Genomic DNA, 57671 nt, shown 5'->3' with positions numbered 1-57671 from the left:
GGGATCTCTTCATAGGCCAAAATCCAAGACATGGCCATCGAAGTGGCAATCAAAAACAGGACGATGGCTGTAGTTGTCGAGGCCTCTAGCAAAACGCTTGGAAGCTCACGCCACCGCAGCTCACGATAAAGCAGTGCCAGAAGTAAAGCATACACGACAGCCACAGCAGCAGCCTCAGTTGCCGTAAAAATGCCGGCAATGATCCCACCAATGACGATCACCAGCAGCATCATGCTAGGCACGGCCTCCCAGAACGTTGTCCAAAGCCGGCGCAAGCTGGGTCGGCCAGCTATGGGGTAGCGTCGTTTCCAAGCAATCCAGCCTGCTACCCCCATCAAGAACAGACCTAACAGGATTCCTGGGATATATCCGGCCAGAAACAACGCAGCGATCGAAGTCCCACCAGAAGCCAGGGAATACACAATGAGAATATTGCTCGGCGGAATAAGTAATCCCGTAGTAGCTGAGGTCACATTGACCGCCACGCCATAGCCTTTGTCGTAGCCCTCACGGACCATATGCGGTCCTATAATACTACCGAGAGCCGAAGCAGCTGCAGCCGCCGAGCCCGAAATGGCCCCAAAGAGCATGGCCGCTAAGATGTTCACATGCGCCAGGGCCCCCGGAAGCATTCCTAGGGCCGCTTCGGCAAAATTCACCAGCCGCTTTGCAATTCCTCCCCGGTTCATCAAATGTCCAGCCAGCACAAAAAAAGGAATCGCGAGCAAAGTAAAGGAGTCCAGTCCCGTGGCAATACGCTGCGCCTCGGTTGTTAAAGCCGGCATGAGCGGCATGCTGGGCAGCATCGTCAAGATTGTTGCCAGCCCGATGCACACCGCAATCGGTACTCCCAAGATCAGCAGCAGCGCAAACGAGACAATCAAGATCAGAACCGCAACCCACTCCATAAGCGTTTGGGTAGTTTAGTCCGATGAGGCCGCTGCATCCGACACACCCGCGCGAAGTTCACGCATACCTCGCCACAGGTGGTAGACCGCGTAAAATCCGATAAGTACGCCACTGAGCGGCAAAGCCAAATAAACATAACCCAATGGTACCCGAAGGGCTGCTGAAGTCTGTCCAAGGTACAACATCAGCCACACCAAACGGGCCCCACCCACAATAAGCAGCAAGGCAAAAGCTAACATGCAGGCTTCAATGACCAACGCTAGCTGCTTGCGACGCCGCCCTTGCAAGCGCATGGGCAGCAAATCTACCGCCAGATGCAGGCGCTGACCGGCGGCATAGCTCCCGCCCAGTAATCCCAACCAGATAAGCAGAAAACGCGCAAGCTCTTCTGTATACGAACTAGGATTACGCAGCACAAAACGCGTAAAAACCTGCCAGATGACGTCCAGCACCAGTACGGCCATAATGACAATGACCAAGATGGCCAGCAACTGGTCGATCAGGCGTTTGAGGCGATCCATGTCACTCCACTGCGCGAATGCGTTCGATCAGTTGATACAGGTCGGGCTGCGTGCGGTATTGCGCGTAAATGGGCGCAACTTTCTCGGCAAAAGCTTGCTTATCTGGACGAATGATCTGCACCCCCGCCTCTTCTACAGCTCGGAGCGCTTCCTCTGTCGACTGCTTCCAAAGCTGCTTTTGATACTCGGCAGACTCCAAAGCCGCCTCTTGTACCCACTGCCGCTGCTGCGGCGTAAGCCGATGCCACACGTGCAGGCTAATGAGCAGCACATCGGGGATAGAGGTATGCTCGTCGAGCGTATAAAAACGCGCGACCTCGTAGTGGTGCGACAGGTAAAACGAAGGCGGATTGTTTTCAGCGCCGTCAACAATCCCCTGTTGCAACGCTGTAAACACCTCTCCCCAGGGAATGGGTGTGGCCGAGCCCCCCATGAGATTAACCATCTGAATCTGCGAAGGGCTTTCAAGCGTGCGAATCTTTAACCCCCGCAAATCGTCAGGCGTGTAAATCGGCCGCGTTACCGTGTAAAAGCTCCGGCTGCCGGCATCATAGTAGCACAGGCCACGCAAAAGTACGCGCTCACCCGCCCGAAGCAATTCCTGACCGATGGGTCCTTCTAGCACCTTAAAGCGATGCGCGTCGTCCCGAAACAAATAGGGCAGATTGAAAACTTGATACTCGGGCACAAAACCCTCTAAAACCGCCGCCGACACCTTGGCCATAGCCAGGCTGCCAATCTGCATCAGTTCCAACAATTCCCGCTCCGAACCCAACTGTTGACTAGGGTATACCACTACACGTATTCGACCACCAGATTTTTCTTCCAACCGCTCACCTAGGTACACCATAGCCTGATGCACAGAGTGCGTAGGCCCTAAAGCATGCGCCAAACGCAACACCAGCTCGTCGTCGTGCGAGGAAGCACAACCAGAAAGCATCCCCCCCAGCAGGGTGCTAACCAAAAGCAAGGCAAAACGCATCGACGCGTACACAGCTCAAGTGGTGACTTAACCGTTTAAGCTATAGGTTATATCCTTTTCTGTCAAGGCCAAGGGCCCGCCAGGGCCCAATTTTTTAAGGGGGCAGGTCAATGTTGGGTTTTGAAAGAGGAGTGTGAACGGCCTTTGCACCCTGACAGGTTGGCCGAAGCGAACATCAAATTTGCCAAAAATCAGAATAACCGATAGCAGACCAGGCCGGAAGCGACTATCGTGGCGATTAGGTAAGACACTACACCCCCGGGAGCACAGGAAAGATACGGCAAGTTACGTGCTGCTTTCGGGATGCAGTGAGGCGGGTAATTCGCCCAGCAGGGTAGTGAGCGTGTTACGGGCTACATACCAGGCTGCACGAACGGCCTCGCGTTCGGCAACCGAAGGCACGCGACCGTCGGTCAGTGCAGCCACCAAAGCTTCCAGCATTTCCGTGCGGTTTGCAAACAGTTCTAGACTACTGGCCAAGGGTACAGCCCTTCGCCAGTAATCCCGCAGCGAAGCATCTTCGGGCAAAGACGCGTTGTGGAACAGCAGAAACGCTTGCAGCGCCTGCTTGAGTGCCTGGAGCGTCTGCGCAGCTGCTTCGGCCCATTGACCTTGCTGCTGCATTTGCCAGGCCAATTCCAAAGCTTGCCGCGACGACCCTAGCAAAGCTTGAGCCCGCTGCTGTCGCTCGGGTAGGGATAAGAAATAGGTTTCCATGGGATTTGCTAAGTAGGTTTCAAACGCAACGTCCACTACGGTGCCTCAGAGCTGGTGCCTTCCGGCTGTGCTGCATGGTGGCGGTTAGCGGCCAGGATTCTAGGCCAGAGCAATCGCGCCCAACCCATAAGGCCCATCAATTCAAGAATACGGCCAGCCCATTGAAGTTTCGGAATGCTACCGACAGCCCCAAGGCCAACGAACCACACGCCCAGCGTAAACAGCACACCGGCTATCCAAGCGCCTTGATCTGCGGGACGTTCACCACGCACGCGCGGCAGGATCCACCAAGCTACCGACACGGCCAGTTGCACCATAAAGCCTAACAGCACCAGCTCCACATGCAACGCCCGCAAGCCCGGAATGCCTGCTAGCCACTGTGCCTTGTAGAGCAGCAGCCAGGCTCCTACCGTAAAGCCCAAAAACAGATGCACGAGGGCTAGCCGAACCATCCAATAGCTTACGCGCGGCATAGCTTAGCGCTGCTTGACCCGAGTCCATAGATACACAGCCATTAACGTTCCCGCTACCCACTGAAATGCAGCCGAAAGTCCCGCAAGGCCCCGCCATAGGGGCGATGCCGTCCAGGCAATAGCTGGCTCGGCAAAAAGCCGCAGCAGGATGCCTGCATTCAGCAGCGGATAGGCGGTCCAGGCTAACTGCTGCGGACCGTAAGGCCGCATGCGCGAGTGCCGAGGGAAAAGCCAAAATGCCACCCCAAAAATCAGTTGCGTCAGCCAGCCTACCGTTAGCAGGTGAATCCAGACGGGCCAAAAAAGGCCTTGCCAGACGCGCCATCCAGCCGTTTCGGTGGGCCAAACCAGCGCTACGCCCAAAAGCAGCGCCAGCGCCAGGTACCCTAAGGCTGTTTTTACATACCAACGCGACAATTTAGGCATACGTATCCGACGTCGCTTGTGCACGCAGCTGCCGCTGCGCTACCCACGTTGTGATCAGGGTAACGGCGAGAAAAAGTACAATCGCCATTGCATTCAGCAACCCACCCCATCGCCGCCACGCCCACAATCCGGCCACGTCGCCTATAATCCGGACGAGGAGCGCCCCATGCAGCAAGGTCAAATGAACGTAGAAAAATGGTCGGTAAGCCACCGGCACGCCTAACACCGAAGGAAAAATGATCGGCGCATGGCCAAACACCATGCTAAAAACGAATCCTACAAATATAGCATGCAGTGCGGCATCGTACCAGGGACCGGCTACAAGCTGCCCCCTATAGAGCATGACCATCCCCCCTACCATTAGCCAGCCGTAGCCCAGCAGCAGACACCAAGCGATAAAGCGCGTCAATCCGGATTGACGTACCGTATGCCGAGCCACATCGTAGCGCAATAGCCAAAAGGCCAGCAGCAGTAGCCCACCTCCCGTAAGGCGCCAGGCAAGCGGCGCATTGACAAAGCTTAGCACCAATCCCAATCCCAATAGGCCAACAATACCTAAAAACCAGCGCTCCACGTGCGCGCCGTGCAAGAGCATGCGGCTAAGTTCAAGCCGCTCACCCGCAATCGTCAGCACCAAAAACGCCATCCACCACAGCACAACCAAGGGTACAGGTTGCCCCCAAAACCAGGCGACATTGCCCACGCTCAACGCAACCGCTCCAGCTGCCATAACCAGCAAAAACGACGCGCGCTGAATATGCAGTGCTGCGCCAAAGATTCCTATCAGCCCCAGGCTGCCTAGCGTAAGTAACAACGCTCCCACAAGCTGACTTTTCGCTAAAGTCAGCACAGCACCCAGACCACACAGCAGGGGGACTGCGTAGGCCCAACGACGGTCCAGGGCAACAGCCCGTTCTAGGCTAATCAACGTGCCAAAAAACCCTGCCACCATAAGCGGCCCGTGAAGCAAGGCCCACGTGACATCTACCCCAAACCGCCACCCCAGCCGCTCCAACCCCGCAGCTAGGCCGGTCAGTAGGGCAACCATACCCAAAGCTATAAACGGGAAGCGCTGTATCCGCATTGCGGCTTCTCCAACGCTTTGCGCAGCAGATAATCCCGCAGCACTACGGCCTGGTTGTGCTCCGCGTCTTTTGCGCTGTAGCACAGCGTCAGCCGTCCTCGCTGAGCTTGCTCAAGCAGCCAGCGAACACCTTCTGGGTTCGCCTCCAGCTCGGCCTCATACCGACGCCGAAAGGCTTCCCAACGCGACGGATCATGACCAAACCAGCGCCGCAGGGCATCACTGGGGGCCATATCCTTGCGCCAGGCATCCAGCGCGGCAGCGCTTTTCTTTAATCCGCGTGGCCAAAGCCGATCCACCAGAACCCGAAACCCATCCTCGACTGCCGGCGGCTCATAAACACGTTTAATACGAATGTTCATCGTATTTTTACGATGAACAATCAAAAGAAGTCATTTCAGCCCGCTCCAGAGCAGCTTCTACTTCTACGTGATCGGATGCCGTAGGGGGTGGCGAAACTACCGCTAGCGCTACCAGGCGCGTATGCGCCCGAACGCTTCGAGCAACGCCTGCCGGCACAAAAATCACTGATCCTGGTCCCACAACCCCCTCTTTCTCTCCGGCAATGACCAGCCCATGCCCTTGCAAGACGGTTAGCACCAAGTCTACGCCCGGCGTGTGCAAAGGAATTTGCTGCCCGGGCTCAAAACCAATAAGTTGCACCTTAAGCCGATTGTTTTGGACCAACGGGACTGGCTGAAACCGGTCGCGTGCAAATTGTACCCTTTCGGTTGCCTTTAGGATAAAGGGATCCATGGCTTTCATCGTTTTGGATTAAACACCTCCGCGCACCAACAACACCGCCAGTGCCAGGATGGCTAAGGACAACAGCGTCATCAGTCGTCCTAAGTAGCTGGCCGTGCGCCGCAGGTTTTCAGCTGAGGCTTCGCCGCGCGCTAGGAGCTGCATTGTGCGCGGTCCCAAGTAAAAGTCGTGCACGGCACTCATGACCATCACAAGCAACACCAGCACAAGCTTCCAGGCCAGCATACGTCCCCAGGGCCCTTGCCACAGCGTCCCTTGCCAGAAATCCGCCCACGTGTAGCCGCGAAAGCCAACGTTGAGGATACCCGTCACCAGCAGCACGCCTAGTACAATCCAACCTAACCAACGAAAACGCAGGCCAAGCTGGTAGAGCATCGCCGTACGCACAGGCAGAAATTCCGGTTTGCGCAACAGGGGTATCACGGCGGCCCCCAGAAAAACCATCGATCCGATCCAGATCGCAGCCGCCAGAAGATGAAGCCAAACCGAAAACAAGTACCAGCTACGCATTTGACGAGGCCTCTCGCAGGTCCCAGGTCAAAATATCTTTCTCCGACTTGGGCCGGTGTTGCCAGGCTTCAGCATCCGGCAGCGGATCTTTCTTTTCCGTAATGTTAAACCCCTGAGCTTTCCACTGCGCAGCAAGATAGCGATTCCATTCAATGTAGTGTGCCCATGCTTCTGGCACCTCGTCTTCCGGATAAATCGCTTCTGTAGGGCAGACCGGCACGCAAGCATTGCAATCGATGCACTCATCCGGGTGAATCGCCAAAAAATTCGGTCCTTCGTAGAAGGCATCCACCGGGCATACTTCGACGCAGTCGGTGTATTTGCAGTTAATGCAGGGTTCGGTGACGACGTAGGGCATAGCACGTCCTATGTTGCGTTTTTGAAGTCGTCTAAGCGATAAAACCAGACCTCCCAGTCATCTCCTTCACCGTGCGCGATCCAGTGGGCCCAGCCTTTGACACGCATGACGCCCAAAAGAGGCACCGGCTTAAACGTAGCCCGAAGGCGCAGTACGTGACCGGGAGGAACACGGCTTGCTGTCTCCATGATCAGTGTAAACGGCTCACCGCCGCTGCGCAGGATCGGCCGCACGTCCAGTTCTACAAAGTGCGATGCCGGCAACGTTGCCAAAAACGTTGGAATTTGATTGGCCATAGTGGGTTGCCTTTCAGCGTGCATACATAGGAAAACGGTAACGCCGCACTTCCGGGTCGATCATGTAGGGCGACCAAGGGGGATCCCAGACCAGTTCAATAATACCTCGTCGGATGCCTGGGGTGCGCTGCAGCACCTTACCTACTTCGTGTTTGATATAACTCGACATTGGGCAAGCCGGCGTGGTCATTGTCAACTTGATCTCCACGGTACCTTCAGGCGATACCTGTAGATCGTAAATCAATCCAAGATCTACAATGTTGAGCCCGACTTCTGGATCGATCACCAAGCGCAGGCGGTCGACCAGCTCGAGTCGGGATGGTACAGGCGTGCTCATCTCGCAGCGTTTTTCAACCCGAACGCACCAGACCGCATCAGGTGGTAGGCCTTGCCATCAAACGGCGTGCTCTAGGAAACAGCACATTGTTTTCCCGATGCACATGGCGATGCATATCGGTTTCGAGCTGGGCCAGGCCTTCCAAAAGCGCCTGAAAGCTGCTGCAGGCCCATTCGGGCACACGGTAGTTGTCGGAAAGCGTGCGCAGCCGGTCGAGCGCCTCCCCTGCTGCATTGTGCTCAGATTCGGCCTGCGCGAGCACTGCCTCCAGCCCAGCAGCTGCCAAAACCTCGCCTTGCTCTAGCGCTTGAATCAAAGGAAAGATTACTTCTTCTTCGCTACGCAGGTGCGCCTCGAGTTCTAGCTTGAGCTGCCCGAAAACCTTCTGGGCTTCATGCAGCCAAGTGCTCTGGTGGCCATGTACTTGCGCAACCCGCTCCATCAATGCACTTAGGCGCGGCAGCTCCCGCCGCAGGTAGGCATGATGCGTGCGCACAATGTAGTCGATCAATTCAGCCAGCGGCCGCGTCTGCCAGTCGGCAGCGGGCTCTTTCAAAGTTTCCGTAGTCTCCAAAGCCTCCAGCACAGCCGCAACCGAGGCTGGATCTAGGCCGCGCTGGCGACAGGCCACCTCTAACGTGCGCCTCCCGCCACAGCAGTAATCCAGCCCCAAGCGGTCAAAGAGTGCTGCCCGCCGCTCGTCGGCAGCAACCAGCTCTCCAAGGGTCTTGCTGAGTAAAGGATGCATAAGCGTAAGACGATGTAGGTCCAACAAATGCAAGCAGCTTAGCAAACCGTTGCGGTACCACAACCCCAACCGCGACGGCGGAGTAGCCAAGCTTTCCAAGCCGGCAGCTGCTCAAGGCGTGAAGGAATCAGGGCTACGGTGCCCTTATAGGCCTTTAGGGCTAGATGGGCCATCAAGGCGCCTACGCCCGTGGGCGCATCAGCGGTTTGGCCCTCAGGACCGCTGCCCGGTAGGCGCACATGGGCCAGTGTAGGCAGGGTTTGCCGCAAAACCGCCTCCCAACCGCCCTGGCGCAGCACCTCCGGCTCTGGCTGATAGCAAGTATGCACACCCTGGCTTTGGGCCCAGTGAACCGCCAAAGCCAATGCAGCCGGATCACTTCCATGCACTAGTGCTACCCGAACCGGCCGGGGCAATTCTTCGACTGGTTCCCAAAGCAACAAGCCAGCACCCAGCCGATGCGCTTCGCCAGCCCAAGTCATGAGTTCACTAAGGCGTGGGCGGCCCGGTAGCGCTAGCCAATAAATAGGCACCCGTGGCACGACCACTTCATCGCCAGCTTCAACAGGGCAACGCAAGGCCTCATAGTGGTGACCCTGGCCACACCCGAGCACTAACTCCAGTCCGGCCAGTGCCTTGCGCCGACAGGCTTCGCCTAGCACCTCGAGCGAGGCCGTTGGCAACGCATCGCTACTCAGCAGCAGCTTCATGAGGCCGTGCGTCCGATCCTTACGCGCCAAACTTCTGGCCCTTGCTCCAGATACTCCCAGGTAAACTGCCCGCTTCGCTCAAACTCAAACTGGTAGCGCAAAGGCCGCGGATCATGATCGTTCACCAGTACAAAAGCTTCACCCGGTGCCAGCGCATCAAACGTAGCAAAGATCGTTGCATGCTTTTCGCGCGGCGGGATCGGCCGCACGTCTAGCGTTCTTTCGGTCTGCATTGCCATAATTAACGTAGCAGATCTATTTAAGACAAAACACGATTAAATGTAGAAATACCAGGGAGCCATGTCAAGTTTTAGAAGGAAAAAATCTTTTTTATTGACACAACCTTCGAGAACGTTTAGTTTTAAGTAGCATCCTGCAGGGGGCTTCAAATGGGATTAGTTTTGCATTCGGATACCAAGCAACAGCTTCTAGACTTGCTCAAGCGTCGCGGGCAGCTTACGCTGAGCGAAGCAGAAGCAGCTACTGGACTGAGGCGGCCGACGCTTCGGGAGCATCTAACCCAACTTGAGCGAGACGGGCTTGTGCAGCATGTTATGGAGCGCCATGGACGTGGCCGGCCGCGCTTGCTTTACCGACTCACAAGGACTGGCGTCCAGCTTTTTCCCAATCGCGATGCTATACTTCTAGGTCGGCTATTGCAATTCCTAAAGCAGGAGGCTGGCGAAGCGCTCTTAGAACGTTTCTTTCGGAAGTTTTGGGAAGAGCGTCTGCAGGAGATCGAGCGGCGTCTAGCGCAGCACGAGGCACATACGCTTCAAGCGCGACTGAGCGTGGTGCGGGATTTTTTGGAAGAGGAAGGTTTTATGCCCGAGCTTGTGGTCAACGATCAAGGTTTAGAGATTCGCGAATGCAACTGTCCGTTCACGGAAACGGTCCGGCATACCCGACTTCCTTGCTATTTGGAAGCGCGTTTCTTTGAGGCCGTGTTGGGGCTGCCTACCAGCCGTGTAGCCTACATTCCCGAAGGCAGTCCGGCCTGTACGTATACGTTTAACCCACCTATGACATTGAAAGCTCAATAAGGCTTGCGATCGGGGTGGTCAAGCCAGGCTTGAAAGGGCATCCAGGCGGTTTCGTCGGGGACATGGATGAGTGGAATGCGGCGCTCAGGACCCGGTCGCGTCAGCTCTTCATAGATAAATGCATCGTCGAAGCCGGCACGAGCTGCTTCGTAGCGCGTGGCAGCGTAGAAAACCCGTGCTGGTCGTGCCCAATAGATGGCCCCTAGGCACATTGGACAGGGTTCACAGGACGTGTATAAGTCGCATCCGGTAAGCTGAAAGTGGCCCAGCTGACGACAGGCCTCGCGGATAGCCACGATTTCTGCATGTGCCGTTGGGTCGTTGTCGGTGGTTACCCGGTTGGTGCCTAGGGCTAGAATCTCCCCATGGTGTACGACCAGGGCAGCAAAGGGACCACCCCCGCGCCGGACGTTCTCCTGAGCGGATACGATCACCTTCCGAATAAAGTATTCTGGGGTCATGGTCTGCCTTGATGAGCGTTTCGACGCTATACGTGTCCGGACTCCAAGATGCGGTGCCGTCCTCTAGGTCCCTCACTGCCTGCAGCATACGGCTTGGGGGTGCCTTGTTGACGAGCGTGCAGGACATGCGCCAGGTGCTCTGCGGTAGCCTGGCAAGCTGTTTTAGGATCCACATAGAGGCACAACTTGAAGCTTGGTGTGTTCATGCTCCGGCACGTTGCACGGCGTGACCGCCAAAGGCATGGCGCAAAGCAGCCAGTAAGCGATCTCCATAGTGCTCTGGGTCCTGACTTGCAAAGCGGCGAAACAGTGCAGCTGCGATGGTATCGACGGGCACGCCCAAATCGACAGCTTCTTGGACGGTCCAGCGCCCTTCGCCTGAGTCAGCCACCACTGGCGCTACGTCGGCCAGTGTAGCGTTTTCTCGGAGAACATCAGCGATGAGGTCAAGCAGAAAACTTCGGATGATGGTGCCGTAACGCCATGCTTCAGCAATAGCAGCCAGGTCGAGTTGAAAAGGAGCTTTCGCTTTTAAGAGTCCAAATCCTTCAGCATAGGCTTGCATCAGGGCATATTCGATGCCGTTGTGCACCATCTTGACAAAGTGGCCAGCGCCTACAGGTCCGGCATGCACCCATCCGCGATCAGGTGCTGGGGCCAGGCGTTCCAGGATCGGCCGCAGCCGGGTCATTGCTTCCGGAGAGCTGCCAACCATAAGGCCATAGCCGTGGGTCTCGCCCCAAAGGCCACCAGAAACGCCCACATCGGCAAACAATAGTCCCTGTGCTTGTAGCTTTTCGGCACGACGCAGCGTATCTCGGTAGTAAGAATTACCGCCTTCCACAATCAGATCCCCTACTGCAAGCAGCGGCGCCAGCGTTTCCAGTACCTGATCGACCGTATTTCCGGCTGGCACCATCAACCATAGGATACGTGAAGGAGCTAAGGTAGCGACCAAAGCTTCTGGTCGATCTACGGTTTCGATCCCTTCCTGGGCTAAACGGGTTCGCGCTTCTATGTCGGGGTCATAGCCTACTACGCGCACACCTGCCCGATGCAGCCGCCGACTCATGCCTGCGCCCATGCGTCCCAGTCCAATCATTCCCAGTTCCATAGCGCTACAGGGCTACACACTCGAGTGACAATTCAACAATACAACAAGCAGTGATTTTTTGCCAGTTTGCGGGAGCTTTCAGCAAAGCACAAGGTAATTCTTAACATAACTTCAAAAATGCTTACCACCATGCAACGGGCCTTTTCTGGGAATTGGTGCTGGCGTGGAATGCTTCTACTAGGGGCATTGATCCTAAGCTGCAAAGTACACGCCCAATCGGCAGCGCAGCTGGTCGACGAAGGGGATGCTTGGCTGGCGCGAGGAAGCTATCGGGAAGCCGAAAAGACCTATCGTGAGGCGTTGGCTCTCGACCAACGCTACCTGCCGGCTTATTTGGGCCTAACACGCCTAGCCATGGTGCGCGAAAACTGGCGTGAAGCCAGCGACTGGGCTGGTAAAGCACTGCAAATCGACTCCAATAGCCTGGCTGCACGCTATTTTTTGGCCATCAGCGAGCGCGAACGTGCTCAGTACCAGACGCCTTTTCAGGCCACGCACCGCCGTGAGGCACGGCGTCATTTTGAGTGGATTCTGGAGCGTGACAGCCTCTACCGCGATGTGCTCTACCAATACGCCCTGCTTTACCGGCAGGACAGCAACTACGCTCGGGCCATTGCCCTAGCCGAAGCCCAACTACGGCTGCGTCCAGACCTTGACGAGCCCGCCATCGGCCTTTTTCGGATTTACCATTCCTTTTTGAACCATACCAACCTGGACGAAGCAAGCCGCTGGCTAGCCACACATCCCACAGACTATGCCCGTTTTTTTGCAGCTGAAGTTCTGCGTCGCAAAGGGCAGCTTCGAGAAGCGGATGCCGCCTTTGCCGCTTTAGTCCATCCTGGGTTTGCTTGGCCTCCTCAAGCCATTTACTTGGCCCGCGCCCGCATCTGGACTGCCCTAAACCGGCCCGACTCGGTGCAGGCCCTGATCGACCGCGCCATCGGCTCCATCGATCGCCCCCTAGGCGCGCATTTTGTCTTTGAGGATTGCAAGTATATTTTCACCGCCCAGGAACTCGAAACCTATCGCCGCCTGCAAACACCAGCTGAATACCAGGCCTTCTTTCGGGCCTTCTGGGAACGTCGCGACCCTATGCCCGGCCGCTCGATCAATCTGCGCCTTATTGAGCACTACCATAGGTTGCTGGTGGCTGAACGGGACTATGCCTACGATGGCCCTCGCCTATGGCATAACGACCCCGATAAGTTTGGTGAGCTGGAGCTACCCGTCACCTACGCGCTCAATCGCGAATTCAATGACAAAGGCCTCATCTATCTGCGCTATGGCGCGCCCGACGAGCGCATTGTGACCGTACGGGGCGAAATCAACACCTTCCGCGCTGGATCAGTGTCGCGCGAGCGGGAATTTGCCATGGGCTGGGTCCCTAACGAATCGTGGCGCTACTATAACCCACGCATGGATTTTCACTTTGTTATCGACGAAGGCGCCACAGGCAACAACTGGCGGCTAACGCCCGTGCTGGCCAATGCCCAGATGATCGAAGATCGGGAAATCTGGGGACCGCCCTACTCGCGCATCATGAGCACGCTGCGCACCAAATGGGAGGTCGAAGCTGGACTGCGGCCGCCTCAGCCGACCGCCCTAGAGCTTGCCGAGTTGCGTGAAGAGATGGTCGCCCAAAGCCAAACCACCTATCGACAGGGCCTCAGCTCAGACCGGTATCAATGGCCACGCAACCTAGTGGTGTTGCCGCTTGAAGCCCTCCCGCTGGCATTCCGGGGCGACAGTGGCTACACGCGCATCGAAATTTACTACGCGCTGCCAGCGGCTCCTTTCCGCGAAGTGACGGGTAAAAGTGGAGGGTACACCCCAGCTGAGCTGGGGTTTGCGGTACACGATTCGGCCTGGCAGCCGCTTGTTGCTCAAACCCAGCGGCGCAATATTCCCATCCTTCCCGATCCTACAGCCGCAATCAATGACTTTGTCACCGTAACGCTGCGCCCAGGTACCTACCAGGCCACGCTGCACGGCCGCTCGCTCGAGGCAGAACGCCTGCAAGGAAGCGTGCGCTTTGCCTTAAAGGTGCCTGATTTAAGTGGACCCGGATTGCAGATGAGCGATCTTTTGCCCGCCTGGCGCATGGAGCCCTCCAGCGGTCAAAGCCGTTTCGATCGCAATGGCTGGCACCTGTGGCCTAATCCGTTGCGCCGGTTTTCCGTACGCCAAGCGGTGTTTCTCTATTTCGAAATTTACGGCCTTACGCCTAATGGCCAGCAGCGCACGCGCTATACCGTCGAGTACACCCTGCGCCCGACCAAACCACGCAAGAAGTTCCTGGGCCTGTTTGGCAGCGACGACCGCCCTGTGCTACGCCTCAAGAGTACGCACGAAGACACCCGCACCATCCTAGCCGAGCATGCCGAGCTCGACGTGCGCCAGGTGGATCCCGGTGCTTACCTGCTTGAAGTGCGTGTCACGGACGAACACAGTGGAGCCTCGGTGCTGCGAACGCTTGCCTTGGAGCTTACTTCCTAACGTGGTTCTTCACCACTCGTTTTCATAGCCTGGCCGGTTGTAAATCTCTGACCAGTCCCGGTGGCCTTCGGTGTAGGCCCCTAGGCACCAGGTAAACATAAAGTGCACTGGCGGTGGTGCTATCGTATCATGGTAGCCAGGCGTGACGTTGATGGCCTGCTCGTCAAAAATGTGCACGTATGCCCCAACCGGTTCACCAGGACGAGCGCAGTTTTGCAGCACAAAGGGCGTGTCGCCAGGAATCTCGCTTTCACAACGAAAGTGGTAGATTTCCTCCTTAGCGCGATCGCCCAATCCGTAAGGTCCATCGGGTCCGTGGAAATGTGGAGGATAGCTGCCCACACCCCCGGGCTGTGCGAGATAGGTGTCGCCAAAAAGCAACCGGCAAGCCTGCACGTTTTGGTCGACAAGCTTGTAGACGGTCCGCTGCGTCATGGGCCGCTTGCGCCCCAAATCGGCAGCTAGCGGCGTCCCTTCGATCTCGGCATGGCGCACCAGCTGCACAGGATAAGCCGTGTGGCAATCGATGGCCCGAAACTCGCTAATGTCGGCTAAAGGGCCATCGGCCTCCACAGTTACGTGCTGCCCCAGGCCCACATACAGCACGTCACCTTTACCCAAGACGTAGGCTTGACGGGCTACCATTAGCCGCGCCCGGCCGCGGTTGACGTAAAAAACCGCCTCTTCTGTATCGCCTAGCTGCACCGTAATGGGCCTGTAGCCAGGTGCCTCAGGCACCAGTGCAATCCGCGCAAACCGCAAATACCGAAACGAAGAATTTTCTCCAGTAATGATGGCTTCTCGGCGATTGACTACTGGTCGAGCATCAAAGAGTTCTACCGTACGTAAAGCCTCTTGGCCAGGCACAACCGCCCGTCCTGTTAACCGTCGCCGCTCAGGCGAGGTGGGCTCCGTCGTTACAAAAGGACCAATGTCACGTGGAGGTACCATGGCTTTGCTGAGCTTTTACGAAGAACCCTCTAGGCAGCAGCTGGAATGCGCTCGTCGAGCCGGTAGGTTTTTCGGACCAGATCATAGGCCAACGCCCGCGCCATACGCCGGGCATCCGACATATCGATGATATGGCGGGCAACCAGGGTGGCTAAAAAGTTGGCATCTACCCGCCGCGCCAGGTCATGCCGCGCTGGAATCGAGCAGAATGCCCGCGTATCGTCGTTAAAGCCAGCCGTATTGTAGATACTGGCCGTTTCCGTAATCCATTGCCGATAGCGCGTCATGCCTTCGATGCTGTCGTGAAACCACCAGGCCGGACCAATCTTAAGCGCTGGGTAGTGCCCAGCCAGCGGTGCCAATTCCCGCGCGTAGGTAGATTCATCCAGGGTAAAAACAACCACCGTCAGCCGCGGGTCATTCCCGTAGGTGACCAGCAACTCCCGCAGATTGTAGGTAAACTCTGTCTGCACGGGAATATCTCCACCCTTGTCGGGTCCAAAGCGTTCGTAGAGGTAGGTGTTATGGTTATAGAAGGCACCGGCATGGATCTGCATCACTAAGCCATCTTCTAGGCTCATACGGGCCATTTCCATAAGCAAGTGTGCTTCAAAATCGGCCTGATCCGCTTCGGTTGCCCTACCTTGCAGCGCTTTCTGAAAGAGGGCCTCGGCCTGTTCGGGCTCAAGCCGATGTGTACGGGGCACCAGCACGGCATGGTCGGTCGCAAAAGCCCCCATTGCTTTGAAAAAGGCACGCCGGTCCTCTAGCGCTCGAATAAAATCTTCATAGCTTGTGATGGCAAAGCCGCAACGTTGCGCCAGCAGCTGCAGCTGCTCCCGCCAGTCGGGACGGGCAATTTTGAAAACCGCATCCGGCCGGAAGCACGGAGCCACGCGTCCTGGCCAGCCCGATGCCTGAATGGCCTGATGGTAAGCCAGCGTATCGGTAGCTGCATCTGTAGTGGTTAGGATTTCAATATTGAAGCGTTCAAACAACGCGCGAGGCCGATATTCAGGAGACTGCAAACGCTCCAGAATGTGATCATAGACATACTGTGCTGAGGTGCCATCAAGCTTATAGGGCACACCAAACACTTCGGCAAACTCGTAGTCGAGCCAGGCGCCTGTAGGCGTACCCGCGAAGAGATAATAGTGCTCCGCAAAAATTTGCCAGATTTTGCGAGGATCCTGTTCTACAGGCTGCCCATCTTGCCGTGGAATGCCCAGTGCTTCTAGTGGAATGCCTTGAGAGTAGAGCAGCCGAAAGATGTAATGATCCGGCTTGATAATCAGCGATGTAGGTTCAGGAAACGGTTCGTTGGTGGCAAGTAGGGCAGGATCTACATGTCCGTGCGGGCACACCAACGGGAAAGTGCGCATTTCCTCGTAAAGCTCCCGTGCAATACGCCGAACCGTTGGGTCTGGGTCAAAATAACGATCAGGATGTAACTGCAAGGGTTCCATCGTTGAGCAATATGTAGATTTTACCGTTTACTTAATAGGTTAAGTTATCTGGTTTCCTCAACGAATGCCAGTCCTAGCAGCACTTTTTCTACAGTCCAAGTTGTCGAAGGAAGATTGTTAGAGCCTGCGGCTCTAGCAATAACGTCAACAGCAATCCCCCAAGAGCACCGCCCAAATGGGCCTCGTGAGCAATACCTCCGTCTTGAACACCGCGCTGCACAGCATAAATCGAAAGCACCACGTACCCTATCGCAAACACGACAGCCGGAATGCCAACGGGAAAAAAGAACAGGTAAATCCGGTCAAACGGGAAAAACAGGCAGTAGCCAAACAGGAGACCGCTAATAGCACCCGAAGCACCTACAGCGGCATACATAGGCCGGTTGCGGTGCAACCAAAGTGAAAAGCCATGGGCTGCAAGCTCAGCGCCAAAGTAAATCAACAGAAAGCGTACTGGACCTAAGAGCACCTCCATAGGACGCCCGAAAAAGAAAAGGGTAATCATATTAAACAACAGATGCGCCCAGCCGACGTGTACAAATCCTGCGGTAATCATCCGGTAGTATTCGCGTCCCCGCAAAATGTGTGCTGGGCGAAACGCTAGCCGGTCAATCAGCGCTGGATCTACCAGCAGCGCATAGCCGCTAATCAAAAGGTTCAACACCAGCAGCAGCGTAGTCCAAGGGGTTTCGATAAACATAAAACGGCACTTTGTTTGGGATATTCATGCATAACACAGCGTCTACGTTACAATAGATCGATGGATTCTGCCTAACTGGACGCCCCTATGGAACCTTCCCCGTCGTTTGCTGCGCTGGCCTTACGGCTGAGCGCTGCGCTGGCCATTGGATTGATGATCGGTCTGCAGCGAGAATTTGCTCACCGACAGGAGCAAAATGCTCGCGCAGGTCTGTTTGCCGGTGCCCGCACTTTTACGCTCATCTGTCTACTAGGAGCAATTTCGGGGCTAGCGGCTGAGCTGCTCCAGACCCCTTGGATTGTACTGTTGACGTTAGCTGCTGTCGGCGCGCTGCTAAGTATAGCGCACTTCATTGGCGCGCAGCGCGGCGACATTGGCCTTACAACAGAAATAGCCGCGCTACTCACATTTTTGATCGGACTGCTTTGCTACCACAACCAACTGGTTCTGGCAGCTGCAATAGGGGTAGCTCTGACCTGGCTGCTTGCCCTTAAGCCCCAAACACGCCTCTTGGCCGAGCGCATTTCACGTGAAGACGTCTTTGCCACGCTCAAGTTTGGCCTGATTACCGCCGTCTTGCTCCCATTGCTGCCCGACCGTAGCTACGGCCCCCCACCCTTAGATGTACTGGTGCCCCGCGAAATCTGGCTTATGGTAGTGTTTGTATCTGCCTTAAGCTTTTTAGGTTATGTGCTGGATAAGCTCCTGGGCGCGCCGCGGAGCTTAGGCGTCACTGGCTTTGTCGGTGGGTTAGCCTCGAGCACCGCGCTGACGTTGAGCCTGAGTCGTAAAAGTCGGGAAGAGGCGGCCCCGCCTACGGGCATAGCCGCAGCCCTGCTCCTGGGTTGGGCAGCGCTACTGGTGCGGCTGGTTTTGATTGTGGCCGTGCTTTCACCAGCGCTTTTAGGCCACCTGGCTCTACCCTTGGGAGCAGCCTTAGGGATTGGCGGACTCTATAGCCTCTGGTTGTACCGCCAAAGCACCACGCAGGCCGCAGAAGCCCCTACCGCCCTGCAAAATCCTTTTGCGCTTAAACCCGCGTTACTTTTTGGCCTGCTCTACGCCCTAGTACTGCTTTTGACCCACGCCGCTCGACTCCATCTTGGCGCCTCTGGGCTGTATCTCTCAGCGCTACTGGGCAGCCTGGCTGGCCTCAATGCTATCGCCGTCTCCCTAGCCCAACTAAGCCACAATCCTGCACTCCCTATCTCCGTAGTTGCCCAGGCCTTAAGTATTGCCCTGGTAACCAATTTGATCGTACAAACCGCCTTGATCTGGATCTTAGGCGCCCACGCATTGCGCCGCCCACTTATGGCAGGACTCTTTGCTTATGCGCTTCCTGCCTTACTTTTTGCTTGGCTGCTATAAAGCTTCACGCAGGTACGCCAGCTACGTGCCGGATAAGCGACTGAAAGATACCTAAACCATCCGCACTCCCCAAAAGCGCCTCGACGCACCGCTCTGGATGGGGCATGAGGCCAAGCACATTCCGCTGCTCATTGACGATACCCGCAATATGGTGCATCGAGCCATTGGGATTGGCTGCTTCAGTAACGCGACCATCGGGCTCGCAGTACCGAAAAACAACCTGACCGTTTGCCTCTAGACGCTCGAGCACTTCGGGCAGCGCAAAATAGTTGCCTTCACCATGCGCAATCGGAATGCGCAGCACTTGCCCAGGCGTAAAGGCATTGGTGAAAGGCGTGTCGGTTTGCTCTACACGCACGTGCACGTACTTGCAGACAAAGCGAAGCGAAGCATTGCGCAGTAAAACACCTGGCAACAGGCCGCTTTCACACAGGATCTGAAATCCATTGCAAATGCCAATCACCAGGCCTCCATCGCGGGCAAAACGGATCACATCCTGCATGATCGGTGAAAAACGCGCAATCGCTCCTGGGCGCAAATAGTCCCCATGGGCAAAACCGCCTGGCACAATCACTACATCCACATCTCCTAAACGGGTCTCTTTATGCCAGATAAAGCGCGCTTCCTGTGCAGCTACATGCTTTACCGCATGATAAGCGTCATGGTCACAATTAGAACCAGGGAAAACCAGCACCCCAAAGCGGACAGCCATAAGGCGATACAGTTGATCAAAGCGACAGACCCTAGACGCTCCCTGCAACGCTTGAGCTAGAACAGGGTTCGACGGCAAAACAAAAACGCCCGACCCGCTTAGGGCCGGGCGTTTCCTGCTGGTCATAACGCAATTTCAAACGTTTTCCTGCACCACTTCGAGGTCAATAAGCAGCGTAACTTCACGTCCAACCACAACGCCCCCAGCCTCGGTCAGTCGGTTCCACTGCAGCCCGAAATCAAAACGGTCAATTGTGCCCCGCGCGGTAAAGGCTGCGCGCTGCTCACCCTGCATGCCTTGCGCCGTACCTAAAAACTCGACATCCAGCACCACCTCTTTCGTAACCCCCTTGATCGTCAAATCCCCTACCAGCTGAAACCGATTGCCCTGAAGATTCCGGACCGCTTTGCTGACAAAGCGAATTTCCGGATAACGTTCAGCATCGAAAAAGTCGGCCGAACGCAGGTGGTTGTCGCGGCGCTCAATGCCCGTGTTGATGCTGGCCACGCGAATGGTGGCCGACGTTTTCAGCGTGCTGAGGTCCGCCGGGTCAAATTGCAATGTCGCGTCGTAATCTGTAAACACCCCATTGACATAGCTAATACCCAAGTGCCGCACCCGAAAGCCTACTGAACTGTGCGACTTGTCAATGGACCAGCTTCGAACTTCGGATTTTTGGGGCGTATCGAACGGCAGGCTCAAGCCGGCCACAAAAAGCACCGCGGGCAGTAAAAACAAGTAAACGGTACGCATAGGGCACCCTGGTTTGGTGAAACCATTATAGTTTACGCAGCCTCGCCGAATCTTGGTTTGAAGAATATCATAAACTTGTTGCAACAACATCTTGTAGAAAGGTTTTATGGATCCGCTGTCTTATCTGCAGGCTTTACCTCGGTTTGCGGACCAAGGCGCTGATGCCTATCAGCCGGGGCTAGAACGTATTCGGGTTTTGCTTGAAGCGATGGGGCAGCCGCACCAGGCTTACCCTAGCGTGCATATTGCCGGCACCAATGGAAAAGGCTCTACGGCCTCATTTCTAGCAGCCATTGCACGGTCGGCTGGCTATCGGGTAGGTCTGCACACATCACCCCATCTATGGCAAGTTACCGAACGCATGCGCGTTGATGGCCAGCCTGCACCCATAACATGGCTGAAAGCGGCCGTGGTCCGCTATCGCGATCTTTTCGAGCAAGTGCGCCCTAGTTTCTTTGAAGCGACCGTCGCTTTGAGTTTTTTGTACTTTGCCGAGCAACAGGTAGCGCTGGCTGTTGTAGAGGTAGGGTTGGGGGGACGGCTTGATGCGACCAACGTGCTTCTGCCGCGGCTAGCCATCATTACTTCGATTGGGCTAGACCATACCGACCTGCTGGGCGACACGGTAGTGGCCATTGCCCGTGAAAAAGCAGGCATTATCAAGCCGGGTATTCCCGTGCTTACCTCGGCCCTTCAGCCCGAAGTGCAGGCCGTAGTGCGCGAAGTCGCTGCAGCCCACGGGGCGCCTTATCACTTGCTCTGGGATGAAGTGCGCTACGAACTCGTCAGCGAGGCGCCACCCCTCACACACCTGAACGTGCATACGCCGCTGCGCCATTACGAAGGGTTGCAGATAGGACTGCCGGGACGACATCAAGTCGCCAACGCCCTTTTAGCGTTGCGAGCAGCCGAGCTGGTGCTGCCCGAAGTTGCACATCACCCCACAGCAGTGACGGAAGGCTTACGCGATGTGTGCCGGCTGAGTGGCCTGCGGGGCCGCTTTGACGTGCTGCGTACCTGTCCCTTGGTTGTGGCCGACGTTGCCCACAATCCGGACGGCCTGGCGTCTGTCTTAGCCACGCTTGCGCAATATCCTATCGCAGGCCAGCGGTATGCGCTTTGGGGCGCCTTGCGTGACAAAGATGCTGCCACCATGGCCCACCAATTGGTTGCTGCTGGTTTTGCCGTTTATGTCGTCGCTTTGGAAAGCCATCGGGCTTGGCCAGCAAACGCCCTTGTTGACCTAGTGCACCAAGCCGGTGGGCACGTTCTCGGGGCGGGAACCGTCTTAGAAGGCTGGGCGTTGCTACAACAGCATTTGCAGCCTACCGATGCCGTGCTCATCACAGGCTCCCATCAGGTCGTAGCCGGTCTTCCGGCAAGTCTTTGGGAGTCGAAAGCTGCGGCTTTAAGCCTTGTACCACGTTAAATTTTGCCGAAATACGCAAGATTTCCTGTTGATTTTGCCCAAAAACTTTCTATTTTGCTTATGGTGGTCGTGCGGATCCCAGCGTTTGCTGGTCTGCCCTTCTTGAGAGAACGGCCACGCTTGTTAAGCCCTCCAAAGCAATAGGCGCAATAACACCACACATAACTGCCCAAGCATTAGGTAAACCGCTTTTCCTTGCATGAAAATCTCAGAGCTACAGGCCAAAAAGATTGGCGAATTGCGTGAACTAGCACGCGCGCTGGGCCTTACGGGGTATTCCACGCTTCGCAAACAGGATTTGATTTATCGTATTCTAGAGGCCCAGGCAGAAGCCGAAGCAGGACGTCCCAACGGAACTTCCCGCCGGAGCCCTGCGGCAACTTCACCTGCAGAAACCACGACCGCAGAAACCGCAACCCCGCCTCAAGCAGACCTAGAGGCTGAAGCTTCAGATGGGACTTCGAGTGAGCCTCCCCTAGCCCCGTCAGAAATAGCCGAAGAGGCGGTCGATACCCCAGATGAGGAAACTGAAGCTGCTGCTGCCGAACGCACGGACCTTTACCGTGAGGACCGGCGCCAGTGGCGCGAGCGCCGTCCCCGCCGAAATAACTGGACCGAAACGCGACGCACAGAGCGCGACGAGCGGCGACGGCGTATCTACGAAGGGCGGCCTGAATACATGGCCACCTACGACCCGAGCAAGACCGAGCTCGAGGGCATGATTGTCAAAAGCGGTGTGCTTGAAGTCATGCCCGATGGCTACGGCTTCTTGCGCTCTTCGGAGTATAACTACTTGCCTAGTCCCGACGACATCTACGTCTCGCCTTCGCAAATCAAGCGCTTTAGCTTGCGTCTGGGCGATACCATCGAAGGCCTGGTACGTCCTCCTAAAGAGGGTGAGCGTTTCTTTGCGCTTATCCAGGTGCACAAAGTCAATAACCGCCCCCCCAGCGAAATGGAAGAGCGGCAAAGCTTTGACTATTTAACGCCGCTCTACCCCACCGAACAGCTGCGCCTGGAAACCACGCCTAACGAGTACAGCACGCGCATTCTAGACTTGTTTGCGCCGATCGGCAAAGGGCAACGCGGCCTTATCGTAGCCCCACCCAAAACCGGCAAAACCATCCTGCTCCAAAAAATCGCTAATGCCATCACGGCCAACCATCCCGAAGTCTATCTGATCATCCTCCTGGTCGACGAGCGGCCAGAAGAAGTAACCGACATGGAGCGCAACGTCAAGGCCGAAGTGATCTCGTCCACTTTCGACCAGGATCCCGAGCGCCACGTCGAAGTAGCCGACATCGTGCTCGAGAAAGCCAAACGCCTGGTGGAAGCTAAGCAGGATGTGGTAATTTTGCTGGACTCAATCACGCGACTGGCACGGGCACACAACGCCGTAGCTCCTAGCACAGGCAAAACGCTCTCGGGCGGTATTGAGGCTGGAGCACTGCGTGGGCCTAAACGCTTCTTTGGCGCAGCCCGAAACGTCGAAGAAGGCGGCTCCCTGACCATCATTGGCACAGCGCTCATTGAAACAGGCAGCCGCATGGACGAAGTCATCTTTGAAGAATTCAAGGGAACGGGCAACATGGAACTGGTGCTCGACCGGCAACTGGCCGATCGCCGCATCTTCCCAGCAATCCATCTGATTAAATCGGGTACGCGCCGCGAAGAACTGCTCATTCCCGAAGCTAAACTGCAGCGCATCTGGCTACTCCGGAAGATCCTGGCCGACATGGACGCGATCGAAGCCATGACCTTCCTCCTTGAAAAGATGCGCGGTACGCGGAGCAACGACGAGTTTCTGATCACGATGAACTCCTAAGCCGACGCTAGACAAAAAAAGAGGCTTCCCTATCACGCAGGAAGCCTCTTTTTAAATTCTCTACAAAAAGCGCTTCCATACCTTTTTTAATTTATCTTAGGCGTGTTTTGGTCTGATGCAAAATCCCAAAGGCGTATGCCCCCCCTCATAAAGGCTGTTTTGTTTGACCTAGACGGCGTGCTGGTCGATGTGTCCCGTTCCTATCGGCGCGCCATTGAAGAAACCGTAGAACACTTCACCGGCCACAAAATCACGCCCGCTACAATTCAGCGCTATAAAAACGCTGGGGGTTTTAACAACGACTGGAAGCTAACGCATACGCTGATTCTCGATCTTGGCATACAGGTTCCGCTAAGCCGCGTTGTCGCTGAATTTCAACGGCGCTATCGCGGCGAGCACTGGGATGGCTTTATTGCCCAAGAACCCCCATTGGTAGGCACGCAGACCTTAGCCCAACTCCGTCGTCAAGGGTATATCTTAGGTATCGTAACCGGTAGGCCAGAGGCCGAAGCCCGCTGGACACTGGAACGCTTTGGATGGCGCCCCTACTTTCCGCTGCTGGTAGCGATGGAGCATCAGGATGGGCGCGGCAAACCCGATCCCTTTCCTTTACAACGGGCACTGGCCATGTTAGAAGCAGCCGGATTGCCTGTGGCTCCCGAAAGGGCTGTATACGTAGGGGATTCGGTCGACGACATGGAAGCCGCCCAAGCAGCTGGGTTGATCCCCATTGGGGTCGTTCCACCGTATCTGGACCTATCCCAACACGCTGCGCTGCTGCGCGAGCGCGGTGCCGCTCATGTCTTGGCCAGCACCGACGACTTGCCTCGCCTTATGGCTGAGCTGGAGGCTATCCCAGCCCAGCGCGCACTATAGCGCGGGAACGCAACAAGCAGCTGCGGCGTGTGCAGCGGTTGTGGTTTGCATGAAACCGATCTATGAAGATTGCGCTGGCTCAGATTAACCCCATCGTCGGCGACCTGCAAGGCAACCGGCGCAAGATCGTCCACTACGCGCACCAAGCCTATCAACAAGGCGCCGAGCTGGTCATTTTTCCAGAGATGTGCATCTCGGGCTATCCGCCGCAGGATTTGCTCGACATGCCCGCTTTCATTGAGGCTGTCGCTCACACGGTCGAGACCGTCGCGCTAGAGGTGCCATCCGCGCTGGGCGTCATCGTCGGCGCCCCAGTGCCTAATGAAAGCCCTGTGGGCAAACGCCTGTTTAACGCAGCGCTGCTTCTGGAAGGCGGCCGCATTGTAGCTAAAGTAGCCAAACGGCTGCTGCCCACCTATGACGTGTTTGACGAGTATCGCTACTTTGAGCCTGCCCCTCCTCAACCGGTAATCCACTGGCGTGGTCTGCGCTTAGGGCTGCACATCTGCGAGGATATGTGGAATAATGAGGACTGGGCACCTTACCACCTCTACGAAGAAAATCCCATCGATGAACTCGCCGCTCAGGGCATTGACCTTTTCGTGAATATCAGTGCTTCACCATTTTCCATCGGCAAACACGCGTTGCGCAACCGCCTCATCGCAGGAATCTGCCGCAAACACCACGTGCCGTTTGTATACGTCAACCAGGTGGGGGCCAACACTGAACTGATTTTCGATGGCGACAGTCGCGTCCATGCCCCCGATGGAACGCTCTGGTGCTGTGCCCCTTCGTTCCAAGAAACCTTGCTGATTTGGGATACCGAGGCTTCTTACGCAGCTTACGTACGCAACCGCACGGACATTGAAGACTTGCACGATGCCTTGGTCCTAGGCCTGCGGGATTATTTTTTCAAAACAGGCGCTTTTTCTAAAGTCGTGCTGGGACTCTCAGGGGGTATCGATTCAGCGGTCACCTGCGCACTTGCTGTCACTGCCCTAGGTCCTGAGCGCGTAGTGGGTGTAGCCATGCCCTCGAAATATTCCTCACCAGAATCGGTCGAAGATGCTCGTCAACTTGCGGAAAACTTGGGGATCGCATTTCACGTCATCCCCATCATGCCTGCTGTTGAAGCATTCCGCACCATGCTACATCCGGTCTTTGACGATTTGCCCGAAGACGTAACCGAAGAAAACATCCAAGCACGCGTGCGCGGCCTAACGCTTATGGCTTTATCGAATAAGTTTGGCTATTTGCTGCTCTCCACAGGAAACAAAAGCGAAATGGCTGTTGGCTATGTTACGCTCTATGGCGACACCAACGGGGGCCTGGCTGTGCTGGCCGACGTATACAAAACGCAGGTCTATCGACTGGCCTATTATATCAATGCGCGGGCAGGCCGCGAGCTCATCCCCCAACGCACCCTGACCAAACCTCCTTCGGCTGAATTGCGCCCAGGCCAGAAAGATACCGATACGCTTCCGCCCTACGAAGTGCTGGACGTTATCCTTCAGCGCTACATCGAATACCGAGAAGAAGTGGATGAGATCGTAGCGGCAACTGGACTTGACCGCACCCTGGTAGCCGATATTTTGCGCCGCGTCGACCGCAACGAGTACAAGCGCCGTCAGGTCCCCCCAGGCTTGCGGGTCACTGGCAAAGCCTTTGGCATCGGGCGCCGCTTGCCCATTGTGATGCACTGGAACCGGGCCGTACTGGAAGAAGTGCGACGCAACCATGCTGCTGCGTTGCAAACCCAGCCTGAACGCACCCCATGATTACCTACATTTCAGGCAAATTAGCTACCAAGAAGCTTACCGAAGTCGTGGTCGACGTGCAGGGCATTGGCTATCGCCTCCTCATCCCTACGTCGACCTATGAGGTGCTGCCTGAAGTGGGAGCACAGGTGCACCTGTTAACCCATCTCTACCTGCGGGAAGACGCGGTGATGCTGTTCGGCTTTGCCACAGAAGCTGAGCGCGCATTGTTTGAGGTCATGCTCAGCGTAACAGGCGTCGGCCCCCGCCTAGCCCTGGCGGCGCTCTCTACGTTCCCTCCTGCCCAACTTCGCGAAGCTATCCTCGCAGGAGATAAACAGGCCCTCACGCGCATCCCAAGCGTAGGCCCCCGAACGGCTGAACGCCTGATTGTAGAACTGCGGGATCGATTGGCTTTGCTGGACGTAGCGGAGCTAGCACCAGTTGGTGCAGACGACGTGCGCACCCAAGCCCGAGCTGACGCCTTGGCTGCACTGGAAGCCTTGGGCCTTCCGCGAGCCGCAGCCGAACGCAGCCTGCGCAAAGTGCTGCGCGAGCACCCTGGACTGCAATCGGCCGAAGAGCTCATTCGCCTAGCCCTACGCGAGCAGGGCGCTTAGGTGCGGCCCACTATAGCAGAGGCCGACAGCGGTTTGACCTCTTCCACTTCACGGCAACGCGGAAGAATAACCGTAAATATGCTTCCTACGCCTGGCTGGCTTTCCACATAGATTTGGCCGCCCAGCAGCCGTACAATCCGCTGCACAATCGCTAAGCCTAAGCCACTACCTTCATAGTCGCGCGTTAGCCCCTCCGAAACCTGCTTAAATGCCTCAAAGATCATGCTTTGCGCTTCTTCAGGAATACCAATCCCAGTATCGATGACCTGAAGCTGCGCGGTCGTTTCATCGCTATCCAGCAAAACCCGAACATAGCCTGCCTGCGTGAACTTAATCGCATTGTGCACCAGGCTTTTAACCAGGCGCTCCCAAAGCCCAGCATCAACGCAGAACTCAAGCTGGGGCGCCGTGCTGTGCACAGTACACGTTAGGCCTTTCGCCTGAGCCATAGGAAGGAGCTCGGCCACAACCTGCTGCGTGGCAGCGACTACGTCCAGGGGTTGATGTTGCACCCGAACGGTACCAGCCTCTAAACAGGCCAAGTAAAGCAGCGCATCCAGCGTATCTAATAGCCTTCGGCCACTTTGTTCAATAATCTGGGCCATTTCGCGCTGCTCTGGGTTCTCAAGCACTTCTTGCAGAATCTGAGCATATCCCAAAATGCCGGCCAGTGGAGTGCGAATTTCGTGGTTCAGGTTGGCGAGAAACGTGCTCTTTAGGCGAGACATTTCCTCAGCTGCTTCCTTAGCGGCAACAAGCACTGCCTGGTGTTCCTGCACCCGCTTGAGCATTTCGTTAAACGCTGCGGCCAGCTTCTGCAGCTCCTGAGGACCTTCAACAGGCACGCGAATGGTGTAGTCGTAGGAGGTTGCTACCTGTTGCGAGGCATCAGCCAGTTGGGCCAGCGGCCGGCTTACCCGCTGTTGCAACAGGGAGAGTAACAGGAACCCTATCCCCAACGAAAACAACAATACTATGCTTCCTATTGTGGCATAATTCCGCACACGGTCGCGCCAGTCCGCAAGCGAAGCCGCCAGATAAACATAGCCCTGAGGCTGTCCATCCCAGTACACCGGCGCCACGTAGTGCAACACCCCCTCTCGGTATCCCGGCTCTGGGACACGCGCAGGCAAGCCTGAGCGCAATTCCCCGGGTAAATACCAGGCAAAGGGCTGCCCAGATAGGGTGTACAGTACAGCTAGCTGCACGTAAGGAATGGTGCGCAACCCTTCCAGTGAAGCTGTAGCAGCTTCTGCATCTTGAAACACCAAAGCTGCCACGCTGTGCTCACCAATCACCTGGGCTAAGACAGACAGCTCGTTTTCCTTTGCCTGCCGAAACTGTGCTAGGTCATAGAGGGCAAATAGCCCGGCATTTACGAATAAGATGGCCGCGCAGGTCACAAGCACAATCCCAATAAGCTGGGCTCTCAAGGAGCAATGGTCTAGCAGCTTCATGGCGTTACTTTTCTTTGTACAGCTGCGCTAGCCGAATTACCCGCGAGCTAAGCTGCAATCCTGACCGGTGTAGGGCTGCCAAATTGATCTCAAATTGAACCCTGTTTTTATGCGTAAATAGCCGAATGATGCCACCCTGCTTCAAAAACGCTTCCTGCTCGCCTATGCTCAACACAGGTCGCCCTTGCAATTGCGATAGCGTCTCCCGTAGCACAGCATCAGGCATGCGTCCCATAAAAACAACATGGCATGTCAACGCCGAGGCACCTGCTGCGAGGTGCACAATCTCCAGCGGACGGTTTCGTACCGTTTTCCCTTCCAGTTGCTGGAGTGCCTCACCAAAAGGATCCTCTCCGAGGATGCACAGCCGCAACGGCGCCTGGGGCCCTGTAAAAACGTCCTCTGGCCAGCTGCTAAACTGTGCAAAATGGTACAGGAAAGCAGCCTTAATGCGGTAAGCCCGCACTTCCCATGAAGGTGCTTCCTGCGGAAGCACAGGGCCCACAAGGATGCCTATAAACAAGGCACAGGCAATAAACTGTTGCCTTACCATGCCCATTGTAAAGCCAAGATCCATTGCCGATGCATCTCCATCGCGGCAGTTTCGTGCCATACCTTTAGCGGCAAATCTAGGTGAAGCGCCCATCGCATACCCCGTAGCGGTCCTTTAGGAAGGTAGATGTTGATGCTGGGCTGAACCATTACGTGACGGTCGCCTTGAAGCGCCGGGTCGTCCATTGGGCTCACGTGGGGATCCAAGCGTGCATCCCGGCCACTTACGTCACCTAAGAGATGGCCATCTACATGCATTGTAAAGGCCAGCCAAGACCATAGCCGATAGGTAGCCCAAGCGCCGGCATGTATCCGGTGCCCAAGACGATAGCCGTAGGTGTTTTTACCGATACGCCATAAGGCATCTCCATGTACCCCTAGATTCCAGTCCTTTAGGCGATGGATGCTGGCAAGTCCTATGAGCATATCCCAGGTACCTGAACCCGGTCGCATGGCGTAGGGAAGCGGTCGCGGCAGCCTGTCGCTCCATAGATTAACCCTGCCCACTGGCAAAGAAAGCCCTGCAAAGCTTGTCAGATAATGTACCATGCTGGCGCGAAGCGCATAGTGGAGCGCTATCTGCACATCCCCCAGCCCAGAAGCCGTGATTCTATAACGCATGCCTTCTGTCGTTTGCAGGCGTAGGATGCTGCGCTGGTAGCTCAGCATTGCTGCCAAGGTCAGACGGTCCGTTATGCCGTACATCGCCTCTACCATATGCATACCTGTGTGCATCGCTTTGGGCTCTAACGCATAGGCGCGATCGTGAAGGCCATGCGCAGGTTTCATGTGCATAGACCCAAAGCGATATCCCGCCATCCAAACCCCCTTAGGATGAATATGGGCTCCTAGGACATCGATAGGAATGAGCTCCAGCGCTAACAATTCTTCTGGACCCAGCGTTGTCAGGTCTTCAGGCAGTGGAGCATCCTGGGCATACCCTGAGCCCACAGCTACCATCCACAACGTCCCATAAAGCATCCAGCGCGACACGATCGAGTTCAGCATACCAGGCGACAGCAAAAGCACAAAATTTCTTTGTTTGTTTATCGTCGGTGAAACAAGTTTTTTAAAAGCTAGCCTTTTTAGACTACTTGCGGGAATTGCCGTGATCGATGCGGCTTAAAAGCGAAGGGTAAAGTCAATCGAAGCTTGGCGGCCCAGGTCATACACATCGACCGGCACAAAGTCGAAGCGTCGGGGCAAGCGCGGTCCGGTTAGCACCAGCATGGGTTCACGGTACCAAGGATTAGCCCGATCGAAGAGGTTAAACACGCCCAGGCGCACTTCAAGTGTTGCGGGTCCAGCAGCGTGGCGACTGAAGAGCGTCAAGTCCAAGCGATAATAGGGTCCCAGCCGTTTAGGCTGGGCTGGATCGGTAAAGCTTTCGGTATTTGGTGCTCCAGAAGCGGCAAACCAGGCCAACGCGAGTGCGCCCCCGGACCAAAGGGGCACATCTAGATATGCGCGAAGCTGATGCCGACGATCCCAAGGGGCAGGATACCAAGCCCCATTGAGGATTGCAGGATGGCGCATTTGGATGCGGGCTAAGGAATAGCCTAACGTAGCCTCCAAAGGCCCTAAGGGTTGTAGCAGCAACACTTCCAGGCCATGGGCTTGGGCCTCGACGTCGGTCAGCCAGGGCATAGCTGTTTCTCGGTCGCGCGTAACAAGATAGACGGGAACCTCTACCTCATGCTGCCAGAGATGCTTTAGATACCGTGCATAGGCATCTAGCGAAAAACGCGTTTTCCCAGGGCGGAGCTGCATGCCCAGGCTTAGGTTGTCGACCGCGGTAGGTGGCTGCTTGGATTCTGTCAAAAGCCAGACGCCTGTGCTGTTTGTATTTCGGAAAGCCAGGCGGTGGAGAAATTGATAGTTGCGGCTAAGCGCTACGCCTACAGACCAAAACCCATAGGGATGCAGCGTCAGATGCACGCGTGGGGATAGCCGCAGTTGTGCACCGGTTGCAAAGGTATGCAGCCGCACGCCACTCAGTAGCTTAACCCATGGATGAGGCGTGCCTTCATATTGTCCAAAGCCGTCTATGTTGAGCACATGCTGCTTGACTACAAAGGGCTTAAGGCGTAGTGCAGAGCTTTCTGTGTACGAAAGCGAAACCACCTGTAGCGCAGCGCCTAGGGTCCAAATGCCAGCCTGTTGCCCAAGGTCCACCGCCTGTTCCCAGCGCCCTTCATGCAATGCGTTACGATATGCGAAAGGTGCTAAACGTCGAAAAAATTTTTGCAAGCTGCCCCCTGAGAGGGTATACAGAAAATCGTCTTTGGCATAGGTGCTCTGGTAGGCTGCCATGCCTAACGTGGTGTGCAGCCGCAAGCTGCTTGAAAGCCAGTAAGAAGCTTGCAGGCTTAAAGCACGGTTAGCCCAGCTTTGGCGCGTAGCCACGGGTTGCCAGCGAGGAGTGCTACTTAAGGGACCTGCCAGACTCCAATCGGGCATAAGCCGATAGGCTTGCTGCTGCGCCTCATCGGCTCCTGCATAGCCGCTCAATCGAAGGCGCCAGCGTGCTTCGTCGAGCAGCAGGCTGCCATGCAGATCATAAAAAGCGCCGGCCACTGGTCCGCGCTCTAGCAGACGCGCTTCCAGGTCGACAGCCTGGGAAGGCAAAGGGCTGGTTGGGCGGGCTACATCCAAGCCATAGGCGAGCAGCTTGGCATTCCCTGGCCAGTCGAGCCATCCGATCAGTGCATGGCGGCCGGCAACAAGCCAGCTGCCTTGCTGGCCAGGCAGAGGCCCTTCGAGCAAAAGCCTGCCAGCTACGTTGCTCAGGCCTGCCGTGGCATGAAGCCGATCCCGGCTTCCAGCGCGTGTGGCAAAGGCCAAGGTTCCCCCAGGTGGTGCGGCATAGACCACGGGCGCCACGTCGTAGTAGAATCCAACCGCCTCAAGTGCATCGGCATTAAAGGCATCAAATAATCCAAAAAGATGGGTGGGGTGATAGATAGGCATGCCATCGAGCAGAAGCTGAAATCCGTCGGTTTGGCTGCCACGTACGTTGAGCCCGTTGGTCAGGCCAATAGTTAAGCCAACAGCAGGCAGGGCCTGGAGTGCCCGTGTTGCTCCAGGTTCGCCAAAGGGCGCAAAGCGCTCGGGTCGAATGAGCCGCTGCCAGCTGGTATCGACCCCATCCAACCGACTTGCGCTTCCGATAACCACCACAGCGGGCAGGGCTTTTTCCTCCGGCACCAGGCGTACTACAATAGCTTTTTCTCGTATCCCTACGGTCACGGTCTGTGGCACGTAGCCTACGTACGATACCCGCAGCCGCAGCGTATCCTGCCTTTCTGGTACCGTGAGCATAGCGCGGAACCGGCCCTCGGCGTCGGCCATTGTGCCCTGAAGTGCTGCATCTGCATGCCAGGCAACGGTGGCATAGGGTAAAGGCGCTCCACTTCGTGCATCACGCACCTCGCCACTTAGGGTAACGATCCGCCTCCGAGCTTCTGTTACCAGCAGTTGCCGGCGGTTGGGATCGATTTCTAGCTTTAACCCCTGCTCAGCTAGGGCATCGGCCAACGCTTCAATCAGCTTTGCCGAGGTAGTCTGTAGCGAGATCGTGCGCCCTTCGACCAGGGCATCGCGGTAAAGCACGGCATATCCGGTGCGCTCGGCCACCTCCTCGAGCACCTGGCGCAGCGGTGCTTCGTGGTACCTCACTGGTTGCGCCTGCACCCCAAGGGCTATCAGTAAAAATCCGCTTAAAGCAAGCCCAGGCTTAACGATCCCCATCAGCTTCAAAGCGATAATGCGCTGGTGCAACCGCGACAAAGTGACCACCCAAGACGCGACCCAAGTCCTGCAAAGCTTGTTCCAGATCCTCTAGCAACAACGTACCGCTGAGCGTCTGGGCTGCATACGGCTCGGGCAACGTAATCTGCACGCCAAAGTGGTAAGCCAACTCAGTGACAACTTGAGCAGCTGGCTGCTGCGCAAACGTCAATCGCCCTTGTAGCCAGTCCAGGTACACTTCAGCGGAAGCCCGCTCCGGTGCTGTGAGGCGTCCATTAGCGGTTAGGCGGACGCGCTGGCCTGCTGTCAGCACCTGCCGCTGCCCCCTTGGCCCTTGCAGCTCAAGCCTTCCGGCTTCTAGAAAGACTTCAACGCCTCCCCAGGTGCGTACGTTAAACCGTGTGCCGAGTACGGTTACATGCACCGGACCAGCCTCCACCTGAAAGCGACGCTCGGGACGAGGCACTACCTCGAAAAACGCCTCACCCTCTAGCCGGTAGTGCAGCACCGTTTCCGAAGCTACCACTTGATACAGTCTTGAGTGCGGGCGAAGCGTGACGCGCGAACCATCTGGAGCCCTATAGGCCTGCATCGCTGTTTCGGCCGAAGCTACCAGCACCGGCTCCGCCTTGCGTCCTGCAGACAACCACCAGCCCAGCCCTACTGCCAGAAGCACCATCGCTACGCTAAGCGCCCAACGCCAAATCATGCGGCGACGCCTGAAGCCCACACGTGGTAGTCGGTCAGCTGCCGGTCGCTGCATACGGCGCACCACCTGCTGCCAAATGCGCTCTTGCCGTGCTACTTCGACCTTAGGCACTTGCCTAGCCTGAAACCGTAGCAGCACCTGCATCAGCGGATCTGCTGCCAGCTCCGGATCAGACGCTAAAGGCCGACCTGCCTCTCGAAGCTGCCCAATACGTTGCGCTAATGTAGCCTCACGATTCATCGCAAAATTGGTTTGGGGGGGTGATGCCCGTCCCGGAAGCTTTAAGAAAGCGGCTCAACCTCACCAGTACCTAGCACGATGCGGTAGGCTTGCCGCGTGCCGAAAAAGCGAAGCAGCGCCGATCCGTCGCCATTGAGCTCGATCGTCCCCTCTACAGTGCGCGTTTGCTCACGCCCGTTTACCCGCATCACAAGCTGCAGTTGATAAGCCAAGGTGCCGTAGGCCCGGTATTCCAATGCCTCGTTTGTGGTAGGCTTAGCGATCTTAATGGGGCCATCGGTCACCAGTTGGCCAGAAAATACGCGCTCGACTTCCCGGCCCTGTACGTTGATCAAGTGGAACGTGCCCGAATAGGTTTGCTCACCCATAAACAGGATCGTGTCGCTTTCGGCCTCGAGGCCTTCAACGTGCCAAGTTGCCCGCCGCTCGAAGGACGAGCTGCGCCTATTGCCTGCAGGCGTCTGCTGCGACACTTCGCCTCGGCGGTAGCCCTCGAAGTCGATCGTGGCGATGCGGTCGGCCTCAGCGCGCGGCCGGGCAATAAACTGCCCTGCTGTGTCTTTGAAAATGTACTGCAGCCGCGCTTCTATCGACTTATGAAAGACAGGGTGATCAACCTCATGCAGAAACGAAAGGGTGTGCACACCCGTAGTCGAGTCGTAGCTGAGCTGGAAGTTGCGACGCATACCCCGCCAAGGCCGAGGATCCTGAACCAACGCGCCGTCTTTACCTGCCGCACCACCCATGTAGTACATGCCGCTACGGTCAAACGTCGCCGTTGCTTCGTAAAAATCCGTCACTAGTCCGTCGCTCTGATCGGCTAGAGACTGCGCCACAATGGTAGCAACCGTTGCGGCTTCTTCGTCGCTCAGCGTTTGGGTATCTGTGTGCTGCAGCACATCACAAGCTGCCAGCGACACCAGCAGTAGCAGTGCCAGTCCGCTCTGGAAGCGTTTCATAGTACACCTCCTTGTTACAAGTTTACCCGATACAACAGGCTGGTCTGTTGCTACCTGCTATACACAGCACTGGCCGTTTTCCCCTATCCCAGGATCACAAGAAAGCGGCCAGCGCTTCCCGAAGCTGCCGAAGGGCCTGCGCCATGTGATTTTCTACGGTTTTAGGGCGAATGCCCAGTACTTCGGCTGCTTCACGGTAGGTAAGGTCCTGCAAAAAGCAGAGCTCAAAAACAGCCCGTTGTCGCGCCGGAAGCCGCGCAATGGCGGCCTGCAGGCGCTGCTCAAGCCAAAAGGCGTCGGCCTGCTGCTCCGCAGAGCACCCCGGATCGGCCATTTCAGGCACGGTGGTTACAGAAATCAGCCTCCGAGTATCTCGGAAATAATTCAAGGCACGATTGTGTCCAATCCGAAACAAGAAAGCCCGCAGCGACCGCGTGGGATCGATCTGCGCCCGCCGCTCCCATATCATCACAAAAGCCTGCTGCACAACGTCTTCGGCTACCTCAACGGGCAACCCCATACGCTCTAGATAGCGCAACAGAAACGCGTGATAGCGCTCGAAAAACAGCCGGAAGGCCTGCTGATCTCCATGGCGAATGCGTCGAGCCAGCTCTGGATCATCGAGTTCTTCCCCTGGGCCCTGCTGGGCTAGGAGCAGCAGCGCTACAAGAATATGCGTCATGGACGGCTCACGTTATCGTGCCTCAAAGGTATCGGCACAAACAGGACTAATCCAAATTGCTCATTTGATCTAAAGAAATAAGTTGTTATTTCCATTTTATTTTAAGCTAAAATCATTGGGTAAACAGATGATGCTAGGTTTTATTTTAGAAATGTTGTGCTTGGCAAGTCCTAAGGTCAAGCACGAAGGTCTCGTGTTGATCGCCTTTGTCCCTTGAGCCTTTCAGTTTGGTCTTAGCCAGGCAGGGGTTGCCTCAAACTATAACGGACGGACGCTTATGGCACGCACCCTGTATCTATTGGGCGGAGGGGTTGGCGTATTGGTTGGGTTATTGTTAATGGGATTAAGCGCTGTTTATTTGATCACTTCCTTACATCTACGCCAATCCTACACGCTGCATGAGGTCCATCTTACGCTGCGCGCCGACTCGGCCACCCTAGCGCACGGGCGACATGTGGCTACAATTCGGGGATGCAGCGACTGTCATGGTGCCGACTTTGGCGGGCAGATCTTTATCGATGATCCTATGATGGGGCGTTATGCTGGTCCTAACCTAACGCGCGGCGGTCGCGGCGCAGTACTCACTGTAGCGGACTGGGAACGCGCTGTTCGGCACGGTGTCCGCAACGACGGCAAACCGCTGCGTTTCATGCCGGCTGTTGAGTTTAACCAGCTTAGCGATGAAGACCTAACGGCCCTCATAGCCTACGTGAGGCATTTACCTCCAGTTGACCGACCCACGATCCCTATCCGCATTGGGCCTTTAGGCCGCCTACTACACCTCCAAGGAAACTTTCCACTGCTGCTTACAGCGCGGTTGATTAACCATAGCGCACCCCATCCGCCTACCATGACTCCTGAGCCTACAGCTGCTTATGGTGCTTACCTAGCCACCTCTTGTAGCGGCTGCCATGGCCATGGCTTTAGCGGTGGCCCCATTCCTGGGGCGCCACCAGAGTGGCCTCCCGCTGCCAACCTGACACCCGATCCAGCCACAGGTTTGGGCACCTGGACTGAAACCGACTTCTTCCGCGCGTTGCGGGAAGGAAAACGCCCTGATGGCTCAACCCTCAACCTGCAGTACATGCCCGTCCGGTTTACCTCGCAGATGACAGACGTTGAAATCCGGGCACTCTGGGCCTTTCTACAAACCCTGCCGCCAACCCCCGAAGGGCAGCACTAAGCCACCTAGAACACTAGCGGTATCGCACGCGCAGAGCGCAGCCCTTCTGAGAGCAAGCGCCACAATTTGCGAAGTATTGCAGCAGGTGGAACCTTTCTTGAGCATAGGCGCAAGTAAGGGGCTCACGTTAACCGTCAAGTCCTTGTTGGGAAGTAATGTCCAATGGCCACATGGGTTATCCGCTGCGCAATATCGCTATCGTAGCTCACGTCGACCATGGCAAAACGACACTGGTCGATGCCATGCTCTGGCAAAGCGGTATTTTCCGCGCCAACCAGGAGGTCCAGGAACGCGTGCTCGACTCGCTTGATTTGGAGCGCGAGAAGGGGATTACGATTATGGCCAAAAACACGGCCATCTGGTATGCAGGCGTTAAGATCAACATTGTCGATACGCCTGGCCACGCCGACTTTGGTGGTGAGGTCGAGCGCACGCTAGCTATGGTCGATGGCATCATGCTCCTGGTCGATGCCGCCGAAGGCCCATTGCCGCAGACACGATTTGTGCTCTCAAAAGCCCTGGCCCTGGGGCTTCCGGCGATTGTAGTGATCAACAAAATTGACCGCCAAGATGCCCGTCCGCGCCAGGTGCTCGACGAGATCTACGATCTGTTTATCGATCTGGATGCTACCGAAGCGCAGCTGGACTTTCCTGTCCTCTACACCATAGCCAAAGAAGGGCGCTGCACCCTTGACCCTGAGGCTCCGCTGACGGACCTGCGCCCGCTTTTTGAAGCCATCCTCACCCATATTCCACCGCCCCAGGGTGATCCTGATGCGCCCCTCCAGATGCTGGTTACCCATGTGCAGCCCGATCCTTACCGTGGACCGCTGGCCATTGGACGTATCGTGCAGGGCAAGCTCCAAAACCGTCAGCGCGTACTGCTCTGCCACCGTGACGGCCGCCAGACGCCTGCGGTGGTAAATGCGCTCTTCGAGTTTGAGGGACTGCAGCGCGTCGAAATTGAATGGGCTGGGCCTGGAGCCATTGTGGCTGTAGCCGGCATGCAGGGTATTGGATTGGGCGAATCCATCACGGATGCCCATAATCCCAAGCCGCTACCGCCCCTGCATGTTGACGAGCCGACACTCTCAATGGAGTTTCGGATCAACGACAGCCCCTTTGCCGGTCGTGAAGGCCAGTACGTGACTTCCCGCCACCTGCGTGAACGCCTGCTCCGAGAGGCTGAAAACAACCTGGCAATCCGTGTGGAAGAAACCGATTCGCCCGATGCTTTCCTTGTCTACGGTCGGGGCGAGCTGCAATTAGCGATCCTGATCGAGCAGATGCGTCGTGAAGGCTATGAGCTTGCAGTGGGCCAGCCGCGTGTGCTCACGCGCCAGATCGACGGTAAGCTGCATGAACCCTACGAGCGCGTGCTGATTGACGTGCCAGAGGAATACATGGGCGTTGTGGTCCAAAAGCTAGGCATGCGGCGTGGCGTGCTGGTCAAAATGATTAACCATGGCACCGGGCGCGTTCGGCTCGAGTTCGAGATGCCCGCCCGCGGCCTCATCGGCTATCGAAGCGAATTCCTGACCGACACCAAGGGGACCGGACTGCTCCATCATCTCTTTGACGGCTACCGCCCCTGGGCAGGCCCTATCACGCATCGAGCCACCGGCACCCTGGTGGCCGACCGACCGGGACGCGTAACAGCGTATGCTATGCTGAACCTTCAGGAACGCGGCGAGCTGTTTGTTGAACCTGGCGATGAAGTCTATACGGGCATGATTGTGGGCGAGCACTGCCGGGAAGGCGACCTGGAAGTCAACATCACCCGCGAGAAGAAACTCACCAACATGCGCGCTTCGACGGCCGAAGGCTTTGAAAAGCTGGTGCCGCCTCGCAAGCTTTCTCTCGAAGCAGCCATCGAGTTCATCCGCGAAGACGAGCTGATTGAAGTAACCCCTAAAGCCATCCGCCTACGCAAACGCTATCTCGATCCACACGAGCGGAAGCGCCAAGCCCTCCGGCAGCAGGCTGTGGGAAGTTGACGGGTGGCGTCATTGGAACATGCCTCAGAAGCGGCCGTGTGATGCACGTACGATTTTTTGTTTGAACAAATCTGCCCTGTTTTATGCACGAGCTTGCCCGGTTGCTGCAACAGCGCATTTTAATCCTCGACGGGGCCATGGGGACCATGATCCAGCGTCACCAGCTCTCGGAGGAAGCCTTTCGGGGAGCGCGCTTTGCCGATCACCCCAAGCCCCTTCGGGGAAATAACGACTTGCTGGTTCTAACGCAGCCCGAGCTCATCCGCGACATCCACTGCGCCTATCTTGAGGCCGGTGCCGACCTCATTGAAACCAATACCTTCAATGCTAATGCTCTTTCCCAAGCCGACTATGGCCTGGAGCACCTCGTCTATGAGCTCAACGTTGCAGCAGCCCGCCTAGCCCGCGAAGCTGCCGCAGCATACACGCGACGCACCCCTGAACGCCCTCGCTTTGTGGCAGGTGCTATTGGTCCCACCAACAAGACGCTCTCGATTTCACCCGACGTCAACAACCCCGCCTACCGCGCCGTCACCTTCGACGAGATGGTAGCCGCCTACCGCGAACAGGTACGTGGGCTGCTTGATGGAGGTGTCGACGTTTTGCTTGTCGAGACCGTTTTTGACACACTCAACTGCAAAGCGGCCCTGTTTGCGATTCAAGAAGCGTTTCAGACGCGTGGCCAGGCCGTCCCTGTGATGGTCTCAGGCACGATTGTCGACCAAAGCGGCCGCACGCTGTCGGGCCAGACGCCCGAGGCGTTTTGGATCTCCATCGCACACATGCCCCACCTCCTATCGGTCGGCCTCAACTGCGCACTTGGTTCTGGCCAAATGCGCCCCTTCATCGAGGAACTGGCCCGAACGGCTACCGTCTTTACCAGCCTTTATCCCAATGCAGGCCTACCCGACGCGCTTGGCCAGTATAAAGAAACACCCGACTACATGGCAGCGCAGCTTGCCGACTATGCCCGCGAGGGCTGGCTCAACTTGGCCGGCGGCTGCTGCGGCACAACCCCAGAACACATTCGGGCCATTGCCGAAGCCCTAGAGGGTCTCCCACCCCGCCGCATTCCCGAGGTGCCCCGCACGCTGCGCCTTGCAGGGCTAGAGCCCCTTGTGTTTCGGCCCGAGTTAAACTTTGTCAACATCGGCGAACGCACAAACGTCACCGGCTCCCGTCGCTTTGCCCGACTCATCCGCGAAGGCCGTTACGAAGAAGCCCTCGATGTGGCGCGTGAGCAAATCGAAAACGGCGCGCAGATGATCGACGTGAACATGGACGAAGCCTTGCTCGACAGCGTGCAGGCTATGACCACGTTTTTGCATCTGATCTCGGCCGAACCCGAGATCGCACGCGTGCCGGTTGTAATCGATTCTTCAAGGTGGGAAGTGCTTGAAGCCGGGCTCAAGTGTCTACAAGGCAAGGGGATTGTCAACTCGCTTTCGCTTAAAGACGGAGAAGAAGTGTTCAAAGAACGCGCCCGTCGCGTGCGCCAATATGGGGCAGCCCTCATCGTCATGGCCTTCGACGAGCAAGGACAAGCCGACACGCTCCAGCGTCGCATAGCCATCTGCCAGCGTGCCTACCGCATTCTGACTCAAGAGGTTGGCTTCCCGCCGGAGGACATTATTTTTGATCCGAACATCTACGCCGTGGCAACCGGCATTCCTGAGCATAATCGATATGCCATCGACTTTCTGGAAGCCACGCGTTGGATTAAAGCGAACCTACCTTACGCCCGTGTTTCGGGCGGCATTTCAAACCTGTCGTTCTCGTTTCGCGGGAATGAAACGGTGCGCCAGGCCATGCATACGGTGTTTCTCTATCACGCCGTGCAGGCCGGAATGGATATGGGCATTGTCAATCCTGCGCAGCTTGGCATTTATGAAGCGATCGATCCCGAGCTGCGCGCACGCATTGAAGACGTACTCTTTGATCGGCGCCCAGATGCTACCGAACGGCTTATTGCACTGGCCGAAACGCTCACGCAACAAACAAACGACGCAGCTGAAGCAGCAACGTTAGCCTGGCGCCAAGAACCTGTCGAAGCCCGCCTACGCCACGCCCTCGTCAAAGGTATCACGGAATTTATCGAGGAAGACGTTGAGGAAGCGCGTCAAAAGTACGGCTCGCCGTTGGCTGTGATCGAAGGGCCGCTTATGGACGGCATGAACGTTGTAGGCGAGCTGTTTGGCGCCGGTAAGATGTTTCTGCCGCAGGTCGTCAAAAGTGCACGCGTGATGAAAAAGGCGGTGGCCTACCTGGTGCCTTATCTGGAGGCCGAAAAGCAGCGCTTGGGGGATGTGCGTCCTAGAGCCCGCATTCTGCTGGCCACAGTCAAAGGCGATGTGCACGACATCGGCAAAAACATCGTGGGTGTCGTACTCCAGTGCAATGGCTTTGAAGTAATCGATCTGGGCGTGATGGTGCCTGCCGACCGCATTCTCGAGGAGGCACGTCACCACCAGGTAGACCTGATTGGCCTAAGTGGTCTGATCACGCCCAGTCTTGACGAGATGGTACATGTAGCCCGCGAACTGGAGCGTGCCGGCTTCGACACACCTCTGCTTATTGGGGGAGCCACAACCTCAAAGTTGCACACAGCCCTAAAGATTGCTCCCTGCTACCATGCACCTGTGGTGCATGTGCTTGATGCCTCTCGGGCTGTGCCCGCTGCGAGTGCATTAACCGACCCCCTCCGTCGAAGTGCTTTCGTGGAAGACATCCGCCGGGAGTACGAAGCGCTCCGCCAACGACACAGTCGCCGCACAAACGAACGTCTCCTAACCATCGAAGAAGCCCGCGCTAACCGCTTTACCTGCGATTGGTCAGCCGTACCCATCACACGGCCCAAACACTTGGGCCTGACCATCATGCGCAACTTCCCATTGGCCGAAATCCGACGCTACATCGACTGGACGCCGTTCTTCCAGGCTTGGGAACTGCGGGGCAAGTATCCCCGCATCCTGGACGATCCAGAAAAAGGCGCTGAGGCCCGACGCCTGTTTGCCGATGCCAACCGACTGCTAGACGAAATCATTGAGCAGGGTTGGCTTGAAGCGCATGGTGTAGTGGGACTCTTTCCCGCCAATAGCCAGGGAGATGACGTGCTGGTCTTTACAGACGAGGCGCGAAGCGAAGTGCAGGCCGTGCTCCATTTCTTGCGCCAGCAAACGCCCAAACGCTCCGGTCAACCTAACCGCGCTTTGGCAGACTACGTAGCACCTGTAGAAAGCGGTCGCCAAGATTACATCGGGGCCTTTGCTGTAACTGCTGGCCATGGACTAGAAGAGCTGGTCGATCGGTTCGAGCGCGCCCACGATGACTATCAAGCCATCCTGGCCAAAGCGCTAGCCGATCGCTTGGCCGAAGCGTTTGCGGAGCTGCTTCATGAACGCGTCCGGCGTGAGCTATGGGGCTATGCCCCCGACGAGCGACTCACCAACGAAGCGCTCATCGCCGAACGCTACCGTGGGATTCGTCCAGCTCCCGGCTACCCGGCCTGCCCTGACCACACAGAAAAGTGGACGCTTTGGGCCCTGCTCGACGCTGAACGCCACACCGGCATTCGGCTGACCGAACACTTGGCCATGCATCCAGCTGCTTCAGTATGCGGCTACTACTTGGCCCATCCCGAAGCATCCTACTTCAACGTAGGACATCTGGGCATGGACCAAATCGAAGATTATGCTCGGCGCAAAGGCATGTCCGTCGAAGAGGTCGAACGATGGCTAGCGCCCCAACTGGCCTATGATCCAACAGCCCAAGCCAACGCTGCCTGATCCCGGATCGGGAACCCAAAAGTGCGCTGGCTGCGTTTTTTCTATGGACAAGCAGCTTTTTCCGCGTATAGACATATGGCAGGACACAATAAGTGGTCGAAGGTCAAACGACAGAAAGCCGTTGTCGATGCCCGTAAGTCCAAAGTCTGGGCGCGGCTTTCCCGCGACATCACGCTAGCCGCCCGAGAAGGCGGTGGGGACCCAGATTTGAACCCACGCCTAGCCCATGCTATCGAAAAAGCCCGGGCGGAAAACATGCCCAAGGAAAATATCGAACGTGCTATTAAACGTGGCACGGGCGAAATCCAAGGGGAAGAATACGTAGAAGTCACCTACGAAGGCTATGCACCAGGGGGCGTGGCGATCTTTATCGAGGCGCTAACCGACAACACCAACCGCACGGTTTCGGAGCTGCGGCACTTGTTCAGCAAAGCAGGCGGCAGCCTAGGACAGCCTGGCTCGGTAGCCTATTTGTTTGAGCGCAAGGGCGTCATCGAAATTCCTGCTGAAGGGCACGATGAGCTTGCGCTCTTTGAGTTGGTGGCCGAAGCTGGCGCCGAAGATCTTACGCGTGACGAAGATACGTTCGTGGTGACCACGCCGGTCGAAACGTTTGCCTCCGTACTCGAAGCCCTCCGGCAGGCCGGTATTGAACCTAAAGCAGCCGAGCTCGAACGCATTCCGACAACCACGGTCACCTTGCCGCCTGAAGAGGCCAAAAAAGTGATAGCGCTGCTTGAAGCCTTAGAAGCGCATCAAGACGTGCAGAATCTCTATACTACGTTGAACTTCGACGAGGCTACCCTTGCCGCCATCGCCTAACCCCAACAGTCCCCTGATTTTGCTGGGCATCGATCCGGGCTCGCGCCACACAGGCTACGGCGTGCTGGAGGTGGTCGACGAACGCGCGCGCGTGCTGGAGGTAGGCGTAGTGCACTTAGATGAGCACGCAACTCATCCCCTTCGCCTGCTTCGGCTTTTTGAGGCCATAGGCGCGCTGGTTGAACGCTACCACCCAGACGAATGCGCCTTGGAAATGCCCGTCTACGGCCGCAATCCCCAGTCTATGCTTAAACTAGGACGGGCGCAGGCCGCAGCCATGCTGGCTGTCTTGGTACGCCAACTTCCCGTAACGGAGTACACCCCTAAGGAAGTCAAGAAAGCCTTAACCGGCCAAGGTAACGCTACTAAAGAGCAGGTGCGGTTTATGATACAGGCCTTGCTAGACTTGCCCGCTACGTTGTCCTTGGATGCCTCCGATGCCCTAGCAGTAGCCGTCTGCCACTGGCAACACCGTTGCCATACCCACCTGCATCGCCGCACCTCCGACTGGAGCCGCTACCTACGCCAGCACCCTGAGCGCCTGCTTTAAAGCTCAGCGCGCCCGCTCCCCGTCATAAAAAAAGCCCCGCTCTTCGTCGCGAACGCGCACCACCTCCGCCACCTCGTCCATATTCAGCTGTCCCTTGCTCATAAGGTAAATGAGCTGGGCAATCTGCCGATCTTTATTTGGAGCCTGGTTCCACTCCGGATGCGCCTGCTCGATGAGGCTAACCAAAATGCGCAAATAGGGATACCGCTTCTCCGGCGTTTCCAGTTGGGCAATTGCCTGCGCAAACAGCTCCGCATTCCGCCCAACCTGACGATCGATCATCTTTTCCCGATAATACGTCATGTTTCCTGTTTACCGCTGCTTAGACACATGGTGAGGCGCGGCCCTTAAGCCGCTGTCAAGAAAGGCTTGTCGTTCCTAAATTAGGATCACTGGCGGCCAGTTGCCATCCAAGTTAACATAAAATTGTGCGAACAGGTTTCTTTGAACTCCTGCTGGAGCCTTCGCGTTGAAACGAGTCGGACCGTAGCCTATACTACGGTGCTATGAGTAAGAAGCCAATACGCGAAACTGCGCAAAATCAGCGCCGCATTAGTCCCTATCGCCTGGAGCTTCTTCCGGTGGTGCCTGCGTATCATCGCCGGGCACGCAACAAAAAACCACTTCAGGAAGGCCAGTTGGTCTACTATGGCCCGATGCCGCTTTACTATGGCATCGGCGAAGTCAAGCGCGTTGTAGGTTCGTATGTAGCGGTCGACTTCCGAGGCACAGGACAGTTTGGCGTGCACGAAGACGTACTTTCTCAAGAATATTTGGTCCCCATTCCCCCTGCTACACTCCCATTGCTGTAACTTGAACGCGTCGTTTCCGTATCTTGGGATTGTTTTTAGGGTTTACACGCAGCATTATGCTTGTCGTCGACCACGTCACCAAACGCTACGGGGCAACCGTAGCGGTTCAGCAGGTCTCCTTCACGGCTCAGCCTGGGCGCATTTTAGGGCTTTTAGGTCCGAATGGGGCGGGCAAAACAACCACCTTACGCATGATTGCGGCCATTTTACTGCCTAATGAAGGCCGCATTCTGTTTGAAGGTCGGCCTGTCGGCGCTTGGAGCCAAGCGCTCATGGGTTATTTGCCTGAGGAACGGGGACTCTACCGCAAGCTCTACGTGGAAGAGCAACTGGTCTATTTGGGACGGCTCAAAGGGCTATCGTCCGCCGAAGCCCACCGGCAGGCCCGCTACTGGCTCGAGCGCCTTGGCCTTGACCGCTGGCGTGCCCATAAAACCGAGGCACTTTCCAAAGGGATGCAGCAAAAATTGCAGTTTATCGCTGCCGTACTGCACCAGCCGCGCCTGTTGATCCTTGATGAGCCGTTTAGCGGTTTGGATCCGCTGAATGCCGACCTGCTGCAGCAGATCATTGCTGAGTTCAAAGATGCGGGCCGCACGATTCTTTTTGCCTCGCATCGCATGGAACAGGTCGAGCAGCTGTGCGACGACATTTGCTTGATCGCCCAAGGACGCATCCTAACGGCAGGCCCCCTACGCGAGATCAAGCAGCGCTTTGGACGCAACACGGTGGTCCTGGAATTTGATGGCGACGGCACGTTTTTAAGTGCGCTGGCTCGTCAGCAGCGTATTCGTCTGCTTGCGCAAAGCCACCACCGTGCCGAAATCGAACTGCTCAACGGCACTTCACCACGCCAAATTCTGGAGACAGCGCTGGCCCATGTGCCCGAATTGTACCGCTTCGAGGTCACCGAGCCGCCACTTTCGGAAATCTTTAAGCACTTAGTCCGCAACGCTACAAGCTGAGCCCGCGCCATGGATAAAATCTGGACTATTCTGCAAAGCGAATTTGTGCGGCGCGTGCGTACCCGCATGTTTCTGCTCACCACGCTATTGGCGCCGATCTTTTTGCTGGCCCTGCTTTTGGTACCTCCTGTAGTCAGCTACCTCAGCACCCGTGCTGAGGTGCGTCATTTAGCTGTTGTAGACCTGAGCGGAGAGCTTTTTTCACGCATGCAAGCACAGGCACCAGCTACGCTGCACCTGGAGGCCGTCACGCTACCGACCGACACGCTTCAGGCTGCTGTGCGGGCAGGACGCTACGACGGCTATCTCTTACTGCCTGCTTCGCTCCTGGAGGGCAGTGGCAGTGCCGAACTGTATGCCCAGAGCAGTCTAGGCCTGAGCTTCCAAATGCAACTGGAGCGCTTGCTCAACAAATCCGTCGAAGAAGCCCGCTTGGCGAAACTTCAGGTCCCCCCTGAGCTTGTGACTGTATTACGCGCCGAAGTACCCCTGCGCCTGTACCGCCTTTCTTCAACCGGTGCCGAAGCCGACGGTACGGCGTTTTACTCGATTGTTGGCTACATTATGGCTTTTCTCATCTACGGTGCTACACTGGCCTACGGCAGCGTAGTGCTGCAGGGTGTAATCGACGAAAAAGCAAGCCGGGTGGTTGAATTGATGATTTCTTCGGTCCGTCCACTTCACTTGATGATGGGCAAAGTGCTGGGCATTGGCGCATTAGGCCTGCTGCAATTTCTCTTGTGGGGGCTGCTGCTTTTGGCTGGGACTGCGGCTGCTGGCCCGCTGCTGACGCATTTGCTACGCACCCAGTCTTCCCAGCTCGGCCTCACTGCTTCTACAGAAGAAGTGCTGCAAACCGCCCATCTCAGCCTGCCGGCACTAGATCCCTTGCTTATCGTCTGGTTCATCTTATTTTTCATCAGCGGCTACTTGCTCTATGCGAGTCTGTTTGCTGCCATAGGCTCGGCCGTAGACCAGCAGCAAGATGCCCAAGGCCTGATGCTGCCGCTGACACTGCTTATCGTGATTCCTGTACTTTTTATGCCCTATGTGATCGAAAGCCCGCAGGCCTCGCTTTCGGTTGTTCTTTCGCTGGTGCCGTTTTTTTCACCTATTCTAATGGTGGCGCGTTTGGCCGTAGGGGGTGTACCGTGGTGGGAAGGACTATTGGCCTATGGCCTGCTCGTCGGCGCATTCATTGGGGCGATTTGGATCAGTGCCCGCATTTACCGCATTGGCATCCTAATGTACGGCCAAAAGCCTTCCTTTAGGGAAATCTTACACTGGCTGCGTATGGCCTAAGTAAGCCTTCAACGGAACTTAACGGTCCGCCTTTCCTACAAGGATAGGAGCTTGTTTTGTCAAAATGCGCATCACTGCCATGCGGACCGGCTGGGTTGCGGGATTGGCTTTGCTCCTGCTGACGCTGCCCCAAGCAGAGGCGCAATACTTCCGCTTTGGCAAAAACCGCGTTCACTACCACACGCCAACGTGGTACTACATCCAATCGCGGCACTTTGACATCTACTACTACGAAGGAGGCTACGAGCTGGCCACTTTTACAGCCGAGGCGGCTGAAGCGGCCTATGCGGAACTGGTTTCCTTGCTGCAGTATGAACTTTCTCAGCGCATTGCTATTCTCGTCTATCCGAGTCACAACGCCTTTAGCGTCACCAATGCTGTCGATTTGCCCGATTACAGCGAAGGCATTGGCGGCGTAACCGAGCTTTTTAAGAATCGGATTGCTGTTCCCTTCATGGGCGACTACCGAGACTACCGCCGCGTAGTCCACCACGAGCTGGTCCACGCCGTGCTAAACGACATGTTCTACGGCGGTTCGCTTCAAGCCATTTTACAAAACAACCTGCAACTGGTGCTGCCACTCTGGTTCAACGAAGGTCTAGCTGAATACGCTGCCTTAGGTTGGGATGCGCAGTCTGATATGTATGTGCGCGAGGCGATTTTGAACGATCGCCTGGCGCCTATACCGTATCTTTCGGGTTATTTTGCTTACCGAGGTGGTCAGAGCGTTTGGGACTATATTGCCACCCAATACGGCCGCGAAAAGATCGCCGAAATTCTGCAGCGTGTGCGGCTGACGCACTCCGTCGAGACCGGCTTTCGGCAGGCTACGGGGCTATCGCTCGCGGAACTCTCGGAGCGCTGGCAGCAGGCCTTGCGCGAAATCTACTATCCTGAACTTACAGCGCGCGAGCAGCTTGATGACATTGGACGGCCGTTACTTACCGCCCGCAATGCTGGCTATTACAACACCAGCCCGGCCCTAACGCCACAAGGCGATCGTTTGGCTTTTATTACCACCCGTAACGGTCTATTTGACGTATACCTTGCCAGTGCTACCGACGGGAAAATCCTGCGCCGCTTGGTTGCGGGCCAAACAAGCCCTGACTTTGAAAGCTTGCGTATTCTTACCCCTGGCCTGAGCTGGAGTCCCGACGGTCGCTTCCTTGCGCTGGCAGTAAAAAGTGGCCCATCAGACGCGATTGCCATTCTTGATGTAGAAACAGGACGAAAAACACACCACCGCATTCCTGGCGTTGAGCAGATACTCTCGCTGGCCTGGAGCCCCGACGGTCGCTGCATTGCTTTTTCGGCTACAAGCAAAGCGCAAAGCGATATCTACGTACTGGACCTGCACACCGGCCAGGTGATCAACTACACCAACGATGTCTTTAGCGACCATGAGCCTGCTTGGCGGCCAGACGGCAAAGCACTGGTTTTCCACAGTGACCGAGGCGATCAGCTAACTCCTGGCCAGCAACCTAGCAATCCCCATGCCCTTATGGCACAGGTCGAACGGGGCTACGACCTCTATTTGCTGCATCTGGACCCAGTGCGCCTCGAGCGCCTTACCCATCATGAGCGCTGGGATGAACGCAGCGGCCGCTTTGGCAGCGACCCAAACCGCCTCTTGTTCATCTCAGACCGCAATGGCATCCCCAACCTCTACGAAAAAGACCTGCGTACAGGTGCAGAGCGGCCACTAACCGACCTGGTGGTGGGCATTCAGCAACTGTCGCTCTCGGCCGATGGCCGCAAGGCCGCTGTTGTCAGCCTGCGCGAAGGCATTCCTTCAATCTATTTGATCAAGGATCCCTTTGAGCGAAAGGGAGAGCGCGACACGCTGGCGCCTACGGTATGGGCGCAACGCAAGCTGCGCCAAGCTACCCCGCCTGCCCCAGCACTGGCAGTGGCTTCGGCTACGTTGCGGCAACGTAATCCCTTCTTACGCGCAGCCAACACCCCCCTGCCAACGTTTCCCCTACCCGCCCAGGAAACCCTGATGGCTACGACAGACCAACATGCTTCGGGCAATGCGGCTTCGGCAACGGACTCCTTGACCGCCTACAGCCTGTCGCGCGTAGACTTTCGCAACTACGTCTTTAGCTCGGCTTTTGATGAAGCCAGCCATCGCCATAGGGGTTACCGAACGGTTACCGATCCTTTTACGCCTGAGAACAACCGCGACGAAAATGGTCGCTACCAACCTCGTCGCTATCGACTTTACTTCACGCCCGACTTGGTCTACGGTGCCGCAGGGTACGACATGCTCTATGGAGTACAGAGCGTGACAGAGATTCTCTTCAGCGACATGTTAGGTAACCACCGCTTCTGGGTAGCGACCAACCTGCTGGTCGACTTGCGGAATTCAGACTACGTGATAGCCTACAGTTACCTTCCTCGGCGTACCGACTGGACGGTAGCCGTCTACCATATCGCCCGTCTTTTGCCCGACTATACCCTTCGCACCCTCTACCGCTATCGCCACTACGGGCTGAATCTGGAAGCCAGCTACCCCTTCAATAAGTTTGAGCGCTTTGACCTCGATGTGGCGCTCATGGGCGTCAATCAAACCGATATTGGTAATCCTGAGCGCCCACCGCTAACGCGCTCGCTGCTCTATCCAGCAATAACCTACACGCGAGACGTGAGCGTGCCGGGTCTGCTAGCACCCATTGGCGGACATCGGCTGGCGGTGCAACTCTCGGGCAGTCCTGGCAATCTGGTTGCCGGCCGCCAGATCCAATTCCTAACGCTGCTGGCCGATGCACGCACCTACACGTCCTTTGGGCGAGGGCTCTACAGCCTGGCGGTCCGCCTGGCCGGAGGGGCATCGTTCGGCCCAACACCACAGCTTTTTTACTCTGCTGGCGTTCAAAATTGGATTAACCGACACTTTGATAGCTTCCCTATCGAAGACCTGACCGACTTTGTTTTCGCCACTCCTGTCTTGCCCTTGCGGGCAACGGCCATTAACACGCTCAATGGGCCCTACTTTGGCCTCCTGAACGCCGAGTTTCGCTTCCCCTTAATTGCAGCCCTGCTGCCAGGCCCACTTCCCGTTTTACCCCTCTACAACTTGCAAGGCACCGCCTTTTTAGACGTCGGTACAGTCTGGGGCAGCCCTTCCAACCGCCGCCTAACTTTCTTTCGTCGTACCACTGAAGGACAACAGGTGTTGGACGACCTACGCGTTGCCACAGGCATAGGGCTCCGCACGATCCTCCTAGGCTTCCCGCTACGCTTTGATTTTGCCTGGCCGTTTGATGGCCGTCGCTTTGGGAACCGCCACTTTTACCTATCGGTAGGGCTGGACTTCTAAACCGGAACCCACGGCTTGGAGCCTGCTTTAAAGGGCTCTCTGCCTAACCCGCCGCGCTATAGAGCGGCGTTTTTTCATGTACTCAGGCCTCAGCCCACGTAAGCAATGCATACGGAAATCAAAGAGATCAGCTCGGTCGAATACGAACTCACGCTCCATATTCCTGCCGAAGAACTGCAGCCAGAACTGGACCGACTGCTGCGCCAACTGCGCAATCGGGTTCAGCTTAAGGGATTCCGGCCTGGCAAAGCTCCCCTTTCGCTGATCAAGCAACGCTATGGCGATGAGGTTGCCATAGAGCTCGCTGAACGCAAAATACGCGAAGCGCTCGAAACGGCTGTGCTCAAACCTGGCACCTATCGTGTTGTCGGACGCCCCCGCATCCTGCGCCTAGACTACAAGCCGGATGCCGACCTGCATGCCGTTTTGCGCTTTGGCGTGCGGCCTCAGTTTGACCTCAAGCCGCTTTCTGAAGAGTCACTCCCGCACTTGGTGCACCAGGTCACCGACGAGGAGATCGAAGAGGCCATTCATCGCCTACGCAAAGAAGAAGCCCCGCTGGTGGACCTGCCCCAAGATGCTGGTCTGACAGCCGACGACTTTGCCCGGGTGGATCTGCAGCGCTTGGACGACGCCACTGGCATGCCGATCATTGGCGAAAAAGAAGAAGACGTCGCGTTTTTCTTGGATGACCCGCGCCTCAAAGCTGAACTCCGACAGGCGCTTTTGGGCAAAAAAGCCGGCGACACGCTGCGTGTCGAACTGTCCCATGGGGACGAAGCAGGTGGCGCCCATACCCACCGGTATGAAGTGCACGTCCGCGAAGCCAAACGACGAGCGCTGCCGGAGCTGGACGCAGCGTTTATCGAAAAAATCACCCGTGGCGCTGCACAGGACGAAGCCGGGCTGCGCGAGCTTCTGCGCCGTGAGTTGCAAGCCCGTTGGGATCGTCAGGCACGTGAGCTCCTAGAGCAGGAAATTATGGACCGCATGCTGGCCCTCCATCCTATTCCCGTACCGGAGTCAGCTGTCGAGATGGTGCTGGACCAATTTGTGGAGGACGTACGCCAGCGCAACCGCGGCCGCCTGCCTGAAGGGTTCGACGAAACCGCCTTTCGCCATACCAACCGGGCATTGGCAGAACAAGAAGCCCGTTGGATGTTTATTTTCGATAAAGTTGTGGAGACCTTCCAGCTCCACGTTACCGACGAAGACCTCGACGCCTTCTTTGCCGAGCAAGCCGCAGCCGACAGCGGCTTTGACCCCAACGCCCTGCGCCAATTCTACGCTTCGGTACCTGGTCTAATGGAACAAGTGCGCCATCGGCTGCTAACCCGTAAGGTTTTCGACACGCTCAGCACCCAGTTCCGCTTAGAAAACTTAGACCGCCAGGCCTACCTGGAATACCGAAAGACGCGGCGTGCAGGAACCCAAAGCGAATTAACCCGGTAGCACCGCCTGCCTGTCCGCGCAGGACGTTTTTGCTAACCCGATTGCCTTAGCCGACCATGTCCGACCGGCGGATTGTAGAGGACTTTCTTAAATTCTCTCGCAGCTTAACGCTGCCTTCTGATATCTACAGCGGGCCGTTTCAAAGCTACCCAGTAGGCGCCCTAGTGCCGATCGTGATTGAGCAAACCACACGCGGTGAGCGCGCCTACGACATTTTCAGCCGTTTGCTCAAGGAACGAATTGTCATTATCGGCACGCCTATTAATGACCAAATCGCTAACCTGGTTGTAGCGCAGCTGCTGTATTTAGCTAGCGAAGACACCGAGCGGGATATCAACATCTATATTAACTCGCCTGGAGGCTCAATTGATAGCGGCTTAGCGGTCTACGACACCATGCAATACGTTGCGCCTCCAGTGGCCACCATCTGCGTAGGGCTAGCAGCTTCGATGGGGGCGGTGCTGCTGGCTGCTGGGGTTAAGGGCAAGCGGGCAGCCCTCCCCAACTCCCGCATCATGATCCACCAGCCGTGGATGACAGGCGTGCAAGGACAAGCCACGGATATTGAAATTCACGCCCGCGAGATTCTCAAGATGAGAGAACGCCTCAACGAAATTCTTGCCTACCACACCGGCCAGTCCAAAGAACAGATCGCCAAAGACGTGGATCGCGACTATTGGATGGGCGCTTTTGAAGCGCAAAAATATGGCCTGGTCGATAACGTCCTAACGCCACGCCGCGGGTTTTTCCCTTCACCCGACGGACAGCTCCCCCCCGACAAAGAAAAAGGCGACAAAAGCAAAGGGTAAACGCCCACCTCCTTCGCCATAGACCCATGTGCGGCCGCTTTGCTTAAAGCGGCCGTATTTTTTTATGACCTTGCATGCAACACCTCGTGCAACAATGCGCCTAGCTTTTCAACCGTGTATGGCTTGTGCAAGAAGGCGCGCGCGCCGATTTGCCGGGCTGCTTCAGCCCGACCACCGTGCAATCCGCTGGAAGCAATGACGGGCAAAGCTGGCCAGCGCTCGCGAACCAAACGAATCAGTCCCAATCCATCCATTTCAGGCATCACCAAATCCGTAACCATAACCTGGATTTCTCCTGCGTGAACTTCCAGACAACGGACAGCCTCGTGACCATTGGTCGCCGTAAACACCCGATAACCTAATTGTTCTAAAGCTTCCCGCGCTGCCTCGAGCACAAAAGGCTCATCATCGACCAGCAAGACACCTTCACCCCGACCGCGGAAAGCTGGGGTAGAAACCGCCACAGGAGCTGTTGCTGCCTCGGGCTCGGCTGGCAAATATACGCGAAAGGTAGCCCCATGGCCTGGCTCGCTGTGAACTTCAATAAAGCCGCCATGGCTGCGCACAATGCTGTAGGCCGTGGACAAGCCTAACCCAGAGCCCTTCCCTACGGGTTTGGTAGTGAAAAACGGCTCAAAGATTTTGTCCAGTACATCCGCAGGAATACCTATGCCCGTATCGCTGACTGCTAAACACACGTAGGGCCCCGGACGGGCTTCTAAGATGCGGCGTGCATAATGGGCATCGAGCTGCACGTTTTCCGCTGCCAAGAGCAGCCGTCCCCCATCGGGCATGGCATCCCGTGCATTGACACACAAGTTCATCAGCACTTGCTGCAATTGGGTTGCATCACCCCGGATAGGCCAAAGCTGGTCGTCGAAGCGGGTTTCGATCTGAATAGACCGAGGAAACGTCTCTTGCAGCAACTGGGCCACTTCTTCCATCAAGGCGCGAACGTCGAGCGGCACGCGCTCGCCTTCCATACCCCGGGCAAAAGCTAGCACTTGCCGGACCAGGTCAGCACCACGCTCGGCACTTCGCTGAATCATGTGCAGCGCACGCTTGCGCCGGTCGGAGTCCAGGGTGTCTTGCTCCAGCATACGCACGCCAAGCAGAATAGGCACAAACAGGTTGTTCAGGTCGTGCGCCATACCACTTACCAGGCGACCAATACTTTCCATGCGCTGCGCTCTCAAAAACTGTTGCTCCAGCAGACGGCGTTCGGTGATGTCGGTATAGAGGATGAGCACGGAACGCGGCCGACCATAGGCATCACGTACCAGCGTCCAACGGCTTTCAAGCAAGCGGTCTTCGCCCTCTTGAACACGCATGAGCAGCTCACCATTCCAGCTTCCCTCAGTTACTACCTGCGTTAAGGCAGCTGTGAGCACAGAGGACTCAACCCCTTTGCACACTACCTGGATGGGCTGGCCAAGCAGTTGCGCAGCGCTCTCACCAGTAAGCCGTTCGGCGCTGCTGTTGGCATAGACCACACGTCCTTCTAGATCAACAGCCAAGATGGCATCGCGCGCCGCATCCAGTAGCATTGCTTGCTCCAGAATGCGCTCTTCAGCCCGAAAGCGCTCGACAGCATAGCGGATTGAACGTTCAAGCTGTGCGGCATCCAGTTGGCCTTTGACCAAATAGTCCCAAGCCCCCGCAGCCATGGCCTCCAGATCGACAGCCACATCACCCTGGCCGGTAAGCAAAATCACAGGTAGCGCAAGTCCCTCGCGACGAATAGTGCGCAGCAAGGTTAATCCGTCCTCAGATCCTAACCGGTAATCCAGCAGGCAAACGTCAAAGGGGCGTTGGCGTAGCGTCTGCAGCGCCTCTTCGTAAGTAGCGCACCACTGCAAGGTGCAGCGAATCGTGGTTGCCCGCGCTAGCAACCGCCGCACGATGTGATAGTCCTCCTCGTCATCCTCAATTAGTAAGACGTCCAACGGGAGTGGCGTCGTCATGGCAGGTTCGTTTGGGGGGGCAAGCGCACAATTTCAAACCAAAAGTCGCCCAGCACCTGCAGTGCCCGTACCAGTCCATCAAACGTAACAGGCTTGGTGACAAAAGCATTAACGCCCAGATCATAGCTGCGCACAATATCGGTCTCTGCGTCCGAAGTGGTCAGCACAACAACAGGAATGCGGCGCAACATAGGATCAGACTTGATTTCCTGCAGTGCTTCTCGGCCGTCTTTGCGCGGCATGTTCAGGTCCAGCAAAATCAAGCCTGGCCGGGGCGAGCGTGCTGGATCGGCATAAGCACCGCGGCGGTAGAGGTAGTCCATAAGCTCTTGGCCATCCTCAACGGTATAGATGGCGTTGCGCAAATGGCTACGTTTTAAGGCCCGAATGGTCAGCAACCGATCATCCGGGTCATCATCGGCCAAGAGAATCACAACAGACTCGGGAGTACTCATTCGGGCAGGTTTCTAGACGAAGCCATAGGAGGTTGATGCAGCGGCAATATAACCAAAAACGTAGCGCCTTCTCCCGGCCGGCTGCGTGCCGTCAGCTGACCGTGGTGGCGCTCAACAATACGCCGGCAGATGGCCAGTCCCATACCCGTACCCGCATACCGATCACGGCTATGCAACCGTTGAAATGGCGAAAAGATACGGTCCAGATACTTCTCGTCAAACCCAATACCATTGTCCTGAACTTCAAGATAACAAAGGGATCCGCCGGATGCGGCCGCCTCGATGCGCGCGCGCAGCCAGATTTCTGGCCTGCGATCGGCATGGCGAAACTTAAGGGCATTGCCGATAAGATTTTGCAGGAGTTGGCGCATTTGGGTCGGGTCAGCTTCAATAACCGGCCAGTGGCCTTCACAATGCACGCGGGCTCCTGTTTCCGCGATGCTGACTTCCAAATCGACCAGCACTTGGTCCAACACGGCTTTAAGATCGACCCGTTCAAAAGGCCGTCCCTGGGTTGTCACACGCGACAGCGTAAGCAGGTCTTCGATCAAGCGCGACATGCGTGTTGCGGCGTCGTGCATGCGCTCTAGATAGTAGCGCCCTTCTTCGTTAAGTAAGGGCGTATATTCTTCTTTGAGCAGCTCAGCAAATGCCCGTACCTTGCGCAACGGTTCTTGTAGGTCGTGCGAGGCCACGTAGGCAAACTCTTGTAGCTCTCGGTTACGCTGTGCTAGTTCCTGCTCTGCCTGCACCCGGTCGGTCACATCGCGCGAGCTGGTCTGCAATTGCACAATGCGGCCTTTCTCATCGCGAATGGCTTTCAGATGCGTCTCAAGCCAGATGTAATGGCCTTTCTGATGGCGAAAGCGGTGCAGCAGGGCAACAGGCTGCTCTCCTGAAGGCACCTGCTGCAGCAACGTTCCCCATCGGGTTTGATCTTCAGGATGCCAAAACGCTTCCAGATGTTGGCCGATGAAAGCCTCTGGGGGATAGCCCGTAATGCGCTCTGCCGAAGGGCTGACATAGACAAAGCGACCTTCGGCATCATGCAGTCCGACCAAATCTGTCATGTTTTCGGCCAGCAGGCGGAATAGGCGTTCGCGTTCGCGTAGCGCTTGCTCTGCTTGAAGGGCTTCGGTGACATCCCGAAAGATCACAGCCACCCCATCTTCCAAAGGTGTGGCTGTGAGGTGAAACCAAGCACGAATGCCATCTTGATCGTAGTACAAGGTGGTCTGGAAAGGTATTCCCGTACGCACCACCTGGGCATAGGCTGCAAAAAGCCCCAGCGTCTGGTGGCCCGGCAGCACCTTACGCAGCCGTTGCCCCACGAGCGTTTCGGTTTGCCCAAGCAACAGGTGGGCACGTGGGTTAGCCAGCAGCCAAACAAAATCAACCACTTCCCCTTCCAGGTTATAGATGGGCTGCAAAGCCATCACCCCTTCAAGCAAACCACTAAGCAAGCTAGACAGGAGATGTTGTGAAGACGCCAACGCCTTACGGGCCTGATGCGCTTCTGTCTGATCTTCCAAAACCAGAATCAACCCTGAGGCTGCCTCATGCGACAGCGGGCAGGGCTGAGCGCACCATCGGACCCAGAACGTTCGACCGTCTTGCCGACGCAATACCGCTTCGTCAGCCCCTTCGGTAGTACGGTGTTGGAGGACACGTTGAAAAGCCTGCTGCCAGTAGCCCTCGGTGTCATCAAACAAGACGGTATAGGGCTTACCAGCCACCTGCACGGCATCCAGCCCAAAGTCCTGGCACCAGCGCGGGCTAACGGTCACATAGCGTAACCCTTGATCTAGCAAGGCAGCGGCCACCGGCAGGTGCTGCACAAACTGATGCCACGCGGCCTGCCGTTCAGCTTCTCCCATGCGCGCAAACAACCACTCAGCGGTTTCGTACGTCGAGCTAACCGCTTTATTGAACGAAATCTACCCGAACAAATGTAATGATCTGTTAACAAGTATGGGGTATCCCCTTAAAGTTCCAAATCAGGAGGGATCGATTCCAGCACGTCCACTACCTTCTGTAAGAAAGCAACCCCCAGTGCGCCGTCAATAATGCGGTGGTCATAGGAAAGCGAGAGATACATCATGTGCCGGATGGCGATCACGTCGCCCAGTTCCGGATGTTCGATCACTACAGGGCGTTTTTTGATGGCCCCAGTAGCCAAAATGGCCACCTGAGGTTGGTTAATGATCGGCGTGCCCATCAGCGAGCCTAGTGATCCGACGTTTGTGATCGTGAACGTGCCACCTTGCAGTTCGTCGGGTTGAAGCTGCTTATTACGGGCCCGGTAAGTCAAGTCAGCAATGGCTTTTGCCAAGCCGACCAAGTTCTTCTGGCCTGCATCGCGGATAACCGGCACCACCAAGCCTGTGGTGCCCAGGGCCACAGCAATCCCAATGTGATAGTCTTTTTTCACCAGAATGCGCGTACCCTCGACCGAGGCATTCAAAAGCGGATAGGCTTTCAAGGCTTCAACCACGGCCTGCACAAAGAAAGGCAAGTACGTAAGCGGTACACCTTCACGCTGCTGGAAACGCTCCTTGTTCCGCTCGCGCACGCGAACCAGATTGGTGACATCGACTTCGGCAAACGAGGTAACGTGCGCAGCTGTACGCTTGGAGCGGATCATGTGCTCGGCAATAAGCTGCCGCATCCGATCCATCTCGATGATTTCGATGCGGCCTTCAGCGCTTGCAGCCACCACTTCTGGGGCAGGTTGCGGCGCAGCTTTGGGTTGCGGCGTTACCGGCTCAGACGGACGCACCTGCTGGCGGCGCTGCTCGAGGTATTGGAGCAGGTCCTGCTTGGTTAGGCGCCCCTCCCGGCCGCTACCTGGAATCGAGGCGAGTTCCTGTGGCGAAAGCCCTTCTTTTTGCGCAATAGACCGCACCAAGGGCGAATAGAAGCGGCCATCAGGGCCTCGGCGAGGAATCTGGGTTGCGACCGAAGCCCCATCACCAGAGGGTGCTGATGCCTGAGCGGAGGGTTGGGAAGCAACTGTGCGTTGCGGCGCTTTGGGTGCACGCGCTTGCGTCTCTTCGACCGCTGCGCCAATAGCGATGCGGGCCAGGACAGTACCCACAGCTACCGTCTCCCCCTCCGACACCAAAATCTCCCGCAACACCCCAGAAGCCGGAGAAGGCACCTCCGTATCCACCTTGTCCGTACCAATCTCCAACAACGGCTCGTCCACCTCCACCCGATCCCCTACCCGCTTCAACCACGTCACCACCGTCCCCTCCGTAATGCTCTCGCCCATCTTGGGCATCACAACCTCAACCAGCTCTTCTTCAGCCTCCGATGCAGGTTTGGGCTGAGAGGGTTCTTCCACACGTTCTGCCAGCGAAGCTGCTTCAGAAGCGGGCGGTGTAGGTGCAGGCGTTGGAGCTTCGGCCTCTACTTCCGTAGCGATGCGGGCCAGGACAGTACCCACAGCTACCGTCTCCCCCTCCGACACCAAAATCTCCCGCAACACCCCAGAA

54 protein-coding genes (1 of these 54 running past the window's edge) are annotated in these 57671 nt (G+C 56.6%); 19 read left to right on the top strand and 35 right to left on the bottom strand.

Annotated features, from left to right (window positions below):
• The 16 genes from J8E65_RS07165 to J8E65_RS07090 form a co-directional block, all read right to left on the bottom strand.
• Positions 1–908 carry the 5' portion of a TRAP transporter large permease gene (locus J8E65_RS07165; RefSeq protein ID WP_210375068.1) on the bottom strand. The gene continues 394 nt to the left of window position 1, outside the view, so only the first 908 of its 1302 coding nucleotides appear in the window; it begins with the start codon at positions 906–908; its stop codon lies beyond the left edge, outside the window.
• Positions 909–923: 15 nt separating this feature from the next.
• Entirely contained in the window at positions 924–1430 is a 507-nt protein-coding gene (locus tag J8E65_RS07160) for a TRAP transporter small permease (protein ID WP_210375066.1), read from the bottom strand.
• Between the two features lies 1 nt (position 1431).
• Positions 1432–2412: a TRAP transporter substrate-binding protein gene (locus J8E65_RS07155; RefSeq protein WP_210375064.1), complete on the bottom strand. Its 981-nt coding sequence runs from the start codon at positions 2410–2412 to the stop codon at positions 1432–1434.
• Between the two features lie 285 nt (positions 2413–2697).
• On the bottom strand, positions 2698–3129 hold the full coding sequence (locus J8E65_RS07150) for a hypothetical protein (protein WP_210375062.1): 432 nt from the start codon (positions 3127–3129) through the stop codon (positions 2698–2700).
• 35 nt (positions 3130–3164) lie between these two features.
• Entirely contained in the window at positions 3165–3602 is a 438-nt protein-coding gene (locus J8E65_RS07145) for a hypothetical protein (protein ID WP_210375060.1), read from the bottom strand.
• A 3-nt stretch (positions 3603–3605) separates the two neighbouring features.
• Positions 3606–4028, bottom strand: coding sequence for a hypothetical protein (locus tag J8E65_RS07140; RefSeq protein ID WP_210375057.1), 423 nt, complete (start codon positions 4026–4028; stop codon positions 3606–3608).
• A complete protein-coding gene (locus J8E65_RS07135) occupies positions 4021–5112 on the bottom strand; it encodes a hypothetical protein (protein WP_210375055.1) in 1092 nt (363 codons plus the stop codon). Before J8E65_RS07135 ends, J8E65_RS07140 begins: the two co-directional genes overlap by 8 nt.
• A complete protein-coding gene (locus J8E65_RS07130; RefSeq protein ID WP_210375053.1) occupies positions 5085–5474 on the bottom strand; it encodes a DUF488 domain-containing protein in 390 nt (129 codons plus the stop codon). Before J8E65_RS07130 ends, J8E65_RS07135 begins: the two co-directional genes overlap by 28 nt.
• A gap of 7 nt (positions 5475–5481) precedes the next feature.
• Positions 5482–5868 (bottom strand): cupin domain-containing protein, encoded by a 387-nt coding sequence (locus J8E65_RS07125; protein WP_210375052.1) that lies wholly within the window; start codon positions 5866–5868, stop codon positions 5482–5484.
• An 18-nt stretch (positions 5869–5886) separates the two neighbouring features.
• Entirely contained in the window at positions 5887–6387 is a 501-nt protein-coding gene (locus J8E65_RS07120; RefSeq protein WP_210375050.1) for a DUF4149 domain-containing protein, read from the bottom strand.
• Positions 6380–6745, bottom strand: coding sequence for a ferredoxin FdxA (fdxA, locus tag J8E65_RS07115; RefSeq protein WP_210375049.1), 366 nt, complete (start codon positions 6743–6745; stop codon positions 6380–6382). Before fdxA ends, J8E65_RS07120 begins: the two co-directional genes overlap by 8 nt.
• 8 nt (positions 6746–6753) lie before the next feature.
• Complete coding sequence (locus tag J8E65_RS07110) at positions 6754–7041, bottom strand: DUF2249 domain-containing protein (protein WP_210375047.1); 288 nt, start codon at positions 7039–7041, stop codon at positions 6754–6756.
• Between the two features lie 13 nt (positions 7042–7054).
• Positions 7055–7378, bottom strand: a complete 324-nt coding sequence (locus J8E65_RS07105; protein WP_210375046.1) for a metal-sulfur cluster assembly factor — start codon at positions 7376–7378, stop codon at positions 7055–7057.
• Positions 7379–7415: 37 nt separating this feature from the next.
• Complete coding sequence (gene ric / locus J8E65_RS07100) at positions 7416–8150, bottom strand: iron-sulfur cluster repair di-iron protein (RefSeq protein ID WP_237181769.1); 735 nt, start codon at positions 8148–8150, stop codon at positions 7416–7418.
• Positions 8151–8164: 14 nt separating this feature from the next.
• The gene (locus tag J8E65_RS07095) at positions 8165–8836 is read right to left on the bottom strand and encodes a hypothetical protein (RefSeq protein ID WP_210375044.1); all 672 of its coding nucleotides are present in this window, start codon (positions 8834–8836) and stop codon (positions 8165–8167) included.
• A complete protein-coding gene (locus J8E65_RS07090) occupies positions 8833–9075 on the bottom strand; it encodes a DUF2249 domain-containing protein (RefSeq protein ID WP_210375043.1) in 243 nt (80 codons plus the stop codon). The genes J8E65_RS07095 and J8E65_RS07090 overlap by 4 nt, the downstream gene beginning before the upstream one ends.
• A gap of 150 nt (positions 9076–9225) precedes the next feature.
• Here J8E65_RS07090 and J8E65_RS07085 point away from each other — a divergent pair, with 150 nt between their 5' ends.
• Complete coding sequence (locus tag J8E65_RS07085) at positions 9226–9879, top strand: helix-turn-helix transcriptional regulator (RefSeq protein WP_210375041.1); 654 nt, start codon at positions 9226–9228, stop codon at positions 9877–9879.
• Here the strand turns inward: J8E65_RS07085 and J8E65_RS07080 are convergent.
• Together J8E65_RS07080 and gnd are read right to left on the bottom strand one after the other, a co-directional pair.
• Positions 9873–10340 carry a nucleoside deaminase gene (locus J8E65_RS07080; protein ID WP_210375039.1) on the bottom strand — a complete coding sequence of 156 codons (468 nt, stop codon included), beginning with the start codon at positions 10338–10340 and terminating at the stop codon, positions 9873–9875. The two genes, J8E65_RS07085 and J8E65_RS07080, sit on opposite strands and share 7 nt — an antisense overlap.
• Before the next feature lie 202 nt (positions 10341–10542).
• Positions 10543–11454 (bottom strand): phosphogluconate dehydrogenase (NAD(+)-dependent, decarboxylating), encoded by a 912-nt coding sequence (gene gnd, locus J8E65_RS07075; protein ID WP_237181766.1) that lies wholly within the window; start codon positions 11452–11454, stop codon positions 10543–10545.
• Between the two features lie 129 nt (positions 11455–11583).
• Here gnd and J8E65_RS07070 point away from each other — a divergent pair, with 129 nt between their 5' ends.
• Positions 11584–13950 carry a GWxTD domain-containing protein gene (locus J8E65_RS07070; RefSeq protein ID WP_210375038.1) on the top strand — a complete coding sequence of 789 codons (2367 nt, stop codon included), beginning with the start codon at positions 11584–11586 and terminating at the stop codon, positions 13948–13950.
• A gap of 9 nt (positions 13951–13959) precedes the next feature.
• Here J8E65_RS07070 and J8E65_RS07065 read toward each other — a convergent pair whose 3' ends face one another.
• The 3 genes from J8E65_RS07065 to J8E65_RS07055 all read right to left on the bottom strand — a co-directional run bounded on the left by J8E65_RS07065 (position 13960) and on the right by J8E65_RS07055 (position 17067).
• Positions 13960–14901, bottom strand: coding sequence for a 5-deoxy-glucuronate isomerase (locus tag J8E65_RS07065; protein ID WP_210375036.1), 942 nt, complete (start codon positions 14899–14901; stop codon positions 13960–13962).
• A gap of 29 nt (positions 14902–14930) precedes the next feature.
• Positions 14931–16367: a glucuronate isomerase gene (gene uxaC, locus J8E65_RS07060; protein WP_210375034.1), complete on the bottom strand. Its 1437-nt coding sequence runs from the start codon at positions 16365–16367 to the stop codon at positions 14931–14933.
• An 88-nt stretch (positions 16368–16455) separates the two neighbouring features.
• On the bottom strand, positions 16456–17067 hold the full coding sequence (locus J8E65_RS07055; protein ID WP_210375032.1) for a rhomboid family intramembrane serine protease: 612 nt from the start codon (positions 17065–17067) through the stop codon (positions 16456–16458).
• A gap of 87 nt (positions 17068–17154) precedes the next feature.
• On the opposite strand from J8E65_RS07055, the gene J8E65_RS07050 reads away from it, so the two are divergent.
• Positions 17155–18435, top strand: coding sequence for an MgtC/SapB family protein (locus tag J8E65_RS07050; protein WP_210375031.1), 1281 nt, complete (start codon positions 17155–17157; stop codon positions 18433–18435).
• A 4-nt stretch (positions 18436–18439) separates the two neighbouring features.
• Here the strand turns inward: J8E65_RS07050 and purQ are convergent, their stop codons facing one another.
• Together purQ and J8E65_RS07040 are read right to left on the bottom strand one after the other, a co-directional pair.
• Complete coding sequence (gene purQ / locus J8E65_RS07045) at positions 18440–19147, bottom strand: phosphoribosylformylglycinamidine synthase subunit PurQ (RefSeq protein ID WP_210375029.1); 708 nt, start codon at positions 19145–19147, stop codon at positions 18440–18442.
• Positions 19148–19282: 135 nt separating this feature from the next.
• Positions 19283–19900 carry a YceI family protein gene (locus J8E65_RS07040; RefSeq protein WP_210375024.1) on the bottom strand — a complete coding sequence of 206 codons (618 nt, stop codon included), beginning with the start codon at positions 19898–19900 and terminating at the stop codon, positions 19283–19285.
• A gap of 106 nt (positions 19901–20006) precedes the next feature.
• On the opposite strand from J8E65_RS07040, the gene J8E65_RS07035 reads away from it, so the two are divergent.
• The 5 genes from J8E65_RS07035 (at position 20007) to ruvA (ending at position 26407) form a co-directional block, all read left to right on the top strand.
• On the top strand, positions 20007–21329 hold the full coding sequence (locus tag J8E65_RS07035; protein WP_210375022.1) for a bifunctional folylpolyglutamate synthase/dihydrofolate synthase: 1323 nt from the start codon (positions 20007–20009) through the stop codon (positions 21327–21329).
• A gap of 199 nt (positions 21330–21528) precedes the next feature.
• Complete coding sequence (gene rho / locus J8E65_RS07030) at positions 21529–23154, top strand: transcription termination factor Rho (protein ID WP_210375020.1); 1626 nt, start codon at positions 21529–21531, stop codon at positions 23152–23154.
• Positions 23155–23289: 135 nt separating this feature from the next.
• Complete coding sequence (locus J8E65_RS07025; RefSeq protein WP_210375018.1) at positions 23290–24030, top strand: TIGR01548 family HAD-type hydrolase; 741 nt, start codon at positions 23290–23292, stop codon at positions 24028–24030.
• Positions 24031–24092: 62 nt separating this feature from the next.
• Complete coding sequence (locus J8E65_RS07020; protein ID WP_210375016.1) at positions 24093–25808, top strand: NAD+ synthase; 1716 nt, start codon at positions 24093–24095, stop codon at positions 25806–25808.
• A complete protein-coding gene (gene ruvA, locus J8E65_RS07015; RefSeq protein ID WP_210375014.1) occupies positions 25805–26407 on the top strand; it encodes a Holliday junction branch migration protein RuvA in 603 nt (200 codons plus the stop codon). The genes J8E65_RS07020 and ruvA overlap by 4 nt, the downstream gene beginning before the upstream one ends.
• On the opposite strand, the gene J8E65_RS07010 is transcribed toward ruvA, so the two are convergent.
• The 7 genes from J8E65_RS07010 to J8E65_RS06980 form a co-directional block, all read right to left on the bottom strand.
• Positions 26404–27864 carry a sensor histidine kinase gene (locus tag J8E65_RS07010; protein WP_210375012.1) on the bottom strand — a complete coding sequence of 487 codons (1461 nt, stop codon included), beginning with the start codon at positions 27862–27864 and terminating at the stop codon, positions 26404–26406. The genes ruvA and J8E65_RS07010 overlap by 4 nt on opposite strands.
• Before the next feature lie 4 nt (positions 27865–27868).
• A complete protein-coding gene (locus tag J8E65_RS07005) occupies positions 27869–28477 on the bottom strand; it encodes a TOL_0243 family YfiR-like periplasmic protein (RefSeq protein ID WP_237181763.1) in 609 nt (202 codons plus the stop codon).
• Complete coding sequence (locus J8E65_RS07000; RefSeq protein WP_210375010.1) at positions 28411–29424, bottom strand: hypothetical protein; 1014 nt, start codon at positions 29422–29424, stop codon at positions 28411–28413. Before J8E65_RS07000 ends, J8E65_RS07005 begins: the two co-directional genes overlap by 67 nt.
• Before the next feature lie 114 nt (positions 29425–29538).
• Positions 29539–32166 (bottom strand): TonB-dependent receptor, encoded by a 2628-nt coding sequence (locus J8E65_RS06995; RefSeq protein WP_210375008.1) that lies wholly within the window; start codon positions 32164–32166, stop codon positions 29539–29541.
• The gene (locus J8E65_RS06990) at positions 32153–33115 is read right to left on the bottom strand and encodes a FecR family protein (protein ID WP_210375007.1); all 963 of its coding nucleotides are present in this window, start codon (positions 33113–33115) and stop codon (positions 32153–32155) included. Before J8E65_RS06990 ends, J8E65_RS06995 begins: the two co-directional genes overlap by 14 nt.
• Positions 33116–33156: 41 nt before the next feature.
• Positions 33157–34074, bottom strand: a complete 918-nt coding sequence (locus J8E65_RS06985; RefSeq protein WP_210375005.1) for a hypothetical protein — start codon at positions 34072–34074, stop codon at positions 33157–33159.
• Positions 34075–34168: 94 nt separating this feature from the next.
• A complete protein-coding gene (locus tag J8E65_RS06980; protein WP_210375003.1) occupies positions 34169–34756 on the bottom strand; it encodes an RNA polymerase sigma factor in 588 nt (195 codons plus the stop codon).
• Positions 34757–35033: 277 nt separating this feature from the next.
• On the opposite strand from J8E65_RS06980, the gene J8E65_RS06975 reads away from it, so the two are divergent.
• From J8E65_RS06975 to ruvC, 5 genes are all read left to right on the top strand, one after another.
• On the top strand, positions 35034–35939 hold the full coding sequence (locus J8E65_RS06975) for a c-type cytochrome (protein ID WP_210375002.1): 906 nt from the start codon (positions 35034–35036) through the stop codon (positions 35937–35939).
• A 170-nt stretch (positions 35940–36109) separates the two neighbouring features.
• Positions 36110–37936: a translational GTPase TypA gene (gene typA, locus J8E65_RS06970; protein WP_210375000.1), complete on the top strand. Its 1827-nt coding sequence runs from the start codon at positions 36110–36112 to the stop codon at positions 37934–37936.
• 83 nt (positions 37937–38019) lie between these two features.
• The gene (gene metH, locus J8E65_RS06965) at positions 38020–41721 is read left to right on the top strand and encodes a methionine synthase (RefSeq protein ID WP_210374998.1); all 3702 of its coding nucleotides are present in this window, start codon (positions 38020–38022) and stop codon (positions 41719–41721) included.
• 75 nt (positions 41722–41796) lie between these two features.
• Positions 41797–42543, top strand: coding sequence for a YebC/PmpR family DNA-binding transcriptional regulator (locus J8E65_RS06960; RefSeq protein WP_210374996.1), 747 nt, complete (start codon positions 41797–41799; stop codon positions 42541–42543).
• The gene (gene ruvC, locus J8E65_RS06955; RefSeq protein ID WP_210374994.1) at positions 42527–43093 is read left to right on the top strand and encodes a crossover junction endodeoxyribonuclease RuvC; all 567 of its coding nucleotides are present in this window, start codon (positions 42527–42529) and stop codon (positions 43091–43093) included. Before J8E65_RS06960 ends, ruvC begins: the two co-directional genes overlap by 17 nt.
• A gap of 3 nt (positions 43094–43096) precedes the next feature.
• Here the strand turns inward: ruvC and J8E65_RS06950 are convergent, their stop codons facing one another.
• Positions 43097–43396 (bottom strand): DUF4290 domain-containing protein, encoded by a 300-nt coding sequence (locus J8E65_RS06950; RefSeq protein WP_210374993.1) that lies wholly within the window; start codon positions 43394–43396, stop codon positions 43097–43099.
• 203 nt (positions 43397–43599) lie between these two features.
• Here J8E65_RS06950 and J8E65_RS06945 point away from each other — a divergent pair, with 203 nt between their 5' ends.
• The 6 genes from J8E65_RS06945 to clpP all read left to right on the top strand — a co-directional run bounded on the left by J8E65_RS06945 (position 43600) and on the right by clpP (position 51755).
• A complete protein-coding gene (locus tag J8E65_RS06945; protein WP_210374991.1) occupies positions 43600–43905 on the top strand; it encodes a hypothetical protein in 306 nt (101 codons plus the stop codon).
• 56 nt (positions 43906–43961) lie between these two features.
• Entirely contained in the window at positions 43962–44870 is a 909-nt protein-coding gene (locus J8E65_RS06940) for an ABC transporter ATP-binding protein (RefSeq protein ID WP_210374989.1), read from the top strand.
• Positions 44871–44879: 9 nt separating this feature from the next.
• Positions 44880–46172 carry an ABC transporter permease gene (locus tag J8E65_RS06935; protein WP_210374987.1) on the top strand — a complete coding sequence of 431 codons (1293 nt, stop codon included), beginning with the start codon at positions 44880–44882 and terminating at the stop codon, positions 46170–46172.
• Positions 46173–46251: 79 nt separating this feature from the next.
• A complete protein-coding gene (locus J8E65_RS06930; protein ID WP_210374985.1) occupies positions 46252–49494 on the top strand; it encodes a peptidase MA family metallohydrolase in 3243 nt (1080 codons plus the stop codon).
• Between the two features lie 105 nt (positions 49495–49599).
• Positions 49600–50946 carry a trigger factor gene (tig, locus tag J8E65_RS06925; RefSeq protein ID WP_210374983.1) on the top strand — a complete coding sequence of 449 codons (1347 nt, stop codon included), beginning with the start codon at positions 49600–49602 and terminating at the stop codon, positions 50944–50946.
• Between the two features lie 56 nt (positions 50947–51002).
• The gene (clpP, locus tag J8E65_RS06920; protein WP_210374977.1) at positions 51003–51755 is read left to right on the top strand and encodes an ATP-dependent Clp endopeptidase proteolytic subunit ClpP; all 753 of its coding nucleotides are present in this window, start codon (positions 51003–51005) and stop codon (positions 51753–51755) included.
• Positions 51756–51817: 62 nt separating this feature from the next.
• Here clpP and J8E65_RS06915 read toward each other — a convergent pair whose 3' ends face one another.
• The 4 genes from J8E65_RS06915 to sucB all read right to left on the bottom strand — a co-directional run.
• Positions 51818–53719 (bottom strand): hybrid sensor histidine kinase/response regulator, encoded by a 1902-nt coding sequence (locus tag J8E65_RS06915; protein WP_210374975.1) that lies wholly within the window; start codon positions 53717–53719, stop codon positions 51818–51820.
• Positions 53716–54174, bottom strand: coding sequence for a response regulator (locus J8E65_RS06910; RefSeq protein WP_210374974.1), 459 nt, complete (start codon positions 54172–54174; stop codon positions 53716–53718). The genes J8E65_RS06915 and J8E65_RS06910 overlap by 4 nt, the downstream gene beginning before the upstream one ends.
• The gene (locus J8E65_RS06905) at positions 54171–56051 is read right to left on the bottom strand and encodes a PAS domain S-box protein (protein WP_210374968.1); all 1881 of its coding nucleotides are present in this window, start codon (positions 56049–56051) and stop codon (positions 54171–54173) included. The genes J8E65_RS06910 and J8E65_RS06905 overlap by 4 nt, the downstream gene beginning before the upstream one ends.
• A 107-nt stretch (positions 56052–56158) precedes the next feature.
• On the bottom strand, positions 56159–57671 hold a 1513-nt coding region (sucB, locus tag J8E65_RS06900; RefSeq protein ID WP_210374966.1), incomplete at its 5' end, for a 2-oxoglutarate dehydrogenase, E2 component, dihydrolipoamide succinyltransferase.

Source organism: Rhodothermus bifroesti (genome assembly GCF_017908595.1).
GTDB lineage: Bacteria > Bacteroidota > Rhodothermia > Rhodothermales > Rhodothermaceae > Rhodothermus > Rhodothermus bifroesti.
Note: the sequence above shows the minus strand (reverse complement) of the source record. Positions and strands in the feature narration are given on the sequence as shown.

Bases quoted from the DNA above. Each gene is read 5' to 3' on its own strand.
- J8E65_RS07160 (WP_210375066.1), bottom strand. From the start codon at position 1,430: ATGGATCGCCTCAAACGCCTGATCGACCAGTTGCTGGCCATCTTGGTC.
- J8E65_RS07155 (WP_210375064.1), bottom strand. From the start codon at position 2,412: ATGCGTTTTGCCTTGCTTTTGGTTAGCACCCTGCTGGGGGGGATGCTT.
- J8E65_RS07150 (WP_210375062.1), bottom strand. From the start codon at position 3,129: ATGGAAACCTATTTCTTATCCCTACCCGAGCGACAGCAGCGGGCTCAA.
- J8E65_RS07145 (WP_210375060.1), bottom strand. From the start codon at position 3,602: ATGCCGCGCGTAAGCTATTGGATGGTTCGGCTAGCCCTCGTGCATCTG.
- J8E65_RS07140 (WP_210375057.1), bottom strand. From the start codon at position 4,028: ATGCCTAAATTGTCGCGTTGGTATGTAAAAACAGCCTTAGGGTACCTG.
- J8E65_RS07135 (WP_210375055.1), bottom strand. From the start codon at position 5,112: ATGCGGATACAGCGCTTCCCGTTTATAGCTTTGGGTATGGTTGCCCTA.
- J8E65_RS07130 (WP_210375053.1), bottom strand. From the start codon at position 5,474: ATGAACATTCGTATTAAACGTGTTTATGAGCCGCCGGCAGTCGAGGAT.
- J8E65_RS07125 (WP_210375052.1), bottom strand. From the start codon at position 5,868: ATGGATCCCTTTATCCTAAAGGCAACCGAAAGGGTACAATTTGCACGC.
- J8E65_RS07120 (WP_210375050.1), bottom strand. From the start codon at position 6,387: ATGCGTAGCTGGTACTTGTTTTCGGTTTGGCTTCATCTTCTGGCGGCT.
- fdxA (WP_210375049.1), bottom strand. From the start codon at position 6,745: ATGCCCTACGTCGTCACCGAACCCTGCATTAACTGCAAATACACCGAC.
- J8E65_RS07110 (WP_210375047.1), bottom strand. From the start codon at position 7,041: ATGGCCAATCAAATTCCAACGTTTTTGGCAACGTTGCCGGCATCGCAC.
- J8E65_RS07105 (WP_210375046.1), bottom strand. From the start codon at position 7,378: ATGAGCACGCCTGTACCATCCCGACTCGAGCTGGTCGACCGCCTGCGC.
- J8E65_RS07095 (WP_210375044.1), bottom strand. From the start codon at position 8,836: ATGAAGCTGCTGCTGAGTAGCGATGCGTTGCCAACGGCCTCGCTCGAG.
- J8E65_RS07090 (WP_210375043.1), bottom strand. From the start codon at position 9,075: ATGGCAATGCAGACCGAAAGAACGCTAGACGTGCGGCCGATCCCGCCG.
- J8E65_RS07085 (WP_210375041.1), top strand. From the start codon at position 9,226: ATGGGATTAGTTTTGCATTCGGATACCAAGCAACAGCTTCTAGACTTG.
- J8E65_RS07080 (WP_210375039.1), bottom strand. From the start codon at position 10,340: ATGACCCCAGAATACTTTATTCGGAAGGTGATCGTATCCGCTCAGGAG.
- gnd (WP_237181766.1), bottom strand. From the start codon at position 11,454: ATGGAACTGGGAATGATTGGACTGGGACGCATGGGCGCAGGCATGAGT.
- J8E65_RS07070 (WP_210375038.1), top strand. From the start codon at position 11,584: ATGCAACGGGCCTTTTCTGGGAATTGGTGCTGGCGTGGAATGCTTCTA.
- J8E65_RS07065 (WP_210375036.1), bottom strand. From the start codon at position 14,901: ATGGTACCTCCACGTGACATTGGTCCTTTTGTAACGACGGAGCCCACC.
- uxaC (WP_210375034.1), bottom strand. From the start codon at position 16,367: ATGGAACCCTTGCAGTTACATCCTGATCGTTATTTTGACCCAGACCCA.
- J8E65_RS07055 (WP_210375032.1), bottom strand. From the start codon at position 17,067: ATGTTTATCGAAACCCCTTGGACTACGCTGCTGCTGGTGTTGAACCTT.
- J8E65_RS07050 (WP_210375031.1), top strand. From the start codon at position 17,155: ATGGAACCTTCCCCGTCGTTTGCTGCGCTGGCCTTACGGCTGAGCGCT.
- purQ (WP_210375029.1), bottom strand. From the start codon at position 19,147: ATGGCTGTCCGCTTTGGGGTGCTGGTTTTCCCTGGTTCTAATTGTGAC.
- J8E65_RS07040 (WP_210375024.1), bottom strand. From the start codon at position 19,900: ATGCGTACCGTTTACTTGTTTTTACTGCCCGCGGTGCTTTTTGTGGCC.
- J8E65_RS07035 (WP_210375022.1), top strand. From the start codon at position 20,007: ATGGATCCGCTGTCTTATCTGCAGGCTTTACCTCGGTTTGCGGACCAA.
- rho (WP_210375020.1), top strand. From the start codon at position 21,529: ATGAAAATCTCAGAGCTACAGGCCAAAAAGATTGGCGAATTGCGTGAA.
- J8E65_RS07025 (WP_210375018.1), top strand. From the start codon at position 23,290: ATGCCCCCCCTCATAAAGGCTGTTTTGTTTGACCTAGACGGCGTGCTG.
- J8E65_RS07020 (WP_210375016.1), top strand. From the start codon at position 24,093: ATGAAGATTGCGCTGGCTCAGATTAACCCCATCGTCGGCGACCTGCAA.
- ruvA (WP_210375014.1), top strand. From the start codon at position 25,805: ATGATTACCTACATTTCAGGCAAATTAGCTACCAAGAAGCTTACCGAA.
- J8E65_RS07010 (WP_210375012.1), bottom strand. From the start codon at position 27,864: ATGAAGCTGCTAGACCATTGCTCCTTGAGAGCCCAGCTTATTGGGATT.
- J8E65_RS07005 (WP_237181763.1), bottom strand. From the start codon at position 28,477: ATGGCACGAAACTGCCGCGATGGAGATGCATCGGCAATGGATCTTGGC.
- J8E65_RS07000 (WP_210375010.1), bottom strand. From the start codon at position 29,424: ATGCTGAACTCGATCGTGTCGCGCTGGATGCTTTATGGGACGTTGTGG.
- J8E65_RS06995 (WP_210375008.1), bottom strand. From the start codon at position 32,166: ATGGGGATCGTTAAGCCTGGGCTTGCTTTAAGCGGATTTTTACTGATA.
- J8E65_RS06990 (WP_210375007.1), bottom strand. From the start codon at position 33,115: ATGAATCGTGAGGCTACATTAGCGCAACGTATTGGGCAGCTTCGAGAG.
- J8E65_RS06985 (WP_210375005.1), bottom strand. From the start codon at position 34,074: ATGAAACGCTTCCAGAGCGGACTGGCACTGCTACTGCTGGTGTCGCTG.
- J8E65_RS06980 (WP_210375003.1), bottom strand. From the start codon at position 34,756: ATGACGCATATTCTTGTAGCGCTGCTGCTCCTAGCCCAGCAGGGCCCA.
- J8E65_RS06975 (WP_210375002.1), top strand. From the start codon at position 35,034: ATGGCACGCACCCTGTATCTATTGGGCGGAGGGGTTGGCGTATTGGTT.
- typA (WP_210375000.1), top strand. From the start codon at position 36,110: ATGGGTTATCCGCTGCGCAATATCGCTATCGTAGCTCACGTCGACCAT.
- metH (WP_210374998.1), top strand. From the start codon at position 38,020: ATGCACGAGCTTGCCCGGTTGCTGCAACAGCGCATTTTAATCCTCGAC.
- J8E65_RS06960 (WP_210374996.1), top strand. From the start codon at position 41,797: ATGGCAGGACACAATAAGTGGTCGAAGGTCAAACGACAGAAAGCCGTT.
- J8E65_RS06950 (WP_210374993.1), bottom strand. From the start codon at position 43,396: ATGACGTATTATCGGGAAAAGATGATCGATCGTCAGGTTGGGCGGAAT.
- J8E65_RS06945 (WP_210374991.1), top strand. From the start codon at position 43,600: ATGAGTAAGAAGCCAATACGCGAAACTGCGCAAAATCAGCGCCGCATT.
- J8E65_RS06940 (WP_210374989.1), top strand. From the start codon at position 43,962: ATGCTTGTCGTCGACCACGTCACCAAACGCTACGGGGCAACCGTAGCG.
- J8E65_RS06935 (WP_210374987.1), top strand. From the start codon at position 44,880: ATGGATAAAATCTGGACTATTCTGCAAAGCGAATTTGTGCGGCGCGTG.
- J8E65_RS06930 (WP_210374985.1), top strand. From the start codon at position 46,252: ATGCGGACCGGCTGGGTTGCGGGATTGGCTTTGCTCCTGCTGACGCTG.
- tig (WP_210374983.1), top strand. From the start codon at position 49,600: ATGCATACGGAAATCAAAGAGATCAGCTCGGTCGAATACGAACTCACG.
- clpP (WP_210374977.1), top strand. From the start codon at position 51,003: ATGTCCGACCGGCGGATTGTAGAGGACTTTCTTAAATTCTCTCGCAGC.
- J8E65_RS06915 (WP_210374975.1), bottom strand. From the start codon at position 53,719: ATGACGACGCCACTCCCGTTGGACGTCTTACTAATTGAGGATGACGAG.
- J8E65_RS06910 (WP_210374974.1), bottom strand. From the start codon at position 54,174: ATGAGTACTCCCGAGTCTGTTGTGATTCTCTTGGCCGATGATGACCCG.
- J8E65_RS06905 (WP_210374968.1), bottom strand. From the start codon at position 56,051: ATGGGAGAAGCTGAACGGCAGGCCGCGTGGCATCAGTTTGTGCAGCAC.